This is a genomic window from Lapidilactobacillus dextrinicus DSM 20335 (assembly GCF_001436095.1).
GTDB lineage: Bacteria > Bacillota > Bacilli > Lactobacillales > Lactobacillaceae > Lapidilactobacillus > Lapidilactobacillus dextrinicus.
On record NZ_AYYK01000008.1, the window covers coordinates 295 to 57965 of the forward strand.

General features: G+C 37.7%; 48 protein-coding genes, 1 tRNA gene and 1 pseudogene (1 of these 50 running past the window's edge). 11 read left to right on the top strand and 39 right to left on the bottom strand.

Translation table 11 applies throughout. The annotated features are described in order from the left end of the window. Window positions 1-59: 59 nt before the first annotated feature. Window positions 60-1601 carry an ABC-F family ATP-binding cassette domain-containing protein gene (locus FC84_RS04495; RefSeq protein WP_057756106.1) on the bottom strand — a complete coding sequence of 514 codons (1542 nt, stop codon included), beginning with the start codon at window positions 1599-1601 and terminating at the stop codon, window positions 60-62. Window positions 1602-1955: 354 nt separating this feature from the next. Between FC84_RS04495 and FC84_RS09085 the strand changes: the two genes are divergently transcribed. Continuing rightward, a complete protein-coding gene (locus tag FC84_RS09085; RefSeq protein WP_225733067.1) occupies window positions 1956-2711 on the top strand; it encodes an aggregation-promoting factor C-terminal-like domain-containing protein in 756 nt (251 codons plus the stop codon). A gap of 90 nt (window positions 2712-2801) precedes the next feature. Here FC84_RS09085 and FC84_RS04505 read toward each other — a convergent pair whose 3' ends face one another. Further along, window positions 2802-4055, bottom strand: a complete 1254-nt coding sequence (locus FC84_RS04505) for a dicarboxylate/amino acid:cation symporter (protein ID WP_057756109.1) — start codon at window positions 4053-4055, stop codon at window positions 2802-2804. Window positions 4056-4091: 36 nt separating this feature from the next. Then, window positions 4092-5576 carry a UDP-N-acetylmuramoyl-L-alanyl-D-glutamate--2,6-diaminopimelate ligase gene (locus FC84_RS04510; protein ID WP_057756112.1) on the bottom strand — a complete coding sequence of 495 codons (1485 nt, stop codon included), beginning with the start codon at window positions 5574-5576 and terminating at the stop codon, window positions 4092-4094. Between the two features lie 279 nt (window positions 5577-5855). Here FC84_RS04510 and FC84_RS04515 point away from each other — a divergent pair, with 279 nt between their 5' ends. Continuing rightward, complete coding sequence (locus FC84_RS04515) at window positions 5856-6407, top strand: TetR/AcrR family transcriptional regulator (RefSeq protein WP_057756114.1); 552 nt, start codon at window positions 5856-5858, stop codon at window positions 6405-6407. Window positions 6408-6642: 235 nt separating this feature from the next. Here the strand turns inward: FC84_RS04515 and FC84_RS04520 are convergent, their stop codons facing one another. Continuing rightward, window positions 6643-7761 carry an LCP family glycopolymer transferase gene (locus FC84_RS04520; protein WP_057756118.1) on the bottom strand — a complete coding sequence of 373 codons (1119 nt, stop codon included), beginning with the start codon at window positions 7759-7761 and terminating at the stop codon, window positions 6643-6645. 199 nt (window positions 7762-7960) lie between these two features. On the opposite strand from FC84_RS04520, the gene pepF reads away from it, so the two are divergent. Continuing rightward, a complete protein-coding gene (pepF, locus tag FC84_RS04525; protein WP_057756122.1) occupies window positions 7961-9772 on the top strand; it encodes an oligoendopeptidase F in 1812 nt (603 codons plus the stop codon). 80 nt (window positions 9773-9852) lie between these two features. Beyond that, window positions 9853-10032: an aspartate/glutamate racemase family protein gene (locus FC84_RS04530; RefSeq protein WP_057756124.1), complete on the top strand. Its 180-nt coding sequence runs from the start codon at window positions 9853-9855 to the stop codon at window positions 10030-10032. Between the two features lie 566 nt (window positions 10033-10598). Here the strand turns inward: FC84_RS04530 and FC84_RS04535 are convergent. The 12 genes and pseudogenes from FC84_RS04535 to FC84_RS04590 form a co-directional block, all read right to left on the bottom strand. Beyond that, window positions 10599-11390 (bottom strand): metal ABC transporter permease, encoded by a 792-nt coding sequence (locus FC84_RS04535; protein ID WP_057756127.1) that lies wholly within the window; start codon window positions 11388-11390, stop codon window positions 10599-10601. Further along, a complete protein-coding gene (locus tag FC84_RS04540) occupies window positions 11390-12082 on the bottom strand; it encodes a metal ABC transporter ATP-binding protein (RefSeq protein WP_057756130.1) in 693 nt (230 codons plus the stop codon). Before FC84_RS04540 ends, FC84_RS04535 begins: the two co-directional genes overlap by 1 nt. A gap of 30 nt (window positions 12083-12112) precedes the next feature. Further along, window positions 12113-13012: a metal ABC transporter solute-binding protein, Zn/Mn family gene (locus FC84_RS04545; RefSeq protein ID WP_057756133.1), complete on the bottom strand. Its 900-nt coding sequence runs from the start codon at window positions 13010-13012 to the stop codon at window positions 12113-12115. Between the two features lie 341 nt (window positions 13013-13353). Continuing rightward, window positions 13354-13939: pseudogene (locus FC84_RS04550) on the bottom strand (amino acid racemase). Between the two features lie 34 nt (window positions 13940-13973). Further along, window positions 13974-15524 (bottom strand): UDP-N-acetylmuramoyl-L-alanyl-D-glutamate--2,6-diaminopimelate ligase, encoded by a 1551-nt coding sequence (locus tag FC84_RS04555; RefSeq protein ID WP_057756136.1) that lies wholly within the window; start codon window positions 15522-15524, stop codon window positions 13974-13976. Window positions 15525-15606: 82 nt separating this feature from the next. Further along, a complete protein-coding gene (locus tag FC84_RS04560; protein ID WP_057756153.1) occupies window positions 15607-16899 on the bottom strand; it encodes a serine hydrolase in 1293 nt (430 codons plus the stop codon). A gap of 14 nt (window positions 16900-16913) precedes the next feature. After that, complete coding sequence (locus FC84_RS04565) at window positions 16914-18044, bottom strand: ATP-binding protein (protein ID WP_057756660.1); 1131 nt, start codon at window positions 18042-18044, stop codon at window positions 16914-16916. Between the two features lie 20 nt (window positions 18045-18064). Further along, complete coding sequence (croR, locus tag FC84_RS04570) at window positions 18065-18751, bottom strand: response regulator transcription factor CroR (protein ID WP_057756156.1); 687 nt, start codon at window positions 18749-18751, stop codon at window positions 18065-18067. A gap of 243 nt (window positions 18752-18994) precedes the next feature. Further along, window positions 18995-19435, bottom strand: a complete 441-nt coding sequence (locus tag FC84_RS04575) for a universal stress protein (RefSeq protein ID WP_057756159.1) — start codon at window positions 19433-19435, stop codon at window positions 18995-18997. Between the two features lie 210 nt (window positions 19436-19645). Continuing rightward, window positions 19646-21199: an Nramp family divalent metal transporter gene (locus FC84_RS04580; protein ID WP_057756162.1), complete on the bottom strand. Its 1554-nt coding sequence runs from the start codon at window positions 21197-21199 to the stop codon at window positions 19646-19648. A gap of 161 nt (window positions 21200-21360) precedes the next feature. After that, entirely contained in the window at window positions 21361-22845 is a 1485-nt protein-coding gene (gene guaB, locus FC84_RS04585) for an IMP dehydrogenase (RefSeq protein WP_057756165.1), read from the bottom strand. Between the two features lie 150 nt (window positions 22846-22995). Continuing rightward, complete coding sequence (locus tag FC84_RS04590) at window positions 22996-23622, bottom strand: hypothetical protein (protein ID WP_057756168.1); 627 nt, start codon at window positions 23620-23622, stop codon at window positions 22996-22998. A gap of 134 nt (window positions 23623-23756) precedes the next feature. Here FC84_RS04590 and FC84_RS09135 point away from each other — a divergent pair, with 134 nt between their 5' ends. Beyond that, window positions 23757-24629: a transposase gene (locus FC84_RS09135; protein ID WP_263970760.1), complete on the top strand. Its 873-nt coding sequence runs from the start codon at window positions 23757-23759 to the stop codon at window positions 24627-24629. 128 nt (window positions 24630-24757) lie between these two features. Further along, the gene (locus FC84_RS09140) at window positions 24758-25096 is read left to right on the top strand and encodes a transposase (protein ID WP_404804559.1); all 339 of its coding nucleotides are present in this window, start codon (window positions 24758-24760) and stop codon (window positions 25094-25096) included. 115 nt (window positions 25097-25211) lie between these two features. Here the strand turns inward: FC84_RS09140 and FC84_RS04600 are convergent, their stop codons facing one another. The 8 genes from FC84_RS04600 to rsmG all read right to left on the bottom strand — a co-directional run bounded on the left by FC84_RS04600 (window position 25212) and on the right by rsmG (window position 33942). Continuing rightward, entirely contained in the window at window positions 25212-28190 is a 2979-nt protein-coding gene (locus tag FC84_RS04600; RefSeq protein ID WP_162257967.1) for a Cna B-type domain-containing protein, read from the bottom strand. Between the two features lie 306 nt (window positions 28191-28496). After that, window positions 28497-29258 (bottom strand): DUF1129 family protein, encoded by a 762-nt coding sequence (locus FC84_RS04605; protein WP_057756176.1) that lies wholly within the window; start codon window positions 29256-29258, stop codon window positions 28497-28499. Window positions 29259-29294: 36 nt separating this feature from the next. Then, window positions 29295-30398 carry a redox-regulated ATPase YchF gene (ychF, locus tag FC84_RS04610; RefSeq protein ID WP_057756179.1) on the bottom strand — a complete coding sequence of 368 codons (1104 nt, stop codon included), beginning with the start codon at window positions 30396-30398 and terminating at the stop codon, window positions 29295-29297. A gap of 38 nt (window positions 30399-30436) precedes the next feature. Further along, window positions 30437-30682 (bottom strand): DUF951 domain-containing protein, encoded by a 246-nt coding sequence (locus tag FC84_RS04615; protein ID WP_057756184.1) that lies wholly within the window; start codon window positions 30680-30682, stop codon window positions 30437-30439. Between the two features lie 12 nt (window positions 30683-30694). Next, on the bottom strand, window positions 30695-31567 hold the full coding sequence (locus tag FC84_RS04620; protein WP_057756186.1) for a ParB/RepB/Spo0J family partition protein: 873 nt from the start codon (window positions 31565-31567) through the stop codon (window positions 30695-30697). Continuing rightward, a complete protein-coding gene (locus FC84_RS04625; protein WP_057756189.1) occupies window positions 31554-32324 on the bottom strand; it encodes a ParA family protein in 771 nt (256 codons plus the stop codon). Before FC84_RS04625 ends, FC84_RS04620 begins: the two co-directional genes overlap by 14 nt. Beyond that, window positions 32325-33188 (bottom strand): ParB/RepB/Spo0J family partition protein, encoded by an 864-nt coding sequence (locus tag FC84_RS04630; RefSeq protein WP_057756192.1) that lies wholly within the window; start codon window positions 33186-33188, stop codon window positions 32325-32327. Window positions 33189-33213: 25 nt separating this feature from the next. Next, a complete protein-coding gene (rsmG, locus tag FC84_RS04635; RefSeq protein ID WP_057756195.1) occupies window positions 33214-33942 on the bottom strand; it encodes a 16S rRNA (guanine(527)-N(7))-methyltransferase RsmG in 729 nt (242 codons plus the stop codon). Between the two features lie 336 nt (window positions 33943-34278). Here rsmG and FC84_RS04640 point away from each other — a divergent pair, with 336 nt between their 5' ends. Then, window positions 34279-35343 carry an LLM class flavin-dependent oxidoreductase gene (locus tag FC84_RS04640; RefSeq protein ID WP_057756197.1) on the top strand — a complete coding sequence of 355 codons (1065 nt, stop codon included), beginning with the start codon at window positions 34279-34281 and terminating at the stop codon, window positions 35341-35343. Next, the gene (locus FC84_RS04645) at window positions 35330-36016 is read left to right on the top strand and encodes an NADPH-dependent F420 reductase (protein WP_151425901.1); all 687 of its coding nucleotides are present in this window, start codon (window positions 35330-35332) and stop codon (window positions 36014-36016) included. The genes FC84_RS04640 and FC84_RS04645 overlap by 14 nt, the downstream gene beginning before the upstream one ends. 76 nt (window positions 36017-36092) lie before the next feature. Here FC84_RS04645 and rlmH read toward each other — a convergent pair whose 3' ends face one another. Beyond that, window positions 36093-36572 (bottom strand): 23S rRNA (pseudouridine(1915)-N(3))-methyltransferase RlmH, encoded by a 480-nt coding sequence (gene rlmH / locus FC84_RS04650; protein WP_057756662.1) that lies wholly within the window; start codon window positions 36570-36572, stop codon window positions 36093-36095. Between the two features lie 246 nt (window positions 36573-36818). On the opposite strand from rlmH, the gene FC84_RS04655 reads away from it, so the two are divergent. Beyond that, a complete protein-coding gene (locus FC84_RS04655; protein ID WP_057756203.1) occupies window positions 36819-37316 on the top strand; it encodes a QueT transporter family protein in 498 nt (165 codons plus the stop codon). An 877-nt stretch (window positions 37317-38193) separates the two neighbouring features. Here FC84_RS04655 and FC84_RS04660 read toward each other — a convergent pair. From FC84_RS04660 to FC84_RS04690, 7 genes are all read right to left on the bottom strand, one after another. Next, window positions 38194-39525 carry a S1C family serine protease gene (locus tag FC84_RS04660; protein WP_083479537.1) on the bottom strand — a complete coding sequence of 444 codons (1332 nt, stop codon included), beginning with the start codon at window positions 39523-39525 and terminating at the stop codon, window positions 38194-38196. Between the two features lie 228 nt (window positions 39526-39753). Beyond that, window positions 39754-40566: an MBL fold metallo-hydrolase gene (locus tag FC84_RS04665; protein ID WP_057756206.1), complete on the bottom strand. Its 813-nt coding sequence runs from the start codon at window positions 40564-40566 to the stop codon at window positions 39754-39756. Between the two features lie 146 nt (window positions 40567-40712). Beyond that, a complete protein-coding gene (locus tag FC84_RS04670) occupies window positions 40713-41663 on the bottom strand; it encodes a two-component system regulatory protein YycI (RefSeq protein WP_057756209.1) in 951 nt (316 codons plus the stop codon). A gap of 12 nt (window positions 41664-41675) precedes the next feature. Beyond that, complete coding sequence (locus FC84_RS04675) at window positions 41676-42989, bottom strand: YycH family regulatory protein (protein ID WP_057756212.1); 1314 nt, start codon at window positions 42987-42989, stop codon at window positions 41676-41678. Next, complete coding sequence (gene walK, locus FC84_RS04680) at window positions 42982-44877, bottom strand: cell wall metabolism sensor histidine kinase WalK (protein ID WP_057756215.1); 1896 nt, start codon at window positions 44875-44877, stop codon at window positions 42982-42984. Before walK ends, FC84_RS04675 begins: the two co-directional genes overlap by 8 nt. Before the next feature lie 167 nt (window positions 44878-45044). Then, the gene (gene yycF / locus FC84_RS04685; RefSeq protein WP_057756218.1) at window positions 45045-45752 is read right to left on the bottom strand and encodes a response regulator YycF; all 708 of its coding nucleotides are present in this window, start codon (window positions 45750-45752) and stop codon (window positions 45045-45047) included. A 251-nt stretch (window positions 45753-46003) separates the two neighbouring features. Beyond that, complete coding sequence (locus FC84_RS04690) at window positions 46004-47173, bottom strand: iron-containing alcohol dehydrogenase (protein ID WP_057756222.1); 1170 nt, start codon at window positions 47171-47173, stop codon at window positions 46004-46006. 194 nt (window positions 47174-47367) lie between these two features. On the opposite strand from FC84_RS04690, the gene FC84_RS04695 reads away from it, so the two are divergent. After that, window positions 47368-47440 (top strand) — tRNA-Lys (locus FC84_RS04695). A 160-nt stretch (window positions 47441-47600) separates the two neighbouring features. On the opposite strand, the gene FC84_RS04700 is transcribed toward FC84_RS04695, so the two are convergent. From FC84_RS04700 to FC84_RS04725, 6 genes are all read right to left on the bottom strand, one after another. Next, entirely contained in the window at window positions 47601-51125 is a 3525-nt protein-coding gene (locus FC84_RS04700) for a YhgE/Pip family protein (RefSeq protein ID WP_057756225.1), read from the bottom strand. 535 nt (window positions 51126-51660) lie between these two features. Next, a complete protein-coding gene (locus tag FC84_RS04705; RefSeq protein ID WP_057756228.1) occupies window positions 51661-52413 on the bottom strand; it encodes a ChbG/HpnK family deacetylase in 753 nt (250 codons plus the stop codon). Between the two features lie 4 nt (window positions 52414-52417). Continuing rightward, a complete protein-coding gene (locus tag FC84_RS04710; protein ID WP_057756231.1) occupies window positions 52418-53875 on the bottom strand; it encodes a PTS transporter subunit EIIC in 1458 nt (485 codons plus the stop codon). A gap of 5 nt (window positions 53876-53880) precedes the next feature. Then, complete coding sequence (locus FC84_RS04715) at window positions 53881-54732, bottom strand: PRD domain-containing protein (RefSeq protein ID WP_057756234.1); 852 nt, start codon at window positions 54730-54732, stop codon at window positions 53881-53883. A gap of 24 nt (window positions 54733-54756) precedes the next feature. Further along, complete coding sequence (locus FC84_RS04720; protein WP_057756236.1) at window positions 54757-55248, bottom strand: PTS sugar transporter subunit IIA; 492 nt, start codon at window positions 55246-55248, stop codon at window positions 54757-54759. Window positions 55249-55484: 236 nt separating this feature from the next. Next, entirely contained in the window at window positions 55485-56303 is an 819-nt protein-coding gene (locus FC84_RS04725; RefSeq protein ID WP_057756239.1) for an alpha/beta hydrolase, read from the bottom strand. Window positions 56304-56411: 108 nt separating this feature from the next. Between FC84_RS04725 and FC84_RS04730 the strand changes: the two genes are divergently transcribed. Beyond that, window positions 56412-57554 (top strand): cation:proton antiporter, encoded by a 1143-nt coding sequence (locus tag FC84_RS04730; RefSeq protein WP_057756242.1) that lies wholly within the window; start codon window positions 56412-56414, stop codon window positions 57552-57554. A gap of 25 nt (window positions 57555-57579) precedes the next feature. On the opposite strand, the gene FC84_RS04735 is transcribed toward FC84_RS04730, so the two are convergent. Continuing rightward, window positions 57580-57671, bottom strand: the 3' portion of a protein-coding gene (locus FC84_RS04735) for a cation diffusion facilitator family transporter (protein ID WP_057756245.1). It continues 805 nt past the right edge of the window; 92 of the gene's 897 nt are visible here — the last part of the coding sequence; its start codon lies beyond the right edge, outside the window; the stop codon is at window positions 57580-57582.

Here is a 57671-nt window from a genome sequence, read left to right on the forward strand (position 1 = left end):
TAATACCAACGGCTTAAACCGTTGGTATTACTGCTTTTACATTATTAAAAAGACATTGATTACTGTAGCTTCTCTATATTAATGTTCTTATCAATCCAAGTATCATCATAGAAATTGGCTTCATGGGTAACAAATAAAACGGCTCCCGGAAATTCCTGAATACCTTTACTCAAAGCTGTCTTAGTTGCATCATCCAAATGATTCGTTGGTTCATCTAAGATTAATAAGTTAGCAGGCGTTAACATTACTTCTGCCAACTTAACCTTTGCTTGTTCGCCACCAGATAAATCGACCAACGGTGACAAAACTTGTTGTGCCGTCAAGCCTGTCTTGGCTAATGTCTGCCGTAGAACTTTAGGCTTCTCTAGCGGATAAATATCTTGTAAGTATTGCAAAGGCGTTGCTAACTTATGAGGCCAATTGAGACTCTGATTATAGTAGGCAATTTTAACAGTCGGTGATATTTCAATATCGCCACTAATGGCTGGAATCTGATTCAAGATCGTCTTTAATAGCGTTGATTTACCAATGCCGTTATATCCGGAGATTAATACCTTCTCGTCATGAGCCACTGAAAAATCTAGTGCTTGTTTATTCAAAGCCTGTTCATAACCAAAAAATAATTGATCAGTACTTAATAGGATTCGACTTTCTGTTACTTTATAGAAGAAATCGATTTGTGGCTTCACTAAATGATCAGGTTTCTTCAAGACATCTAAGTGAGCTAATTGCTTCTCACGACTACGAGCGGACTTCGAGCGTGAACCAGCTTTAAACTTACGAATATAAGCCTTACTTTTCTCAATTTGCTCTTGTTGTTTAGCATAGGCCCGCCGATAAGCTAAAGCATTCTCATCTTTTTGTTTAAAGGCAGATTGTAAATCTCCGGTATAACGTGTGATTTTGCCAAATTCAATATCTAAAATACAATTCGTGACTCGTTCCAAAAAAGCATCGTCATGTGAGATAACGATAAACGCACCATTAAAGTCATTTAAATAGTCAATTAACCAATCGATATGTTTCGTATCTAAATAGTTAGTCGGTTCATCTAGCAATAATACATCGGGATTCTGTAATAATAGCTTCGTTAAAATGACTTTTGAGCGCTGACCACCGCTTAATTCAGAAACATCGCGGTCTAAACCAATATCGTCTAAACCAAGACCACTAGCAACTGTCGTAATATCAGTTTCAATCTCATAAAAGCCCGATTCTTCTAACTTAGTCTGCAAACGACCGGCCTTTTCTAACAGATCATCATTGAAATTTTGCGAATAGTCTTCATATAATTGATTCATTTTTTGCTCAGCTTCAAAAAGATCAGCAAAAGCAGTCTCTAAGAAATCATGGATTGTAGTTCCCGCCTGTAAGTTAGCATATTGATCCAAGTAACCAATATTGGCATTTTTTTGCCACACAATATTTCCGGCATCTGGCAGAATTTCTCCCGTAATGATCTTGATCAAGGTACTTTTGCCTACACCATTTTGGCCAACAATTCCCATATGATCTTGCCGCTCAACTTTAAAACTGGCATCTTCATACAATGTCTTATCAATAAAAGCGTGACTCAAATTAGTCACTGTTAATACACTCATGATAAAGTTCCTTTCAAATACAATGGTTAAAACTATACCATTATTACTAGCAGAAAGCTAACAAAGCTGATTGTAAAAGGATTATTAAAGTAGTTCCTGTAATAAATTATTAATAAACACCACTAAAATCATGCGACGATCAAGAACGAAATAAAATAATAACGGATACATTGATTAGAAATATCTATTTTTATTACAGTAATATTACAAAATCTTATTTATATTTCGAAAGGATAACAAAGTTTCGCTAATCAGCTAAAGATGTAATATTAATGGTATAGGCTTGTTATATTCAGATGATATGCTGTCTTTCGTTGAATAGATTACGAATCACTAAAGGGGCAAATATTGAATATGACGTTTTTCCATAATAAAGGGCTAGCAACTAAAATTTTATTCGGTTTCACGATCGCTGGAGCTATGATCATGTCTAACTTAAGCTCAGTTATTGCTGCACCAACAGCACAGGCAGAGACTCACGCTTATTATCCAACCACTGAAACGGTCGCTAAAGTAACGGCAGTCAATAAAATGGTTCAAGAGCAAGAAACACTTGCTACCGCTCAAGAACGTCATGCACAACAAACAGCTAATACAGCTGAACAACTTGCCAATCAAAAGCAACAAGAAGAAATTGCTAAAAAGAAAGCTGAACAGGCTAAAAAAGTCGCAGCTGCTAAAAAAGCAGCCACTGAAAAATTAGCAGCAGAGAAAGCCGAACAAGCTAAAGTTGAGGCACAAAAAATCGCTAAGCAAAAGGCTGAACAGCAAGCTAAAGAAAATGCAGCAAAAGCCGCAGCACAAAAAGCAACGGTAAAAACAACAGCAGCTACTCAACCAACTAAAACAACCACTACTAATAACACAACAGCATCTACAGCAACTGGTTCTGATGCCAGCGCTAAAGCAACAATTGCTTCTCGTGAGTCAGGTGGTAGTTACACTGCCCGCAATGGTCAATATGTTGGTAAATATCAATTATCTGCTAGTTATCTTAATGGTGACTATTCACCAGCTAACCAAGAACGTGTTGCTAACAGCTATGTCACATCACGTTACGGATCTTGGTCAAATGCCTTAGCTCATTGGAACGCTAACGGTTGGTACTAACCAATCATTTGAATAAAACCTTAAATCGTAAAAAGATCTGCAAATCAAACTTGATTTGCAGATCTTTTTTGTTTCTTTTTAGAAGTGTTTTTATTTACTAGTAGCAACGCGTTTAAGCCAATCTTTGCCCTCAACAATCCGTGTAATTAACATCGCCGAAGTAACGTTACTCGTTGAATTTAACAAGGTTGCAGGAATATCAATAATCTCACTGATAATTAAAATAAGTGGTAAAGCAGTCATTGGAAAGCCGAATATGGTAATAATAACTGTTTCAGCAACAAAACCACCACCAGGAATAGCGCTCATAACCACCCCAACCAAAAAGCCAACAGCAATAATGAGCAGCGCATCTTTAGGCGTCGAAATACTTTTACCAAAGAGGACGAATAAGAAGGTTGTCTTTAAAATACCACCAACTACAGAACCATCTTTATGAACATTCGCGCCCAGAGGAATCACCGTATCAGCAATGTCAGGTGTAACCCCGATTTTCTTCGTATATTCTAAGTTAACGGGAATTGACGCTGCCGACGAACTAGTCGCGACCGCTGTAATAGCTGGAATACCAATATTCTGCCACAACTTGCGAAAACCAAGCCGACCACCAGCAATATAAGCATAACAACTCATCACAATAAAGAAATAGAACGCCGTATAACCAATATAAATGACTAACGTCCGTAAATAACTGCCCACCATTTCTGCGCCGAGATTACCAATCACCGTCGCAAAGAAACAACCTAGTCCAATTGGTGCATAATACATAATGTATTTAACAATTCGCATCGTCACCACATTGCCAGCTGCCAAAACCTTAGTAAAGGGTTCAGCCGCTTTACCTGATGCAGAAGCGGCGACACCAACCAAAACAGATACAACAATTAAGGATAGCATATTGCCCTTGGACAAAATCTTGCTAAAATCATCAACTGTAAAAGTTGCCACTATTTGAGCCAATGGTGAACTGCTACTATTACTAGCACCTTTAACAGTACCCATCATACTTTTGACGCTAGACATGTCAATTCCTTGAATAGGTTTAAAGACCAAGACACAAATATAACCAAGAATAGCTGAAACCAGGGCTGTTCCTAAGAAGACGCCTAACGTCGCGCCTAAAATTTTACCCAAACGTTTAACTTCCGTCATACTCCCAATCGAAGAAGAAATACTAAAGAAAACTAAGGGGATTAAAATCATATACATCAAGTTCAAAAACAAATCGCCTAACGGTTTAACCACATCAACTTTAGTGCCCCAAACGGCTCCGGCAATTCCGCCTAGGATTAAGCCCACCAAAATTAATAACGTACTACGATAATTCTTCCAAAAATCTTTCATTGCCATCTCACTCCGTCTTTTTTAATTCGCGCCATCTTATGATTGATGGTTAAAGTAATCATTAACAACCTCAACATCATCAAAGTGATGTTTCATTGTTCCGATAATTTGATAATCTTCATGCCCTTTACCTGCAATTAACACAACGTCACCAGCTTGAGCTTGACTTAAAGCGTAATGAATCGCTTCTCGACGGTCAGTGATACGGGTAAATGTGTGGGGCGCTAGTTCTGCAACGACTTGATCCAAAATCTTTTCTGGATCTTCTGTCCGGGGGTTATCTGAAGTTAAGACAGCATCAGTTGAATGTTGAACGGCAATATTACCCATAATTGGCCGTTTAGTCGTTTCCCGATCACCGCCACAACCAACAACACAGAATACTCGCTGTTTAGCAAATGAATTAATGGTACTTAATACATTCTCTAAGCCATCTGGTGTATGAGCATAATCAACAATTACCGTAATATCTTGATCATTCGGTACAACTTGGAAGCGACCACGAACACCTTGAACTTCTTCAAGCGATGTAATGATTTCTTCCGGTTGTAATCCATGTTCATAACAAGCACCAAAGGCAGCAAGCGCATTATAAACATTAAAATTACCCATTAATTTCAGTGTCACTGGATAAGATTCATCATAAACTTGTAAATCAAAATGTGTCCCTTTATTGGTGATTTCGATACTTTTAGCCTGTAAAATTCCTTCACCCTTAGTACCATAAGTTAACACATTAGCAGCTGTTTTTTCGATTAAGCGTCGGCCATCGGGATCATCAATGTTAATGACAGCCGTCTTCTTTTTAGCATCGCTGTGATAACTATTACCCAATTGCGAGAACAATAACGCCTTAGCATCAAAATAATTTTCAAACGTCTTATGGTAGTCTAAATGGTCTTCGGTTAAATTAGTAAAAACCGCAGTATCAAAATCAATTCCCCAAGTTCGACCTTGAACCAAAGCAATTGATGAAACTTCCATTGCACAAGCCTGATCATGAGCAGCAACCATTTCACTTAATGTCTTTTGAGCAGCGTAAGGTTCAGGGGTTGTATTAACAGCTGGTAATTTCTTGGTGCCAACTTTACTATACATTGTGCCAATAATACCTGTTTGGACATTGTGATCAGCCATAATTTTTTCGATCAGATGAGTCGTTGTGGTTTTACCATTAGTACCCGTAACCCCAAACATCAACAAATGCTGACTAGGATCGTTAAAGAAACACGTACTTAATTGTGCCAGTGCCTTATACGAATTAGGTACCGTGATGATCAAAACATCGCCCTGTATTTCAACTGGATGTTCCACAATAATCATCTTTGCACCCGCATCTGCCACTTCTTGAACATGTTCATGACCATCGAATCGTTGCCCTTTAATTGCAACGAAGCAACACCCAGGTTTAACCGTCTTCGTGTTTTGAGTTAAGTCAGTTAACTCGTCATTTCTTGCTAATAAAGCTTGGTGATCATGGTGGCTCGTCTGTAAGAATGCGGCACAATCAGATATCTTCATAACTTTCATCTCCATCAATTATTAAGTAGCGCAAAAACAACTATTATTCAAACTAATCACAAATAAACTCAATAAAAACTATTATACACAAATAAACTCAATAAAAAATATTATACACAAAATATTATATAAAAGATTGAATTATTTGTGAACATTACGGTGACAGGTCATCTTTTAGTCATCAATCAAGTGAGTTATTTATTTAAGTCCGTAGATTTAGTTGTCTATTGGTTCCCATTTTGTGTAAAATATAGCTAGCAACCAGGGGGAAACAATAATATGAGTAACGAATACATCACTAAACACGCCTTTATGAACGCCTTATTAACCTTAACCGAGCATCAAGACTTCAATAAATTGACCGTATCTCAAATCACACGTGAAGTTGATATGCATCGCCAAAGTTTCTATTATCATTTCCATGATAAATATGATTTGCTAAGCTATACCTATCATGAGCTTAGCTTTACTTATTTCGATAAAGATCAGGTCACGCTTGATAATTGGCTCGAACAAACTAAAAAAATGCTCACATCAATTAATGAGCACAAGGCTTTCTACACCAATACTGCTGTTAGTGATCAAAACACATTACTGTTGACCTTCTCAAAAGTGATTCAAGCTCGACTGGAAGATATGTTAACTGAGATTAATTCAGATCAACGTTTATCTGATTATGATCGCCGATTTTATGCCGAGTTCTTTGGTTATGGCTGTGCCGGAACGTTAGTTGATTGGATTATTGGTGGCTATCAAATCCCGCCTAAAGATATTGCAGAGAAATTTGCCAAACTCATTCAAGATATTAAGCATTACTCGCCTAAACTTTAATACTAGAACTGTCAAAAAATCAGACTAATCATCACTTATGTCTAATGACAGAAGAAGTTAACGGATGGTAGAATGACCCTTGGAAGTAATAGGACTTCTTCATTTTTTCGTTGACTAAGGAACCTTGACTTTAATGAATCTCCCCCCCTTGTGTTTAAGTCCTTAGTCAGCGTCAGAAAAAAAAACGCATCAGGATTTTATCCTGATGCGCTTTTTATTATTGGAATAATTATTTTTAATAATTAAGTGTATCTGTTTCTTGGGTCTCCACATATTCTGGGAAAATCGTAAAGTATTGATCAACGGTCGGACTATCAAAGACAAATCCTTGCGCCGCATTTAGTTTATTCTGACGTACTTCTTCATTAGATAGTTTTTTCTTCTGCAGTCCTAACTCTCCACGGATTTTATTAGAGACTCGCTGTAACTCGCTAGTTGGTGCAATCTGGTAAGAAGAACCCTTAACCGTCGCATTTACACCTTGAATATGATCACTCTTAATCGTCTTACCGGCTGTTCGGTAATTTTGGAAAATTGTCATCATATCATTAAAGGTCAAGTTAGTCTTCATATTTTCTGAAACAGAGGCTAATACATCTTTGAAGTTTGCCAACGTTCCGGTAGACATTGCGGCCTTAATAACGCCAGTAATAATCTGACGTTGCCGTAATTGGCGACCGTAATCATTATTAGGATCCTGATAACGCATCCGCGAAAAGGCCAGTGCCTCTTTACCATTTAAATGTTGCTTGCCCTTCTTGAAAGTTGAACCATCATAGCTAAAGCTAAACGGTACTTTAACGTCAACACCACCAACGGCGTTCACAACTTTCTCCAGGCCACCCATATTAACTGTGACATAATAATCAATCGGCACATCCAAAAGCTTATCAACTGTTGCTAGCGCCATTTTTGAGCCACCATGCATATAAGCTGCGTTAATTTTCTCAACTGTAAATTCTTGCATTCCAATAATTTTAGCCATTGTATCACGCGGGATGCTGGTTAAGACCGTCTTATTCGTCTTGGGGTTAACCGTTACGATAATCATCGTATCAGAATTTCCTTGTTGTGTTCGTCCTAAGGCACCTGTATCCGCACCTAATAACAATAGTGAAAAGGGCTTTTTATCACGAAATACCGTTGCTGATTCAACACTACCTGCAGATTGAAACGTTGAATCAATTGCACTCTTAGTTTGCCCATATAATCGTAATACATAAGCACCCAAAACAAAAACAACCGCCAGGATAATTAAACCTGTTAGTCGTAGACCCGGATGTTTTGCTTCTTTTTTAAGTGAAACTGCTAGTGATTCATTTCGTCGTAGTTTACGTCGTTTTTGCCGTTCCATTTTATCGACTCCAATTTCTTCTAGTAGCTTTAGATTAATACAAAATTGCACAAGCCGCTAAATTATCCCATTAATTTAAAACTCTTTTAAGTAATCAACTCCTTATTATTAAATTACCTCATTAGCAGCAACTTTTCTAGGCAGGTTGAGCGATAAAGCCTATAATGTTAATTAATTAAATCAATTAGGAGTTTTTATAATGAGTGAAGCAAAAATATTACCAACTCGCGCAGAAGTTCCCGAGGCTTTAACTTGGAACCTTGAATTAATCTACCCCACTGAACAAGATTGGGAAAACGATCTTAAAATTGTTAAGGAGATGACAACAACTGTCCGCCAGTTTGCCGGCAAAGTTGGCCAATCTGCAACTAATCTATATGACGTCTTGGTACAAGCTCACGATACTTTTCGCAAATTAGAGAAGCTTTACGTCTATGCTTCCATGAAAAGTAATCAAGACAATGCTAATAACCACTATCAAGGTCTATTAGCACGCGTTAGTTCCCTAGCCGCTAAAATTCAGGCTGATATTGCCTTTATGGAACCAGAAATTATTGCCATCACAGATGAGCAATTGACAACATTCGTGCAGGATGAGCCACGGTTACACGAATATTCTCATTATTTAGAGAATTTACGCCTTAAAAAAGACCACATTTTGGATGCCCAAACTGAGGCCTTATTAAGTGGCGCTGCTGAGATTTTTGACGCTTCTAGCCAAACTTTTAGTGTCTTAAGTGATTCTGATTTAGAATTCCCCTATGTAGAAGATGAAAATGGCGACACTGTTCAATTATCTAACGGCCTCTATGGTGCTTTAATTGAATCAACAGATCGAGCCGTTCGCCAAGATGCTTTTGCTGCTTTATACAGTGTTTATGATCAATTCCAGAATACGCTAGCCCAAACTTTGACTGGTAATGTTAAAAGTCATAACTTTATGGCAACTGCCCATCATTATCCAAATGCTCGTACTGCTGCAATGGCTGCTGATAATATCCCAGAAAGTGTCTATGATACTTTAGTTGAACAAGTCAACGCTCACTTACCGCTATTGCATCGTTATGTCGCACTACGCAAACAACTATTAGGCGTTGCCGAGCTTCACATGTATGACATGTATGTGCCATTAACTGGTGAACCACCACTAAACTACACCTATGACGAAGCTAAAGTTGAAGCACGTAAGGCGTTAGCTGTCCTTGGCGAAGATTATCTAAGCCATGTTGATGAAATCTTCAATAACCGCTATATCGATGTGGTTGAAAGCAAAGGCAAAACAAGTGGCGCTTACTCTGGCGGTGCCTATGACACAGCCCCTTATGAGTTATTGAACTGGCAAGATAGTGTTAATAGTCTTTATACGTTAGTTCATGAAACTGGTCATAGCGTCCATAGTTGGTACACGCGGCATAACCAACCTTATCAATACGGCGACTATCCTATCTTCTTAGCCGAAATTGCCTCAACAACTAATGAGAATCTGTTAACAGAATACTTGTTACAAACCCAGACAGATCCTCAAGTGCGAGCTTATTTACTCAACTACTATTTAGATGGTTTTAAAGGCACGGTCTTCCGTCAAACACAGTTTGCTGAATTTGAACACTTTATTCACACTGCTGATGCAGCTGGCGAACCGCTCACCGCTGATGTCCTCGATGACTATTATGGCGATTTAAACGCACGTTATTATGGACCAGCTGTTGCTGAAGATCCCGAGATTGCCTTAGAATGGTCTAGAATCCCACATTTCTACTACAATTATTATGTTTATCAATATGCAACTGGTTTTGCTGCCGCTTCAACATTGTCACAATTGATGTTGACAAATGGCCAACCTGCCGTCAACCGTTACCTAGACTTCCTTAAGTCAGGTAGTTCAGACTACGCGCTCAACACTATGAAAAAAGCTGGCCTTGATATGACTCAACCAGATTATTTAGAAGCGGCTTTTGCCGTCTTCGAAAAGCGCCTTAACGAATTAGAAAGTTTAATTAAGAAGGATTAAAAATACTCGATGTAACAAAACCCATTGCTGTTTTTGACTCAGGAGTCGGTGGCATTAGCACTTTAAAAGTATTAACAGAAATGTTGCCCCACGAAGACTTTATCTTTTTTGGTGATTCAGCTAATGCTCCTTATGGTGAGAAAAGTCGCGAACTTGTCTTTAAATTAGCTGATCAAGTTGTTCAGCAACTAATCGCAAAAGATGTTAAAAGTATTGTCATCGCCTGTAATACTGCAACTAGCGCGCTAAACCAGTATTAATGGAGAAATACCCACAGTTACCCATCTCGGGATTGAACCGGCACTTAAAGAAGCAGTCGATGTTGGTAAGCAAAACATTTTAGTTTTAGCAACACCATTAACCATTCACTCACCTAAATATCAGGCTCAACAAGCTCGTTTCATTAACCAAGCTAATATTTACTCACTACCGTGCTCGGGACTGGCCGATTTAATTGAGGGGGGTACTGAAAACATCACCCAAATTAAAAGTTATCTAACCAAATTACTAACTTTCCCACAACGCGAACAAGTTGATGCTATTGTACTGGGGTGTACCCACTATCCATTTATTGCTAAATTAATTCAGCAACAATTTGCCCAGTCCCCTGAAATTTATACTGGCTTAGGCAACAATTTAAAACATCAGTTAGCAAAGCGCCACTTACTTCAAACCGATCAGGTTAAACAAAACATTGAATTTATGAGCAGTAAGCACGAACCAGCCGAACTAACACTTTATCAACAATTATTTGATTATGGTCTAGATTAAAACATACTAAAAGACGCACAGGAGCAAATCCTGTGCGTCTTTTTGATTGAATAAATTAGGCTCTTTGCCGTTGTATTAATAAAGCCACTAAATAAAAAGCCACTTCAATAACAGCAATAAAGAATGTTGCGGGCCAATTGGTAATATAGGCCAGCCAAATCCCTAGCCATACACCTAGTAAGGCGGTAGCTACCGAGATCAGTAGTAGTTGCTTAATACTGCGCCCCAATGCTTTAGCCGTCGATGCAGGAATCGTCATTAAAATAAAAACTAACATTGAACCAACAATTTGAGCACCAACGCTAACACTAACCGCCAGTAAAATTAAAAAGATGACACTAATCAATTGTGTACGAACACCGTTGGCCTTAGCACCAACCGGATCAAAGGAATCAAACATTAAGGGTCGAAAAACGATCCAGATTGTCAATAAAACAACCAATGATAAAATCACTAACTGCCAAACACCTTGAAGGCTAATCCCAATAATACTGCCAAATAAGATTTGTGTAGCATATTTAGAACTCTTATTAGCTAAGGCAAGGAATAAAATTCCTGAGCCAATGAACAAAGAAGAAACAGCACTAATCGTTGATTCACGGCGTGCTTTTTCTACTGAGAGGCCGCTAATTAAGGCACTACTCGTGAGAGTGAAGGCTAACATACCGACTAACGGTGAAATACTAGCAAACGCTGCAAACGAAGCACCAGCAAACCCAATTTCAGATAACATATGCGTTAAAAACGACAACTCACGCGCAACAACAAAAACACCAATAATGCCACAAGTTAATGCAATAAAGGTACTAGCTACAAAAGCATGGCGCATAAAATCAAAGGCGAACATTAAACTTCAACTCCTTTCAACGTTTCTGCATCAATCTGCTTGCTGGAACCTGTTGAAATTTTCTGCTCTGCTAATAAAAAGTAACGGTCCGTATACTGTTTCGTTAATTCCAAATCATGACTTACAAACAGCAATGTCATTTTTTGATCAGTTACAATTTGATCAACCAGCGTCATAATTTCTTGCTTGGCATCAACATCCATACTTGCAGTCGCTTCATCTAAAATAAGTAAATCAGGATTGGCCAACAAAGCTTGTGCCAGATAAGCTCGTTGACGTTCACCACCAGAAGCAAGTGCTAACGGTCGATCTTTAAGTTCCTTAAGATGTGTTTGTTCCAAAACCGCCGCAACTTTACTTTTTTCTGACTTGGTTAGCCAAGGGTGCCAACTACTGCCAATATTTAAAGCAACGAAACTGGCAATTGACAAAGGTGCGTCGGCATCAATATTGCGAAATTGGGGCACATAGCCAATTCGGATTTTACGTGAATTCACTTCATGGCGTTTAATCATGCCCGAAGTTGGTTTCAATAGACCAATAATCAATTTAACCAATGTTGACTTACCAACACCATTATGACCGATTAAGCTGATTTTTTCTCCTGAACGTATCTCAAAATTCAGTTGATCAAAAACATCTTTATCGCCAAAATGCATGGTTAAATTCTCTGCAGTAATGATCGCCGTCATGATTTATCTCCTCTATCAATTTTATTAGAATTATTGATTTGCCTTAGCAATTTTTGATAATTGCTGTAACTCCTCTTTCATCCAAGTTATATAAGTCTGATTTTTAGGCATTGTTTCTGTTACATAAACAACCGGAACGTCAGCGGCCTTGGCTGTTTTAATTAGTCCATTAATTAATGAACTTTCTACTTGGCGATTCACCACCAAAAAAGTAACTTTTTTATGTTTCAATTGTGATTTCATTTTTTGTAGTTCGGTTGGTTTAGGATCAGCGCCGTCTTCAATGTCCTGCGCAAAATCCTGATTGACAATCTTCATATCCAAAGCTTGCAAAACATAATTAAAGACCGGCTCTGTAATCATCACCGATTGACCTGAAAACACTGATTTCAATTGTATTGTTTGTTTTTGTAAGTCTTTAAGTTGGGCGATATATTTAGCACTGTTGTTCTGAAAAACTTCGCGTTGGGCAGGTTGCTGTTTACTGAAAATACTAGTCAAGCGATTAGTTAATTTGACCATATTGTTAAAATCATACCATAAATGTTCGTTTTCGCCATTAGGTAGCTGGCGAATATCCTGAGCAACATTGACGACTTTAGCTTGTGATGATTGATTACTTTTAACTAATTTGTTTAACCAAGAATCATAACCTGCGCCATTCATAATCACAACGTTAGCTGCGGCAGTCTTTTTGGCGTCAGCTGTTGTTGCTGTGTAATCGTGCGGATCAACGCTGGTTGAGTTAATTAAACTGGTTACTTGACCGTACTTGCCCAGAATCTTAGCTGCTGGCTCGGCATAAAAATTAGTTGACGTCACCACTTGAATTTTGTGATTAGACTTTGTCGTCTGTTGCCCACAAGCTGCTAGTACAATGACACTTAAAAAAAGTAATAATATCGAAATCGTTGTTTTCATTTTTTTCATATTGGTAAACTCCCTTTTCCCCACTCTAATGCGCCTTTTGTTGCAACATTGACCAGTTTAGCTAATTAAAAAAATATCGTCAAATGCGCATAAGAGCATGCATAACATCAAGCGTTTACAAAAATAACCAATTTAATCTACTTACTTTAGATTAGCCCATAGACATAAGGATTACAAAAAAATCGATCTTTTCAGATCGATTTCAAAATTTTTTTATTTAATTTTGTTAATACTTTGAAATTGGTCAATATTAATGAAGTAATCTTGATACCAAACTAAGAAAGTATAAATAGTCCAAACTTGACGACGTGCATTAATTTTTTGTGCATGAGTAGCTAGTGTTAAAGTCTGATCAGCATACTTTGCGCATCAATCACCTGATAGGGATGATCTGGCGCCTTTTCTTGAGTTAATGATAGCTCGGTACAACCAAGCACAATAACATTAAGACCGAACTTATCATGCATTTCTTACAAGATCTCATGATATAAATCTGCATCTACTTTATTATTTTCTTTGATATCTGTATAAATCAACTCATTTACCTTTGGTTGAATACTATCATCACCATAAACGACTTCACAACCGATGCGTTTTTCTTCTGGATACTGTTGATGTAAATAATCGACAGCGATACAGGGCATGTGTAAAAGTGGAATTGATGTCAAAGACCGCAAATCATTGTAGAAATAATGTGCTGTATTACAAACCATGACAAAGAATTCTGAATTCAATTGTGATTGTTGCAAAATATCTTCGCGCAAATCATCATAAAAATTAGGCTGAGTATGATCGAGAATATAACTTATTCGACCAGGAACTGTTGCATCATTAACCAATAAATAATTAAGATAATCCTGATCCTTAGTTAGCCGGTGTCCGGGAATTTAAAATATGGAGATAGCTTTCCGTCGCCATCGTTCCCATACCACCTAAAACAGAAAAAACTTTTTCATGATTGTTAATTCTCTTCAATTTTATCAGCAATACCACGTGCAACTACCATATCAGTTGGCCAAGGTGTATCTACACCACGAACCTTTTGATAAGGATCCGTTCCCTTACCAGCTAATACCACAATATCGCCAGGTTGACTTGCCATAATTGCAGCTTCAATGGCTTTAGCTCGATCTAATTCAATTGTCACTTGAACTTCTTCCTGATTGATACCACTGACAATTTGATCAGCAATATCTTCGGGATCTTCAAATCCGGGATCATCGCTAGTGATAAAGACTCTTGGCTTTAATTGATTGATCGCTTTAGCAAAGCCCTCCCGACGTGAAATGCCTTTATCACCAGGTGCACCAACAACTAAGATTAATTTCGCGTTATCGTATTCATTTTGCAGGAATGTTAATAATGCCATCATGCTGGCATAATTGTGAGCATAGTCAACATAGACCCGACCATGGCCGGGAATGTCTGTCTTTTCCATTCGACCAGGAACTGCAACATGAGCAATTCCTTGCGCTGTCTCGGGATACACTGCACCAGCAAGACCGGAACTTATAATAGCAGCAGACGCATTATTGACATTATAATCACCAATTAAATCTAAGGCGTAGTCACCGGTAATCCGTAATTGTTCTGCTTTCAAAGAGTCGGCTTTTAATTTAAAACGACTTTGAGCGAGATCGGCTTCCTCACTGTGATAACGAAAATCGATCTTGAGATCTTCCGGTGCTTCAAAAGTATCTGAGGCGTACAGATAAATGCTATCTGGTTCAGTCGTCGTTGTCGCTGCCGCATAAACCTGATCAAAATAGTCTGTTTCAGCATTAATAATGCATTTACGTGAATTAACTAGTAATTGTATTTTACAATGTAAATAATCAGCAAAATTAGGATGTTCTCTTGGCCCAATATGATCAGGTGAAATGTTTAAAAAGATACCGATATCATAAGTTAAACCAAAAACACGACTTTCTTTATAAGCTTGAGAAGAAACTTCCATGACAAGTTCTGTCATACCATTATCAACAGCCTTGCGCATATTTCGGAACAAGTCTAGGGATTCTGAAGTCGTCAATGCTGATTTGAATGTATCAGCTTCTTCAAGACCGATAACTGTATCCACCGTAGAAAATAATGCAGTATGTTGATCATTCATCCGATCTAAAATACCACGCGTAAAGTACGCTGAAGTCGTTTTGCCCTTAGTACCCGTATAAGCAATCACAAATAATTCATCTTGTGGATATCCGTAAAAAGCCTGTGCTAATAAAGCCATCGCCTTGCGAATATTGCGTACAATCAAGGCATGCATACCATTACCTTCTGCATATGGTTGTTCAGCAACGTAGCAAATAGCCCCTTTATCCTTAGCTTCCTGGACGTAAGTAGGCCGAAAATCAGCACCTTTACAGAAAAAGATTGATTTAGGTTGAACCGTTTGTGAAACATAAGATGCATTTTCAAAACGTTGTGTTAAATTATCTTGAATTGCACTACTCTTCAAAATATGATGTTCTTTTAAAATTAAAATACATGCTTCAAGCGTGATTGCCATGATAAAACCCCTTTTTAAGTTCAACAGAAAAATATCTTTATTGTCGCGTTATTAAAAATAAAGTGCAACGATTTTGCTTAGTTTAACTAAACAAGCCCGTCATGTTATGCCATGCCTTTTGCCACCAAGTTAAAGCCTTAACTGATTGTTGTGCAAGTACTGGTACAGCTTGAGCAGTGGTGCCACTTAAATAGCCAGAGCCAATTGCTGGTAAGTCTACTTTGCCTAAGTGATCACCTTTTTTAATTGGTGCCGTACGACTAACATTACTATTGCTTACCGTGAAGTTCAATTGTGATGCTTTAGTTGACTTAGGTAATAACATTTTAACCGTTTCACCAGGAACTACCTTAACAGAAGTTTGTTTACTATTTGTGACTTTAACTGGTGTTAATGCTGAATTGGCTTCATTTTTCTTTAAAACAGTTTTGATTTCCCAATTTTGATAAACGTTATGCATCAAAGCTGCAGTTGCTGTAAATCGTTTGGCTGTGTCAGCTTCTTGACCATCGGCATGTAAGATAACCGTGATAACTCGGAAGCCATTCTTTTTTACAGTACCGACAAAACAATCCCCAGCAGCATCCCCGGTCCCAGTCTTCAAGCCATCAACAGGAAGATCACTTTCTGCAGCTGTTTGACCTTTCAACATTAAATTCCAGTTAGAATAGGTTGTGCCATGGAAAGGTAAGTTGGTTTGACTAGCTGTTGTTAAAACTTCAGGAAATTCATCAAGCACATGTTTGGCAATAACCGCAACATCTCGAGCACTGAGTTTATTTTCATCAGCACTACTTGAACCAGGATAACGGTTGTCACCTAAATATGAATTAGGAAGACCACTTACATTAACAATTTTTTCATCATTAATGCCCCATTCTTTTAGCTGGGCCTTCATGGCATCAACAAACTTATTTTGACTACCACTAATTGCATCAGCCAATACCATGATTGCTGAATTGGCAGAATAAATCAAACTAGCTTCGTATAATTCTTTAGCAGAATAGGAGACGCCTTCTTCAAACGGAATGTTGGATAGTTCCATGTTTTGGCTTAATGAGTAAGCCAAAGCTGAGGGTTTTAGTTGTTTAGACCAGCTAAGTTTGCCTTCTTTAACTGCCTTTAAAACTAAATAAATCGATAATAATTTAGACATTGACGCAATTGGCAAAACTTTTTGACTATCTTTTTCTGCCAAGATTTGACCTGAGTCAGCATCCACTGCAATACCAGCTTTTGCAGCTATGGTTGTTTCCGGTACTGCAACGCTGGCTGCTGCAGCAACTGATTGTTGAGCAACCAATGCACTAGAAATACTAACGAATCCTAACGCCAGTACTAAACATAAAAATAGATGTTGTAACTTCGCTTTCAAAACGATTGCCTCCACTAATCTTCTTTTTGAACAGTATTTATCGGTAAAATGATATTAAAGGCGGTTTTGTATTCATTAGAAGTCGCATAAATTTCGCCATTATGCAATTTAACAATGCTTTGTGCGATCGCTAATCCTAGTCCGGATCCACCGGTTTCTGAGGAGCGTGAACCTTCCACTCGATAAAAACGTTCAAAAATATTCTCTAAATCTTTTTGAGGGATTTGGCGACCATCGTTAGCGACACTAATCACCACATCATTTTTTTCTTCATGAGCACTTAGCACGATCTTCGTTGCATCTGTCCCATATTTAAAAGCATTAACAATTAAATTACTGAAGACACGAACTAACTTACCAGAATCAGCCTGCATCATAATTGGCCGCTGCTCAACGTTAACTTCAATCACCATTTCGCGTTTTTGCGCCTCTAACTCAAAATCTGCAGTCAATTGCTCCAGCATTGAAGCTAAATCAAAGCGCTGAATTTGCAACTTCGTATGGGTTTGTTGAACCTTCGTAAATTCAAACAAATCTTCAACCAAAGATTTCATTTGTTTAGTCTTTTCAAAAGCAATGTGGTTATAACGCAAGATATCGTCAACATTTTGATACTGACCATCTTCAATTAAACCTAAATAACCAATAATTGAGGTTAGTGGCGTCCGAATATCATGACTAACATTGGTGATCAGCTCATCTTTGCTAGCTTCGATCTTGCGTTCTTCTTGCATAGAATTAACAGTACTGTCTACTAAAGCATTGATACTGTCAACGACTTCGTTCAAATAGCCATTTACCTTAAGGTTAACGCGATGATCAATATGGCCATTAGCAATGTAGTGCAACTCTTCGATGATATGGCGCATCTGCATATTGTGATAACGTCTAATTAAACGCCAATAAACAACAATTGCATCAAAGACAGCTAAGGCAATGAAGAAGAGCCTTTGCCAGCTCCATAAATGCCAAGGACCAATCGTCATTGCTTGTTTGATTTGATAAATGCCATCGATCAATCCTTGATTAGAATTAATCGCTTGATCAATCAAAATCATAACCGCAAAATTTAATAGCAATAACAAAGCAACGGTCACAATTCCCTCAACAAATAGTTCCCATTTTTCACGCGTCTTTAAAATAATTTTTTGTGGTTGCTCGTCCATTATGCTTCCACCTTATAGCCAACGCCCCAGACAGTTTCAATTACTTTTTCTCCGCCCGTTGCTTCTTCAATCTTATCGCGCAAATGACTAACATGAACCATGACAGTCTTAGCCGAAACAATACTTTCTTGTTGCCAAACACGTTCAAAAATTTCATCCGCAGAAAAAACCCGATTAGGATGGCTGGCCAATAAATATAAAATACCAAATTCTAATGCCGTTAATTGAATTTGTTGACCAGTTAACGTTGTTACCTCGTGAGAATCCTTATCAATAATTAAGGGTCCCACTTCCAAACGATCAGGTTCATTAGAGGTCATTTGGGCGTTAGCACGCCGTAATAACGATTTAACTCGTGCCATTACTTCCAATGGATTGAATGGTTTAGAGACGTAATCATCAGCACCTGTAATTAAACCTTGAATCTTATCCATATCTGTTGTTTTAGCTGAAACGATAATAATAGGAATATCAGATTCTTTACGAACTTCCTTAATCACATCAATACCCGACATGTTTGGCATCATAATATCAAGAATCATTAACGCAATCTCGGGATTTGTTGCCAGTTTAGTAATCGCCTCACGGCCAGTTAAGGCTGTAACCGGATCATAGCCTTCATTTTTTGCATAAATACTTAATAGTTCAACAATTTCTTTGTCATCATCAACAATCAGGATTTTCATATTAATCACCTTCTGAATGGATAAACGTTTCCGTTTTGTTTTTTGAAACTAAGACTCACTAAATTAAGCCAGTTTCCCTAATTCTAAAATTGTTTATACAGATCAATTGTATCAAACACCGTCTTAAATTTCTCTAAAAATTCTGAATTGCATTAAAAAGACAATAATACTTAAGCAATTGAGAAACAGCATACTAAATAAAAAAAGTGAAGCAAATTAATTTGCCCCACTTTTTTGATAAAACTAACGAACAACTAAAACCGAAATTGGCGAATTCTTGGCCATGTATGCCGCTTGGCTACCAAACATTTTAGTAATGCCTTTTTTAGCTTTGGCCCCTATAACCAATAAATCAGGTTTTACTTCAGGAATAACATGATTGACAATTTCCTCACCGGGAATACCAGCACCGACCCAAACATCGACGTCTTTAACGCCAGCAGCAAGGGCTTGTTCACGATATTCTTCAACGTGCTTCGTTAGATCTTCACGTTTACCATGAATAAAATCTTTCGTTAGTGCTTGATAAACGTTAATCACGTTTTCTTCGAGAATTGAAACGATCGTTAACCCAAGATCATCCTTGAGTGCGCGATGAACGGCATACCGGAATGCTTTGATACTATCTTCGGAATCATCAACGGCAACGAGAATTTTTTTGAAATAAATATCTTTTGTATCCATCATTAATCCACCCTTTCAATCTTTTTACCACTACAATACAACTATCCACCTGATAAACCAAGATTAACAGAACGATAAAGAATAGCGCAATAACTATGCTTTTGACCGATTATAATAACGCAACCTTTTTAGATATCAACTATTAGGATAAAAAAAGATAGGACAATTTAAATTGTCCCATCTTTCATCATTATAATTATTGATAGATAGCTAAGCTTCTTTTTGACCACTGAGTTTTTTATCAAAACGATATAAATCATACATACACCAAGCAAGTAAAGCTAGAATCAAGACAATAGCAATATAAGCAAAAATATGTGCCATTTCAATTTCACTAGCAGTTGCATTGGCACCTAAAAAGGCAGCAAATGAATCTGGCAAGTTAAGCATATTCAAGAAAGTCAACCCCAGAACGGAAACCCAGCCACAGACCTTAACCCAACCAGAGTTCTTGAAACGTTGGCCCATCTCATTGCGGCTATTAGTCAAAACGAGCAATGGCAACATTGAAAATGGCAACGCAAATGCCAAGAAGACCTGTGAGTTATTCATCAATGTATTTAACGCCTCATGTTGATCAACAGTATTCAAGCGTCCCGTCATGAGCACACAGATAATAACAGGAATAACAGAAAGTAACCGAGTGATTAAACGACGAGCCCATAGAGGCATCCTTAAATTAACGAACCCTTCCATGATCACCTGACCAGTTAATGTTCCGGTAATTGTTGAGTTCTGACCAGATGCTAACAAGGCAACCGCAAATAATGTTGATAAGATACCTGAACGTGCGACTGAAATTAAAACACCATTACTTAAAGTTGACGTATCCGACAAAGCTGCATACAAGCCGAAGAAGGAGGGATCTTTAACCGAGCCTGATTTGAAAACTGCCACACCCATGATTAAGAGTAAAGCATTAACAACAAAAGCCGCAGTTAACTGAATATTTGAATCCCATTGACTGAAACGAACGGCTGTTGCAACTTCGTCTTCATCCTTATGATTAATCTTACGTGTCTGTGAAATTGCTGAGTGCAAATACAAGTTATGTGGCATCACTGTTGCCCCAATAATACCCAAAGCCCCACTTAGCGGTGTCATCCCGTTAATAGTTGGATGTGTGGCAATTGTACCAGCTGAAGGGATAAAGCCTTTAATAACCGCACCCCAATCAGGATCGGATAATGCAACCTGATAAACAAATACTAATAGAATAACTAAAATCAAGGCAACAACAATTGCTTCAATTTTACGAAAACCAATTTTTGTTAAAAGTAATAATACCAAAACATCTAAAACCGTCAAGAAAACGGCAATAATAATTGGAATTCCAAATAATAAATACAAGGCAATAGCGGCACCGATAACTTCAGCAATATCGGTGGCCATAATTGCAAGTTCGGTCATAATCCAAAGCACGATACCTAATTTTTTACTTGTATGTGCCCGAATCGCTTGGGCCAAATCCATTTGAGTCACAATACCAAGTTTAGAGGCCATATTTTGTAGCAACATGGCAATCAAACTTGAGATTAAAATAATGGACATGAGCAAATAACCGAAGTTTTGCCCCCCAGTAATACTTGTGGACCAGTTACCTGGATCCATGTAGCCAACAGCTACTAATGCACCTGGACCTGAATACGCAAGCAAAGTTCGCCAAAAGCCTTTACCCTTTGGTACTTCAACAGTACCGTTGATTTCTTCTAGCGAAGGCCCGTTTGCGTATTCAACCAGTTTATGATGTTCCTTTTCTGCCATTAATCCCACCCTTTCTCATTCTATCAATTACATTTTACACTTTTGTTAACAGATGTGAAGAAGAAAATTAGGCCCGCCAAAACTTTTTAAAGTTAATCGCTTACATTTTTAGACAAATAAAAAAGGAATTGAGAGGTTCTCCCAATTCCTATTCTACTCGCTTAATCGCCAATACTATAATTTGGTGCCTCTTTAGTAATTTGTACATCGTGAGGATGTGATTCGCGTAAACCAGCACCGGTAATTTTAACAAATTGTGCCTTATCTTGTAATTCTAAAATATTAGCAGCACCGACATAACCCATACCAGAGCGTAAGCCACCTTCCATTTGGAAAATAACATCAGCTAGAGCACCTTTATAAGCAACGCGGCCTTCAATTCCTTCTGGAACCAATTTGTCCGCTTCATTAACACCAGATTGGAAATAACGATCAGCAGAACCATGTGACATTGCTGCTAAAGAACCCATGCCGCGATAAGTCTTGAAACGACGACCTTGGAAAATTTCAAATTCACCAGGCGCTTCATCTGTACCTGCCAACATACTACCTAACATCACTGCAGTTCCACCAGCAGCCAAAGCTTTGACAATATCGCCAGAGAATTTAATACCGCCATCGGCAATAATGGCTTTTCCACGTTTGCGTGCTTCAGTTGCAGCATCATAAATTGCTGTTATCTGGGGAACACCCACACCAGCAACAATTCTAGTTGTACAAATTGAACCAGGTCCAATGCCGACTTTAACAACATCAACACCGGCATCAAATAAAGCAGCCGTACCAGAAGCTGTTGCTACATTCCCAGCAATTAAAGTTTTACCAGGAAATGCTGCACGAATTTCAGAAATCTTACGCAACACACCTGCAGAGTGACCATGGGCTGTATCAATAATAATGGCATCTGCACCAGCATCAAATAAAGCCTGTGCGCGTTCGAATGTATCTGAAGTAACACCAACGGCAGCAGCAACCAATAAACGACCTTCGTCATCTTTTGCTGAGTTAGGATATTGTTTGACATTTTCAATATCTTTAATGGTAATTAAGCCACTTAGACATCCTTCATCATCGACAAGCGGTAACTTTTCAATTCGAAATTGTTGCAAAATCTTTTCTGCATCAAGCAATGATGTTCCTGTTTTTGCAGTAATTAAATTATCACTCGTCATCACTTTTTCAACTGGTTCATCAAAATCGGTGACAAAGCGTAAGTCCCGGTTAGTGACAATCCCAATTAACTTCAGGCTTTCTTTATCTGCAACGACGGGTACACCACTAATTCGATAACGACGCATTAATTCAGCCGCTTCTTTAGCCGGATGATCAGGTGTCATGTAAAAAGGATCCGTTATAACGCCGCTTTCGGAGCGTTTAACTTTGCGAACCTCGTCAGCTTGTTGAGCGATACTCATATTCTTATGAATAACACCTAAACCGCCTTGACGCGCCATTGCAATGGCCATGTTAGCCTCAGTAACAGTATCCATACTAGCACTCAGGATTGGTACATTTAAATGTAAATTAGGTGCTAAATCAACTGCTAGATCAACATCATGCGGCAAAACATGACTTTCAGCTGGAACTAGCAATACATCATCAAAGGTCAGCGCTTCTTTTACAAACTTGTGGTCCCAATTACTCATTAAATACAGCCCCCAGATATATTATTTTAGTGCATTGATTAATAGTTGTTGTCAATTATAGCAGTAAACTTATGATTTTCCAGATGCTTAACACATGTTTTTTTAATTATTACATTTAAAAACTGACATTCTACGTCATCGCGATACTCCCTACTTACTTTTGGAGGGACGTGCAAAAACCGGTTGATCATGTTCCATTAAGATAACTTTTAAATGGAATATTTTCGGAAAGATAGCATAATAAATTTGCGCTACAAGGTACAAGATTATTATTAGAATAACCACAGTTCCCACAAATATTATTGCATTGTTGGGAATATGCCGATTAAAAAGTTGAAATTCGACGTACATGAGTAATCCCGCAGTTCCCGCAGTTATAAGAACAAAACCAATATAAAATATTGCTTGGAAAAAGTGACTGCGCGATCGATAGAGTTTTTTGTACTGACTCGTTGTTCTTACAAATGTTGGGAAGGAATATCCACCATGCAAATTACCAACTAAATCAAAATAAGCTTCTACATTATGCAGCTCACTTTCTGCATGATACCCTAATAGTCGACAAATCCAATAATTGAAATATCTAATAAGCAAATATACTACTAATGCTGTAAAAATAGGCCAAGCAACCGAACTCTTAATATAGTACTCATTGCCGTAAGCATCAAAAACGGCCAATGTGATAAAAGCATTGCACAATTGTAAAAATAGCCATAAGAAAAAGATCAATCCCCTTACTAAATAATGCTCCTCGCTACTTTTTTTCTTTTTAACCATAGATTAAAAACTCCTTATCAACTAAAAATTTTTATTTTTTAGAAGTTAACTATTCAAATATATTAACATTAATTAAACGCTTCTACCTATAAAAAAAGAATGGGTCTACACTTTCTGGTATTGGTGAATAACTAATGCCAGATTTTTTTGTGCTTTTCGACAATTTAAAAAGGACATCTGTCCTTTCCGTGTTACGATTTAATCGCCAAACCAAACCGAAGCGAGGTAGTCAGATGTCCCAATTAAATTCTATCCTAAGTTTGTTCGAAATTACAGATAAAAATATTATTGTTAAGCAGATTTCTACAAAAATAAGTCCTACCGGACTTCATATCCATACCATTAATGCAGATTTAATCAATGATCCTATCCGATGTCCACATTGTGGTTTTAAAACATTAATCAAAAACGGTAAACACTTAAGTCATATTCGTCTAGGTACCTTAAATGATGGTCGCTACCAATTAGACCTAAACAAACAACGCTACTTATGCCGCAACTGTCATGAAACCTGCGGTGCGTTAACAGATATTGTTCAGACTAACGCCACTTTTTCAAATAATATCAAACAACAGGTAGTTATCTTAGCTAAAAAGAGTCTTCCTGCGAAAACAATTGCAGAAATATTAGCCATTTCTAATTCAAGCGTGCAAAGAATACTAAACAGTCTTTCTACACAACCCTATCGAATTAAAAAGCTCCCAGAACATCTTTGTTTTGATGAATTTCGTTCTTGTCACCATTTAATGTCTTTTAATTGTTGTGACGCAGTCACACACCAATGCGTTGTGATGCTTCCTGATCGATTAAGCAAACACATTATTGACTACTTTGAAAGTCATTTCTCGTTGACAGAACGGGCCACAGTCCAATCTGTTGTCGTTGATATGAATGCCGCTTACGCGAGCTTTATTCATCAATTATTTCCTAATTCAGTCGTTATTATTGACCGTTTCCACATTATTCAATTGGCTGGAAGAGCTCTGGATAAAGAACGCGTTCATTAGCCCAAGAGATATCTGACTCACATTCAAGAATCCATCGGATTCTTAAATCTCAATGGAAGCTGTTCAGGTTAAAAAAAGTTGATCTTAACGCTATTAAAGTTAGCTATCTGTTTGGTATTAACGAATATATGACCCAACAAAACGCTATTGATCTGGCTTTATCACAGTCTTCAAAGTTCAAGATCGTTTATGAAACTTACCAGGAAATTTTAGCTGCCGTTCACACAAAGGATTCTGTAAAAATAAACGATTTAATGAACCACTATCAACCCACATATACGGAAATGGATACCGTCCTCAAAACGTTAAGGAAAAATAGAAGTGCTATTTCTGATAGTTGTCTTTATCCGTTCTCAAATGGCCCACTTGAAGGAATAAATCGAAAAATTAAGACGTTAAAACGTAACTGTTATGGTTTTCGAAATCTGCACAATTTTTTTGTACGCATTGCCTTGATTTATAACTAAAAAAGCACATCCAACAAAGTGGATGTGCTCATATAAATCTTCACCAATACGATTTGACAAAGACCCAAAAGAATGACTTGTTCAAGTCATTCTTTTTTTGAATCTATTGATGTTATTATCCTTCTTTAACACTACGATGATGCCAAACAAGAACTGCTAATACCATCATTAATAATAGTATTCCCACAAGAGCTAACGTATTACGTGCTTCACCAGTTTGCGGTAATTTCTTATTAATTGTAGAAATAATGGAGCCTTCATCTTTTGGCTTAGTATTATCTGTAATTGTTGGTTTATCAGGTGTGCTTGGGGTAATAGGTAAGACTGGCACAACTGGCGTCTTAGTGATTAAAGTGTTAGTAAAGTCATAACCATTTTGTGTGGTTGTGTACCCGTCTACTGAAATTTCTTTTGTCATATAAACAATTTCTTTACCGTTGTTATATTTTGGTAAGTTTGTGAAGCTATATTTCCAGCCTGTGCTTTCATCAGCCTTGGTTGTTTCAGTCTTAATGCCATCGCTGTACAATTCAACGGTAATACTTGTTGGTCGTGTATGACCAGCATTATTATTATCATCCCATGTCTTTGTTCCTGTAATGCTTGTTGTTGCCGGTGTATGTTTGTTCGTAATATTTGTACCATTTACTACTGTTTCATAACCTTCAACTTTTTCTTCTTCAACTGTGTAAGTTATCTTCTTACCATTTTCGTATTCTGGTAAGTTTGTGAAACTATACTGCCAGTTTTCTTTTGCTGTTACTTCTTTTGTCGCTATTACTTTTCCATTAGCTAATAAATTAACCTTAATTGATGATGGACGTAAACCATCTTGGTTATCTTTATCATCCCATGTCTTTGTTCCTGTAATAGAAGTAGCACCGGGTGTATAAGAATTAGTGATATCAAAACCATTAATAGTTGTTGAATAGTCTGGCACTGCATCTTCACTAACTGTATAAACAATTTCTTGACCATCAGCATATTTTGGTAAATCAGTAAAGCTATACTGCCAGTTTTCCTCGGCCGTTACTTCTTTTGTTGCCACTACTTTACCATTAGCTAGTAAGTTAATCTTAATTGATGTAGGACGTTTACCATCTTGATTATCTTTATCATCCCATGTCTTTGTTCCTTTAATACTTGTTGTTTCCAATGTGTTCTTGATGTTATTGCCGTCTACAGTACTTGTGTAGCCGTCGGCTACGTTTTCTTCTTTAACTGTATACTTAATTTCATTACCTTTGCTATCTAATTTTGGTAAGTCTGTAAATTCGTAATTCCAGTTGCCATCTGCATCTGCTGTTACTTCTTTACTTGCTACTTTTTCATCACCATTATAGACACTTACAGTAATTGACGTTGGACGTTTACCATCTTGGTTATCTTTATCATCCCATGTCTTTGTTCCTTTAATACTTGTTGTTTCCAATGTGTTCTTGATGTTATTGCCGTCTACAGTACTTGTATAACCGTTAACTTTTTCTTCTTTAACTGTATACGTGATTTCCTTACCATCTTTATTCTTTGGTAAGCCCGTAAATTCGTAATTCCAGTTGCCATCTGCATCTACTGTTACTTCTTTACTATCTACAACTTCACCATCAGCTAACAAATCTACTGTAATTGTTGAGGGGCGCGTGTTGTATTTATTGTCTTGGTCACTCCATGTCTTCGTTCCCTTGACACTTGTTGTTTCTGGTGTGTATTTGTTCGTGATGTTATAGCCATTAATTTCTGATTCATAACCGCCAACAGGATCTTCCACGACACTATAAATAATAGCAGCACCATTATCATCATAAATTGCTAAATCGTTAAAACTGTATTTCCAATTAGCATCTGCATTTACTACTGCATATTTACCAGTATCAACATCATTGGCATAAAGATGAACGGTTACAGACGCTGGACGTGAACCATCTTGATTATCTTGATCGTCCCATGTCTTTGTTCCGATAACATTTGTTGTCGTAGCACCGGTACCACTACCTGTAAAGCTAGGTGAATAGACATCAACTGTAACATCATCAATGTTAGTACCTGTCAATTTACCGGAGTTGGCATAGGTTCCAGCTGCCCCACCATCTGTAATCTTAGTCTGATAATCAATAATAATAGTATCATTGATATCACCTAAATTAACTGTAAATCCAGAATCACTTTCAGTGACAGCTGAAGATGGATAAACAGCTCCTTGAGTATAAGTTGATCCGTCAGCGTTGTAGACAACATGTACCGCACTAACTGATCCTGATACTAAGGTTTGATTAGCGCCAAGCGTGTCTGTATAAACAGCATTGTTAATTTGAGTTCTCGCATAGTTCACGCGAACACGCCAATGAATGATTGAAGGATCTTGAGAGTCGTACCAACCCCATTTATAAAGTTTTTCATCAGTGGAAGGGCCATTGCCTGGATCAACAGTGACAATTGTCTGACTACCATTTTCCCAAGTCACTGGCACTTCCTGTTTACCAGTTATTTGACTAGTGTCCCAGCTTAGTGAAACATTAAAATTACCAGTAATTGGATTGGTTGTTTGATCAACATAATCTGAAAAAGTAATCGTAACTTTGCCATCTTTAGCAACAGCATGACCGATAACGTTGCCAGCCTTGTCTTTAACATCAAATTCAGTGCCATTCGTCAAATGTAAGGCATCATTTAAAGCGTTAGGTATATTAACCGTCATGGTATCCCCTGCGTCAACAGAACTAGGATCGATTGAGAATTCCCACTCTGCAGTTAAGGGATCGTACATACCAATAGTTGTTCCGTTAGTAATAGGATCTCCGTTTTTATCAAGCAGTTGTGTACCAGTAATACCATCTGTAATTTCTTTCCTAGTCGATGGTGCACGTGCTTGTTCTTTAGTATTCGTATCTGTTTGTGTACTGCTTGAGTTAGCAGCGCTTACTTGACTAGTGCCTGAGTTGGCACTAGATGTTGTTGCGGCACTTTGCTCCTCAACAATACTGCTTAATGCACTACTAGATGACACAGCACTCTGACTCGTTGTACTAGTCACCGTTTGATTAGCGCTACTTGCAGAAGCACTCTGACTCTGCTTTGTAATAGTATTGGAGTTCACAATAGTGTCCGCTAAAACGGTTCCTGTTGATGAAAAGATACTCATCACCACTAAAATGATTCCAAATAGTACACTAAGTTTATTTAGTATACTCTCCCTCGAATTGCCCTTATTACGGCGATTTCGAGTAATTTTCCTGCTACGCACAAAAATTCCCCCTTAAAACATGTGTTATGTTTACCCGTTCATTATATTACATTGGTAGTAAATTTTGTCACAAGCCAACATTACATTTATGTTACAAAATAATCAACCTTATTTATTAAAAAAAGAGTGAAAGAAATATCTCTCACTCTTTTACTACTTTTACATTAAGCGTCCTGTAATATGATAATGGCGACGGAACAAATAGCGAGCGCCATAAGCTGCTGCGGCTAATAATAAGTAGCCCCAAGCTGGTAAAACTGGATTTAAAGCTGGGTTAATAAAGGCTGTGACTGAAACTAAGAACAACACCCCAATTGTTGCTAAGGCGCCCTTCCAAATCATATTCCAGTTCATTTTAGCCTTTTCGCCATTCTTACGACGATCGCGAGCAGCCTGCATTTCATCCGTGAACCAAGTTAATAAGAAGCCAAAGGCAACTGACATAATTAAAAGACTTAATAAACCAGATGAGCCGTTGTTTTTAGTATTACTATTTGGCATTAAGCCCATAATACCGAACAACACACCTAAAATAACTAAGTATAAGAAAGTCCAATCAACCGATCGCATCCAATATTTTAATTCAGTTGGTTTTTGCTTAGGATGCAATAGTTGATCAACTTGAAAACTTGGTGAACCAAAAATTTGGGTTGCAGGTTTACCAATACGTTGATTTTTAATCATTTCTGGTAAGATGGCGTCAATCTTTGCGTCAGCGTCAGCTTCAGTATAGCCAGCTTCCATTAATAATTTACGAAGTTTAAAAACATAATCATTATTCTTATTAGTCAATTCCGTACGTAATTCGGTTGGCGACATCGATTCGATTTCAGTATTAACTTTCTTAACTGAACCCTCCGCCGCAAGCTTCTTAGCTTGTTCTTCACGTGCTTGTTGATTTCTTTCTTCTGTGGATGCCAATATCTTATGCTCCTTTTCTGCCAATTCGTCTAAAAATTAGACGTTGAATCTAAATTCAATAATGTCGCCATCTTGAACTTCGTACTCTTTACCTTCAGAACGTAGGCGACCAGCTTCACGAACTGCTTGCATACTGCCATACTGATCAAGATCAGCAAATGAAACTGTTTCAGCACGAATGAATCCACGTTCAAAATCAGAGTGAATCACACCGGCAACTTGCGGTGCTTTCATTCCTTTTTTAAATGTCCACGCACGGGTTTCGGGACCACCGGCCGTGAAGAAAGTAGCTAAACCAAGTAATGAATACGAAGCTTTGATTAATTTATCAAGACCGGATTCACTTACACCTTCAGCAGCTAAAAAGTCAGCTTTATCAGCATCATCTAATTCAGCAATTTCTTCTTCAGTTCTAGCAGAAATAGCAATGGCTTCTGCATTATCTTGAGTGGCATAATCGCGAACAATTTGGAAATATTGATCAGCATCTGGATCTGCCATTGATTCTTCTGCAATATTAGCTACATAAAGCACAGGTTTAGCCGTTAATAAGAATAAACCTTTAACGATTTTTTGTTCTTCTTCATCAAATTCAATCGAACGAACCGGTTTGCCAGCCTCTAAAACTGGTTTGATTTTTTCAAGAACATTAAACTCAGCGACAGCTTCTTTATCTTTAGTTGTCCGCGCAACTTTTGCAACCCGATCATAGCGTTTATTAACACTGTCTAAATCAGCAAAAATCAATTCTAGATTGATGGTTTCAATATCATCTTGTGGATCAACAGTTCCGGTAACACTAGTAATATTGTCATCATCAAAAGCTCGTACAACATGGACAATAGCATCAACTTGACGAATATTCTCTAAGAACTTATTACCTAATCCTTCACCTTTACTAGCACCTTTGACAATTCCGGCAATATCAGTAAATTCAAAAGTCGTATGGACAATCTTTTTAGCAGGGATAATTTCGTCAATTCGTGCTAATCGGGAATCGGGAACTTCAACCATTCCGACGTTAGGGTCAATGGTCGCAAAAGGATAATTGGCCATCTCGGCCCCTGCTTTAGTAATTGCGTTAAATAAGGTTGACTTGCCAACGTTAGGTAAACCAACAATACCAGCTGTTAATGACATGATTATACTTCCTATTCTTTAATTTATTTGTATCAGTATTAAATCCGTGGTCGCTTAATATCTGCAGGAAGCAAATATTCTGGCTCGTTACTAGGATCAACTTCAGCTGCCGGTTGCACAATCTTTTTCATCTTTTTAGTGAAATCAGATCGTGTCAACATCACTAAATGACCACAACCCATACATTTAATCTTAATATCTGCGCCGAGACGTACCACTTCCCAGCGATTCTCGCCACAAGCATGAGGTTTCTTCATTTGTACTAAATCACCCAATTCAAACATTGAACTGCCTCCTTAGTCCACGCGAATATTTAAAGTATCAAGGATTCGGTTTAAATCTTTGACCGAGGTGTAGTTAATTTCAATTTTGCCTGCGCCACGTTTGTTAGCGTTAATTTTAACCTTAGTGCCCAAACGATCAACCAAAGCTGTTTCCGTTGCACGTAAGTATGGCGACTTCACGGCTTTATTGACCTTTGCTTTTGGTTTATCAGCGTTCATTTGTAACACTAATTGCTCTAATTGACGCACTGTTAAAGCTTCTTTAATCGCTTTTTTAGCAACATCGTTAATTTCGTCTTTCTTTTTTAAGCTTAACAATGTGCGGGCCTGGGCCATGGATAATTTACCAGCTTGCAAGTATTTTTTAGTTTCATCTGGCAAGGTCAGTAATCGTAAGTAATTAGCAATGTAGGGCCGGCTTTTACCGATTCGTTCTGAAACTTCTTCTTGCGTTAAATCTAATTTTTTAATTAACGTTTGGTAAGCTTCTGCTTCTTCAAGAGGTGATAGATCTTCGCGTTGCAAATTTTCCAACACGGCAATTTCCATCATTTGTTGTTCATCCATTTGTCTTACAATGGCCGGAATTGTTTCTTTGCCAGCCATTTTGCTAGCGCGATAACGTCGCTCCCCAGCAATAATCTCATAGCCATTTAAACTTTTGCGAACAATAATTGGTTGGAAAACACCACTTTGAGCAATTGAATCTGCTAGCTCTTGTAATGCCGCTTCATCAAAAGTCTTACGTGGTTGGTAGGGATTCGGACGAACATCAGTTAAGGCTAATTCTTCAACTACTTCTTGATCTGTATTTAAAGACTCAATGTCGGAAAACAAGGCGTCAATGCCTCGACCAAGTCCTTTGGAATTTTTATTTATCGCCATTGGCCGTCAGAACCTCCTTTGCTAAAGCTTGATAAACCTCCGCACCTCGTGAGCGACGATCATAGTCGATAATCGCCATACCGTAACTTGGTGCCTCAGCTAAACGCGTTATTCGCGGAATAACGGTTTGATAAACGCGCTCTCTAAATGTTTTACGTACTTCTTCAATTACTTCTGCCCCAAGATTCGTACGAACATCATACATCGTTAGTAACACACCTTCGATACTTAGCTCCGGATTGAAGTGCTTTTGAACTAAACGAACAGTATTTAACAATTGGCTTAATCCTTCAAGCGCATAATACTCACTTTGAACTGGAATAATCAAAGAATCGCTGGCTGTAAAAGCATTAATAGAAAGCTGTCCTAGTGATGGCGGACAATCAATTAAGATATAGTCATATTCAGATTTAACGCCTGCAAGACCTTTCTTTAAACGTTGTTCTCTACCAGCTTGATTGGTTAACTCAATCTCCGCACCAGCCAGTTGAATGGTTGCCGGTACAATGTCTAAGTGCGGACGTTTAGTATGATAAATAGCCTTTTTTAGGGGTATTTCATTAATTAAAACATCGTAGACATCACGTGAGACATCTGACTTTTTAATACCTAAGCCACTAGTTGCATTGCCTTGAGGATCACTATCAATGATCAAAATTCGTTTGCCCACCTCATTTAGGCAAGCTGCAAGATTGATGGTAGTGGTTGTTTTACCAACACCACCTTTTTGATTTGCTATAGAAATAACCTTGACCATTTAATTCTCCTCTTTACTATTGGGCTGATCTACTGAAACATTAATTGTTATCGTATATTGATTAGCTGAATGCGTTTCTTGATAAGTAACCTTTGCTTGGTCAGTCGCAATTTTTTTAAGTGATCGTTTAATCTTTGTTGCAATTTGCTTTAAGTCAGTCGTTGACTTAACCTGCTTAACACTTTTTTTAGAATTCTGAGTTGCTTTTGCTGAGCCATCATTTAGCTCGGCGATTAAGTGATCGGTCTGACTAACTGTTAGGTGTTCGGTTAGAATTTGTTTTAACACGATCGCCTGCGTTATTGAATCGAGCCTTAACAACGTTCGACCATGACGTGCTGTAATCTCACCGTTAGCAATCGCTCGCTGTGCCGTTTCCGGCAATTTTAACAGTCGTAGTTGGTTAGCAATGTACGACTGGCTTTTACCCAACCGCTGAGCCAATTGCCCTTGTGTTACTTGAGTGACATCCAATAGTTTCTGATAAGCGTTAGCTTCATCAATTGGATTTAAATCTTCACGTTGTAAATTCTCAATCACAGCCATTTCTGCAGATTCTTGATCGGTCATCTGTTTAACAATTGCAGAAACATTGGCCCAACCTAAAGATTGTACAGCTCGAAAACGACGTTCTCCCGCAATAATTTCATAATGGTCACGCTGATATTCTCGCAGAATGATTGGTTGTAATAAACCATGTGCAGCAATTGTATCAGCAAGATCACTAATCGATGCCTCACTAAATTGTTTACGCGGTTGAAAGCGATTAGGAATAATTTGTAAAACGGGGATCTGCTGAACATTCTTGTCAGTCTGATCATCGTTTTGTTGTGAACTATTTGCCTGCGAATCAAAGAAAGCCATTTAGATCCCCCTTAGCTAACCTAACTTATCCCATCAATGGTGACTTACTAATTGTCCCCGGTTTACGCGGATAAGTTTTAGGTGTTTCTTTTGTTTTTTTAACAATAATGATTTCCCGTTGATCATCAGTTGTTGGTAAAGTTAATGAAACAGTTTGTTCCAATTTGCCACCTAAAACATGCAACGCATGTTGAGCCTCATTGAGTTCAACAGCACCCTTGCTCCCCTTCATCGCCACAAAATAACCGCCCTTTTTAGTCAGCGGCAAGCATAATTCTGCCAATACAGGCAGACTGGCAACAGCGCGAGCAGTAACCAGATCATAACTCTGACGATAGGTTGAGCGTTTACTACCAAAATCTTCAGCACGTTGATGATAGAAAGCAACATTTTCTAAAGATAACGTTGTAGCCAACTCTTCTAAAAATTTAATGCGTTTATTTAAAGAATCAACAATGCTAACTTGTAATTGCGGAAAAGCAATCTTAATGGGAATGGAAGGAAATCCTGCCCCTGCACCAACATCTAATAAAGACAATGCTTCCGTCTGTAATTGTGGAAAAGCCAAGGCTAACGTCAATGAATCATAGAAATGCTTCAAATAAACGTCCCTTTCTTCCGTAATTGCGGTTAAATTGACGTTTTCATTAGTCTTAACAAGTAATTGATAATAATCAGCAAACTGCTGCATTTGTTGTTGCGTTAAGTTAATGCCTTGTTTTGCTAAGGCCGCTTGAAATTGTTCAGGTGACATTTTTACCTCACGTTTCTCGTGAAACAACCGTTTGTTTCACGCACTGAATTAACTTTAACGAAAAACACTTTCTTTTGCAACCTCATAACGCGTTATATCGCGTCAAAATGTTGTATAACTTGGATTTCATTAAAATTATACTATTTATAAAACAATGCGTTAATTTTTAAAGTAACAACATATCCTCATAATAAATTTTCCCTTAATAATAATTTTAACCATACGGAAAGATAACTTAAATCATTAAAGCAAAAATAATTGTACTCTTATAAAAAACATAGTATGCTTATCTTGTTAACTTATTAAAAGTAAGCAAAATGAACGGAGGCTTTCAAAATGGTAGATGTAAATAATTTAGAATTTGGGATTGAAACTTTTGGTGACATTGTTGCTAATGAAGATGGTAGTTTAAAAACTGCAGCTGAATCAATTCGACAGATTGTTCGTGAAGGCGAATTGGCTGATCAATATGGAATTAACGTCATTGGCGTTGGTGAACATCATCGCCCTGACTATAGTGTCTCTAGTCCTGAGACAGTCTTAGCAGCCATTGCTGCTGTCACAAAAAATATTAAATTAGCAACAGCTGTCACTGTTTTAAGTTCTGACGATCCTGTTCGTGTTTATGAAAGATTTGCTACACTTGATGGGCTCTCAAATGGCCGTGCTCAAGTGATGTTAGGCCGTGGTTCATTTACTGAATCATTTCCCCTATTTGGTTATGATTTAACCGACTATGATGATCTATTTAATGAAAAACTAGTACTCTATGATCAACTTAGAAAAGAAAAACCCGTTACTTGGTCTGGCAAGTTCCGTCCATCTTTAAAAGCACAAGAAGTCTATCCCAAAACTGAAAAAGGCGAATTAGAAACTTACATTGGCATTGGCGGTTCTCCTGAATCTATTATTCGTGCAGCCCGGTTTGGTTATAAAGTTATCATAGCTATTATTGGTGGCCAAGCTGAGCGTTTTAAACCATATATGGACCTTTATCATAAAGCTGCTCAAAAATTTGATATGCCCGTTTATCCTGTTGCTGTTCATTCTCATGGCTTCATTGCTGATGATAAGAACGAAGCTGTTGAAGTTGCATTTAAAAACATTAAGGCAAACTTTGATCGGATTGGTCTCACCCGTGGTTGGGCTCCAATGAGTCGCGAACAATTTGATAACGAAACTAAGGTTGGTTCTTTTTACGTGGGTGATCCAGAAACAGTAGCACAACGCATTGCCAAAACTATTCAATTATTAGATTTAGGACGGTTTGATCTTGTTTACGGTGCTGGTAACCAAACTGTTGCGCAACGTGAAAGAATGATTGAGCTTTACGCAACTAAAGTTATTCCTCGCGTTAAAGAAATTTTATCCACAAAAGAAGGCGAAAATCATGACCATTAAGCGCATTGGTATTATCGGTGCTGGAAAAGTTGGCATTGTTCTAGCTGGTTTAGCCTTAAAGGCTGGCTATGAGGTCCGTATTTCTGGATCCGGCTCCGTATCTAAAATTGAACTAACGATTGAAACCTTAGTGCCAGGTGCTGTTGCTTCAGAAAATGCAGATGTTATCGCCAATAGTGATCTCATTATTTTAGCTATTCCCCTAAGTCGTTATCACAACATTGATCCCCAGTTGCTAAACGGTAAGCTCGTGATTGACGCGATGAATTATTGGTGGGAAACTGATGGCATCCGCGAAGAAGTGCTTACACCTGATTCAACCTCAAGTGAACAAGTCCAAGCTTATTTCAAAGGCAGCACGATCGTTAAAACATTCAATCACATGGGTTACCACAATCTACAAGAAGATGCCCGCCCTAAAGGTACTAAAGATCGTAAAGCACTATTTGTAACTGGTAATAATTCCGAAGCCGTCACTAAAGTAGCTCAATTTGTTGATACCATGGGCTTTGATCAAGTGGTTCATTATCACCTTGCCGATGGCATTATGACCGAACCTGGCAGTCCTTTATTTGGTGCGAGCCTTAATTATCAGGATTTAAAAAATATCATTGACCACTTTGATCAAACTGAATTTGGCAAGAAGGTTGCAGCATCTACTCATCATGAATAATTTAAATAAAAGCAACAGCTATTTGAAATTAGCCGTTGCTTTTTAATTGCTGTTTAACCTAATTTTCCTATTTTTATCACTTATGATAGGGACTACCCTCATTAATCATAAACGCGCGATAAATCTGCTCGGTTAAAACAACACGCATCAACTGATGAGGTAACGTCAGTTTGCCAAAACTTAAGGTATCATCACCGCGTTTCATTACTTCTGGGCTTAATCCTAAAGAGCCACCGATAACAAAAGTAATATCGCTATGACCATAGGTTGTCAGTTGGGCTAATTCCTTTGCAAATTCTTCAGAGGCGCGTTGCCGGCCCTTAATTGCCAAAATAATGACATACTCTTTCTCTTTAATCTTAGCCAAAATGCGTTCACCTTCAAGTTGCATCACTTGATCCATTTGCGCTTGGCTTAATTTTTCTGGCGCTTTTTCATCAGGCACTTCAACAAGCTCAAACTTCGTAAAACGGCTCAGTCTTTTTGCATACTCAGCAATAGCAGCCTTAAAATATTTTTCCTTTAATTTACCGACACAAACAATCTTAATATTAATAATCTCCAACTCCTTGTTCTATTTAGTCCTTATTTTACACGCAATCTAAGGTAATTTCTGCCACAAATAAAGCTTAATGGTTAAACCTAAATTTTATCCACAAAACTATCTTTTCTTGCTAATCCACAAACATCTGTTATATTAGTAAGCGGGCCTAGTCCACTGTAGCACTTCTAAATCCGTAAGGTTTTTCCTTTGGCTACAGTTAATTAGTGGCAAATTCAAGCCATAAAGGAGTATTTAAATATGACAAAAGAACAGCATCATCTCCGCAATTTAATTATTGCGGCGCTTGTCGCCGCACTATATGTCGCCTTAACTTATTTAAGTCAAATGTTTGGCCTAGGTTATGGCGCTATCCAGTTACGACTTTCTGAAATGTTAGTTTGCCTAGTTGTTTTTAACAAACGCTATATCTGGGGCGTTACAATCGGCTGTGTGTTAGCTAATTTAACTAGTACTTTAGGTATCGTTGATATCATTTGGGGTTCCCTAGAAACGCTGATTGCCTTAACTGTGATCTACCTAATCAGCAAACGTATAACCAACCTTAAGGCAAAACTAGCCACCGCAATTATTATCGGTACTTTCTTTATGTTCATGATTGCTGCAGAACTGACAGTTTTAACAAAAGCGCCTTTCTGGTTAACTTATTTAACCACAGCTAGTGGCGAATTTGTTTCATTAACTCTTGGTGCTTTTCTAGTTTACTTTATCAGTAAACGCGTCGATTTAATCTCATAATAAACTCAATTAATGCTATGCCAACGGCCCCAGCAAACGCTGGGGTCTTTTTTTATATTTAAAACTGCTCCTTCACTTGGTTATACACACCCTCATAGCTTAAAAAAACAAGTTCCAAAGAAATCCACATTTTTTTCGAGTAAATATACTTATCCGCAATTTTAACTGTGGATATCCCCAAGTTGTCCACATAGTTATCCACTTGTACACATGTTCGGTGCGAAATCTTGTGTCAATTTATGTTCTTGATACAAAATAAGCTATCAGCTTATGTCAAGCAGTTTATTTTATTTTTTATTTTTTTAAGCTTATACACACCATTTTAATATCACTTTTATTCGTGAAACAGGTTTAACCACGCTTTTATTTGCTTATACTAACGAAGTTTTAAAAAGTTTTACACAGCTGTTAACAATTATGTGGATAACTTTTATACCCACAATAAATCCCTTTTTTATAGGATATACACATTTTTATTAACAGGTTGTGGATAAGTATTAAACAACTAAATTATGCTTGACAAATTTTAAAACGTAGCTTGGTTATTATTTTCGGTTAAAAAACTTAAATGAGCGTTTGATTTACGAACAATATTGTGAAACACAATCATCGTGATGAATGATATTTATCGATCTTTTTTTAGATTAACTAACTTTTTTATTATTTTAACAACATTATTAAGGCGCTTTTTTATACAACTTAATAATTTCAAACAATACTTAATAAAACATGTTCCGTTGATATCCGAACGATTATTAATTAACACTAAATTTTTGATGTGATTGCCGAATATTAGCCTATCTTGCTGACTAACTGTAACTAGTCCACAAAAAAGCGTTGAACATTAGATTTGTTCAACGCTTTTTTGAATATTGATTTAATTTTGACTACTTGTGCTTGAGGAGCTACTCTTGGCTTCTTGATCTAAAGTAACCGTTGTTGTATGAGCAGTACCATCACGATAATATTTCACTTTTACCTGATCACCTAACTTATGAGCATAGATAATCGTATGAATTGCTGCGATACTATCAACTTTCTTACCGTCAACTTCAACAATTGTATCGTATTTCTTCAAACCGGCATTTTTAGCTGGTGAACCAGCATTAACAGAAGCAACTACCACACCACTTGTCACTGAAGATGGTAATTTCAATGTTTCTTTTTGGGCATCAGCAGTAACATTAGCTAAATCAACAATTGAAACGCCTAAAGCTGGACGAGAAACTTTACCGTTTGCCACTAATTGATTCGTAATTGAAACAACTTCATTACTTGGAATAGCAAAGCCCATTCCCTCAACTGAAGTCCCATCTGAGCTTGATGCTAATTTACTAGAATTAATCCCAATAACTTGACCAGAACTATTAACAAGTGGACCCCCAGAGTTGCCTGGGTTAATAGCAGCATCAGTCTGGATAACCGTTGCCTGTCCTGTTACCTGATTTGAATCCTCATCGGTAACATCAATAGTCCGTGATTTCGCAGAAACAATCCCCTGAGTAACTGATGTTGCATAATCACTACCTAAAGGTGAACCAATTGCAATCACTGGTTCGCCAGTTGTAATCGTTGAAGAGTTACCAAACGTAGCAACAGCGGTTACTTTATCAGAACTAATAGATAAAACAGCTAAGTCAGTTGTTGCATCTGTACCGACAATTTTGGCTGTTAATTTCGTCCCATCAGCTAAAATGACTTCAATTTGATCAGAGCCAGAAACAACGTGATTATTGGTCACAATATAGGCCTTGCCATCCGCCTTTTTATAAATCACACCAGAACCTTCACTGACTGTTTCTAATTCTGAACTATCGCTTGAAGAATTATTACTTTCAGCACTGTTACCGAATAAACTAGCAAAAGGATCTTCTGAATTTTGACTTTCTTTTTGCTGATTAATAACCGAAACAACCGCACCTTCAACTTTATTAAAGGCCTTGGTCATGGCGCTACTGGTCTTAACTGAGACATTACTAACCTTAGCAGTACCTGCAGTACTTGAAGTTGTAGCATTATCAGAAGAATTTGCTTGATTTTTACCAACCATTTCAAAGCCGGCAAAGGCAATCCCGCCGCCGATTAAAGCAGAAACAACTGCGACAATCGCAATTTGCCATAAAGAGGCACCTTTCTTATCGCGATGCTTATTACCGTTATTTTGATTAGGATCAATATTGTTTGGGTTGACATTGTGTTGTTCATCCATTCCTGATACATCTCCTTTACAATCATGATATAAACTTATCCATTCGTTAACCTTATCATACTGGGCAAATATGAAAAAACTATGAACTAACTTTTGCTAAACCGTAAACTAATCATGTTATTTTTCGTAACTTAAAAATAACATGATTAGCAATACTTTTAAACAAAACAGATTAGTTCATAGTTAAATGATAAATCAAATCATAAATAGTAGCCTCAAAAAAGCCTATTAAATTTTAATCAATGGATCAGCAATTGCCGGATCAGTATCGATAATCTTAAAATCATGACCCACACCATAATCATGATTACGTAAAGTTTCCGTGACTGTTGCATGAGCCAAATCTTTAAAGTTGTTTTCTTGACTCAAATGCCCAAGAAAGACGTGTTTAGTTCTTTGACCTAAGACTTCCATTAACGTTTCTGCCCCGTCATCATTAGATAAATGACCGCGATCACTAAGAATTCTTTGCTTAAGTGACCAAGGATACAGACCATTACGTAACATATTTAAATCATGGTTACATTCCATTAAGTAACCATCTGCATCTTTAATAGTACCTGCAACTCGATCAGAAACATAACCTGTATCAGTTAGAATCGCAAATGCTTTATCTTCATGATGAAATTGGTAAAATTGTGGTTCAGCGGCATCATGAGAAACGCCAAAGCTTTCAATATCAAGATCACCTAACGTCATTATTGTTCCCATTTTAAAGATATGTTGTTGTTCTAAAGCCACCTTACCAATTTTAGGTGCCATGGCTTGCCAGGTCCCCTCGTTGGCATATACATCTAGGTGATAACGCCGCGCTAAAACGCCGACACCATGAATATGGTCAGAATGCTCATGCGTAACAAATAACGCATCCACATCATTTAAATCTCGATTAATACTACTCATTAATTCGGCTAGTTTTTTACCAGATAAGCCAGCATCCACTAACACTTTTTGCTTTGGTGTTTCGATATAAGTTGCGTTGCCAGAGCTACTGCTGGCTAAAACACTAACAAACATTCCCTGACTTTGTTCCAAAGTCATCTTATAAAGCTCCCCTTCACTGAAAAAGTAAACCATTGATAGCTTAGCACGAACTAACTAAAGATGCGATTGCTAAGTTTTAAAACTAAAAAATTAAGGCTAAGCTGCAACTTAGCCTTAATTTACTTATGTTGCCTAAATACAAATTAATTTGTTGCTGGTGTAGTTGCCGCAACATTGGTCTGGGTTGAATTAAGTAGCGAACTACTATCAACACTAGCCGATGTTATGCTAGTTTCAGAAGAATTGGTGTCTGTTGATGTAGAAGTTGATCTTGATGATGATGAACTGCCAGTACTTTGATTTTTAATGATCGTACTATTTAACGCATTCACCTTTTTAAGTGATTCATTCTTGGTGCCCTTATGTTGAACCATAACATTCCAAACCGGCACAAAAATAACACTACCTCGAACACTAATCAATTCAGAATAGCCTAGTTTACACCAAACAATTTTTGAATTTTCTGGAATTTCACTGGATATATAAAGTAATTGAACAGCATCGTTAGCACTAATGGTTGCTTGTTTTTCTCTTAAGACAGTTAAGTCACCAACATACGTTTGGGTATAACTGATCACTTCATCGTCATCTAGCTTGAAGATTAATTCTCCTTGAGCATCAATAATTGAGCCATACTTCGTTTTTTGAACAAAAACCATACTATCGCTAGAAGATAACCCTGCAGAGTACTCATATTGATCACCAAAAATAATATTTTGACCGGTCTTAAGATATTTTTCGAGATCTGCAACAGCCTTTTTCTTCGATAACAGAATCTGAATGCCGAATTCACTTCGTAAAGTATGCGTTGTCCGATTGTAAGCATAGGTTTGATTACTGAGTTCATCAAGATGTGAACCCAACGGATCTGTTACTTGGCTTGAAAGATAATAGCCTTCACCTTGTTTAGTAGAAAGTGAACCGACAGTGATGTTATCATCACGCATATCCCGCAAAATCGTGCTGCTGGTTGCAGTGACTTGGTCATCAGAAAAAACAATTTTGCTATTATTTTGCATATACGAAAAGCCTAAGAAAATGTCTAAGCCAATAAAAACGATTAAAAAAATCCATTCAATGCGCCGAAAATCCATCTAGTTCACCTCCTACTCAGTTTTATCTGCTAACCAATCTTGATAATCACGCCAACGATTATTGATTTTGACATAATATGTCGGTTTTAAATCAACAATATCTGTCTCATCTGTGTCAGGTACCCAACGATAGCCAATCGCAAAATCTTTAATTTGCTTTTCAGTATAACCAACATTAATCAGTTGATTAATCATATCTAGCGTTGCAGGTAAAACAACTTTGTCACTCTTTGAGGGCACAGGTACTTGCAATGTCCGACTAGAAAAGTTAATCGTACTACCCGTATGATTAAAGTTAACTTCAAAAGCACCAAAATCACTTTGTTGAAAAATAGGAAAACCTTCAACATAGCTTCGGTATGAGACCGTGTGATCATTTTCATCAGACCCAAAATACCGTACATCCGTTAAAGGATTATCAACATCATTAATCGCTGTAAAACCTTTTTCCAATAATGCTTTTAAAGACTCCGGCAAATCCGTCGTCGTATTATCAACAAACTTCAATTGATCGCGCCGATGATCAACGGTTAATTGACGGTTACGATAACTTCCACCGTAATAAATTGTCTTGCCACCAGATTCGCGCGTATCCACTGCGGAATTTGAACTATCACTTAATAACGCTGAAATATAAGTATTTTCATTACGCCGATTAATTAAGTAGCTATAAGGCGTTAGTGACACGGATTCATCATAAAAAGTTCGCAGTTTACCATTTAAATATTTTTGGCGAATTGTTGTTGAAAAATCAGCAGCCTTAATTAATTTAGCGATTTGACTAGACTTGGCGTTACTAACTTTACTTTGCCAAATCTGCTTAGTGGTGTCATTAATGAAATAAACAGTTTTTAACTTAGCATCCGTTGAAAAAATAATTCGCGTAAATTTCCGATCACGGGTCGCCTTTTGCAAAACAGATTGCGATTCAACCTTACCAAATAACTTTAACGAAATGAAATCGTGATAGCCTAATTGTAAAGTTTGAGGTGAGTTAATTAGATCAGCATAATTCTGATGACTATTACGTGCCAGTCCGAAATGCCACTCCTTCATTGTATCGCGCAGTTCCGTAGCCAAACTCACCTGATGATCATAGATTAAATGGTGCTGTTTGTTTTTGGTAACGTTAATGATCTGAGTGGGTAAATAAACTTGCTCAAAGTTACCTTGTTCTGACGTTGTTTCTTCTCGCTTGGTCGTTGTTTCCGTATCCGTTTTGCGTTCATAACGCTGATTATTCGTCCAAATCAAAAAAGAAAGTACCAAACTAATCACAACAGCAATAATTAACAGTAATCGTACGAAAAGATTATTTCTACGCATCCCACTCATCTCCTTCTTCATAAGGTTGATAAGGTAATGAAATATAGAAGGTTGAACCACGTCCTTCGGCACTATCAACCCAAATGCGGCCGTGATGCGCTTCAACGACTTCTTTAGAAATGGCTAAACCTAAGCCAGTACCACCTTGTTTACGTGAGCGAGCTTTATCAACACGATAAAAGCGATCAAACACTTTGGAAATATCTTTACGAGGAATACCTAAACCTTGGTCGCTAATGCTTAGCACTACGTTTTCTTGTGCTTCAATTAACCGCGCAGTGATGACACCGCCATCTGGTGAGTATTTAATAGCATTATTCATGATATTATCAATGACTTGCATCATTTTATCGGTATCAATTTCTACCCACAGGTCTTTTTTTTCAATTTCCCGTTTAATCGAATAACGCTTTTGCTGAGAATCTGGCTGTTCAGTCTTTAGCATCATGTCGAAACGATCAAGAATATAACTGAAGAATTCATTGAGATTAACGTACTCTAGATCCATTTTGGCTGTACCTTGATCCATTCTTGATAAAGCCAACAATTCATTAATCATCCGAATCATTCGATCCGTTTCTTCTTGCGTGACGTTTAAAAACTGCGGTGCTAATTTTTCGTCTTTCCAAGCACCGTCACTTAAGGCCTCAATATAACTACGAACACTTGTTAAAGGCGTTCTTAACTCGTGAGAAACATTAGAAACGAATTCGCGGCGTTCGCGCTCATTCTTCTCTTGTTCCGTTACATCATGCAATACGCAAACAATACCAGAGATAAAGCCAGTTTCACGTTGGATCAAAGAGAAATCAACTTTTAAAATCAAATTTTGATCATTTAATGGTAAAGGTTGGACCACTTTGTCTGCAGCACCTGTTGACCGCTTGCTAGGTTCGATCACCATATCACGTTTGTTCTCTAATAGATCCCGTAAAGAATATTCGTTTTCAATTCCTAACACATTTAAAATCGATTCACCAATGGTTTCATCAATTGTAATATTTAAGAAAGCTTGTGCAGCTTCATTAACGATCGTCACATTGCCCCGACGATCGGTCGCAATAACGCCGTCCGTCATATGACTCAAGACAGAATCCAATCGACGTCTTTCTGCATCTGAGACTTCTTGCGCTTCTTCAACACGGATCGATAAGTTATTAACCGCTAAAGCTAACTGTCCCAATTCATCATGGCCATAAACTCGAACTTGTCCGGAATAATCACCATCAGCAATCCGAATCGCTTGTTTTTTCATTTCATCAATCGGTTGAGTAATGGCGCGCGCAATAAAAATTGCAATGACCATTCCCAACAAACCGGCTACTAAAGAAGCCGTTAAAAAAATAACGGTGACTTGATTAATATTACGATAAACACTATCCATGCTAGCATGTACATAAATTGCCCCAACGACTTGATTGGCATCAGTACTTTGATTAGTCAACGGCGATATTGCCGTATAGTAGCTACCTTCAGAAGTTGAAGTGATTTCAGTTTTTTTGTGATTAGAATAAATGACGCTCTTAATATCCGAGCGCGGTGTCCGCTGACCAAGACTTGCTTGATCATTAGCATTACTTGTGCCGCGAACGATTCCTTTATTATCAACAACTAATACTTCTGAAATCGAAGAATTATCCACATCAGCAACGATATTTTTAATATTTCGATTAGCAGCTTCCGTATCTTCATCGGCTAATTCTGTTGCAAGTTGCGTTGTAATATAAGGTTGGACAGTTACTAAGTTCTCGAAGTTAGTAATATTTTGTTGTTCCAATTGTTTAACAAAATAAGCCCCAATAATTTCAATGGTGACTAATAGCAACAATACAAAAACAATTGCAATTTTAAAATGAATTGATTGAAATGGTTTAATTTTTCCGTTCATTCCACAAGTCACGCATAGTTTGCGCGCCTTCACTTCCTTACCTCTAATGAAAAAAGCTAAAACAATTAGCACGTGTCACCACGCTCTCGGCATGCTCAGTTAGAAGCCTTTAACTAGATTCCAACTGCTGAGCTTGCTTACCCCTAATTATTTTAGCTCTCTAATTATTATTCGTTATCTGGATTCTTTAAGAAGTAGCCCACACCACGTCGAGTAACAATCCATTTAGGATGACTAGGATCATCTTCGATTTTTTCACGTAAGCGTCGAATAGTAACATCTACTGTGCGCACATCACCGAAATAATCATAACCCCAAACCGTTTGCAGCAAATGTTCCCGTGTCATAACCTGGCCCAAATGCTTGGCCAAATAATGCAACAACTCAAACTCGCGATGCGTTAATTCAATTTTTTCACCACGTTTAGCTACGTCATAAGCATCTGGATAAATCGTTAAATCACCAATATCAATTTCATGATGCGCATTTTCATCCGCATCAGCAACTGCTGTCGCTTGCCGACGTAAATTAGCTTTGACCCGCGCTACTAATTCACGATTAGAGAAGGGCTTTGTGACATAATCATCGGCGCCCAATTCCAAACCAATCACCTTATCAATTTCAGAATCTTTAGCTGTTACCATAATAATTGGCATGTCGTGTGTCTTCCGCACTTCACGCGCAACTTCTAATCCATCTACTTTAGGTAACATTAAATCTAATAGAATTAAATCAGGATTTTCTTCTTCTACTTTCTTTAAGGCCTCTTCACCATCATAAGCTACAGAAACATCGTAGCCTTCTTTGGTTAAAGAAAACTTGACAATATCAGAAATAGGCTTCTCATCGTCAACAACTAAAATTTTCTTTGCCATCTATATGGTTCCTCCTTAGGAAACGCTACTCCTATTATACTAATTTTATGCCAAAAGCACAAAACTTCATTGCAACGTCCCACTTTTGACACATGAAAATTTTCAAAATTAAAAATTAGATGATTACTAAAAATACTTTTACGACAAAAAGGTAGTCACAAAAAAACGGTATAATTACCGTTAAAACGCATGTTTTCATGCCCTCTACAGATAATTACCCGTTTTTTCAAAATTTTCATTTTCTAAATTGACTATTCTTGATCGTAAGCTTCTTGGAATAACTGAATTAACTCTTCTTTGGTTCCCTTGCGTGGATTTGAGAAAGCATTTCCATCTTTCAAAGCATTTTCGGCCATCAATGGGAAATCTTCTGGTTTAGCACCGATATCTTTGATGCTGCGTGGAATACCAACATCATCTGCCATTTGGCGCATCGCTTTAATGGCTAATTCAGCGGCATCACGAGTAGAAAGACCTTCCGTATTTTCGCCCATAATCTCAGCTAATTCAGCAAAACGTTCTGGTGCAGCAATGATATTGTATTTCTCGACAATTGGTAATAATAAAGCACAGCAAACACCATGAGGTGCATCATATTGACCACCTAATTGGTGAGCCATTGCATGAACATAACCTAAATCAGCGTTATTAAAGGCCATACCAGCTAACATTTCTGCTTCAACCATCTTAGTCCGCGCTTCAACATTATGACCGTTAGCAACGGCTTCACGTAAACTACCCTCAATTAACTTAATGGCTTGAATACACATACCATCCGTTAACTCGTTACGGTTAGTTGACACATATGGTTCAATCGCTTGAACAAAAGCATCCATACCCGTTGCTGCCGTTAATTTAGCAGGAACATCAAGCATTAGTAGCGGATCATTAAATGATACTAGTGGGATATTGCGCCACGAAACAACCACAAACTTCAAATGGGTTTCTTGGTTCGTAATTACACAGTGACGTGTTAATTCTGAACCAGTACCGGCTGTTGTATTAACTGCCATTAATGGTGGTAGTGGATTTTTCAAAGTTTCAATTCCGGCAAGTTGTGTGATATCCTCGCCGTTGGTTAAGATAATTCCCGTTCCTTTACCTGTATCATGAGCAGAACCACCACCAACAGTAATGATACTGTCGCAATTTTCAGCTAAATATAACTCTTTAGCTGTCTGAATATTATGAATTTTAGGGTTAGGTTCAACACCATCATAGATTGTATAAGTAACGCCAGCTTTATCTAAAGATGCTAAGGTTTGAGCAACTGGGCCATCTACAACACCTTCTAGAAATTTATCCGTCACAATTAAAGGATGATTCATATTTAACATTTTGGCACGTTCACCAATCTTTTCAATGACACCAGGGCCAAAGAAGTTAACACTTGGTGATAAGAAATCAAAATTTGTCTTCATATTTTTTCCTCACTAGCTTTATAGGATAACTCGATTATAAGTCAACGTTAATAAAAGCAACATTGACAACCCTTACATTTTGTCAAAATTTTAGACAACTCTGCCAAAAAAATATGAAATTTCAATTTTTTTACGATGAAGGGTTGCGGGTCCGCGTTTCCTGTGATAATATATTTAAGTCGTCAAGTTCATATGGGTGGTTAGCTCAGCTGGCAGAGCAACGGACTCTTAATCCGTGGGTCCAGGGTTCGATCCCCTGACCACCCATCAAATGACATTAACCAGTAATCATGCAGCGTTAAATCGCCGTGGTTGCTGGTTTTTTTGTTGCCTTAAATATCAAAAAAGAACATGAACTTCCTTTCTCATTTCATTGAGAATGTGGAAGCTCATGTTCTTTTTAATTACTTTTTATCATAGCCCTTAACTATGCTGCATGTTTTGTGGTTGCTTGACGTTTGGCACTTCCCATTAAGAAGATTAGCCAGAATATTAATAACGCAATCCCTAAGAATAATAACATCAGAACAGCATTAACATTAATCGCAATACCACCAGTAATTGTCTGTCTCAGTGCTAAGTTCGTGTAGTGAACCGGTGAGAATAATCCCAAGAAACTACTAATTGAATTAATTGTTTCTGCAGGGTAAATATCATTAGCAAAGAAGACAGAAACTCCGAGAATACCACTGGCAAGTAAGAATGCCCAATAACGCATATATTTGAACAATACTGTTTCAATTAATGCCGTGACAACTGAAAGTGTTATTCCTAATGTAACGAATTGAATTGGATGGTCAATTTGCTTCAAGATTAAAATAATGACGCCGGTTGTAACCGCACCTTGTAATATTGCTAAACCAACCGTTTGATAAATTGAACGAGTAGTCTTTAAGCCAGTTAAGTGTGCCATTGCCATTACAATAGCCGTGACACCTAATAATGTTAAGAGTGAAATAGCAAATGGTGCCATTGCAAAACCAAAGTTTGGTACATAGTTTGGTTCATCATGACTAATCTTAGTTGGTGTCGCAAACATTTGAGCCATTTTACTATTCAATGGTGTGGCAGCAACTTGATCGGCACCACCTTGTAATGATGTTGCTAATGTTTGATCGCCATCTTTCAACTGACTAACACCGTTATTTAAGGCAGCTGAATTAGCATCTAACTTAGTTGCACCAGCCGTTAATTGATCGGCACCACTAATAAGTGCACCGGTTGAGCTATTTAATGTATTGAGGCCACTGCTTAATTGATTGCCACCAGTAGCTAATTGGCTAACACCTGATTTTAATGCTGGTGTACTTGCTTGTAGTGTTTGCAACCCTGTGTTTAGTTGGCCTGAACCATTTGCCAATTGGCTAACACCACTCACTAAGGTTGGCACTTGACCATTTAAACTTTGCATGCCAACTTTTTCTTGTTGAGCGCCTAAGTTCAACATACCAATAGCATTCGTTAAAATCGGCACTTGTTGATTAAGTTGACCTAAACCTGAACTTAGTTGGGAAGTACCACTATTTAATGCACTGGAATTAGCGTTAAGTTGTTGCGAACCTGCAGCTAATTGCTGAACACCACTCACTAAAGTTGGAACTTGTTGGTTAAGCTGAGTTAATCCTGAAGCTAATTGACTTTGGCCGTTAATTAATGTGTTATTATTTGCTCTTAATTGTGCTGAACCATCTGACAATTGAGTAACACCACTAACCAACGCAGGTATATTGCCATTTAACTGACCTAAACCTGTATTAACTTTTGTTTCACCATCAATGAGAGTGTCTGTATTAGCACTTAATTGGGCTGTACCAGCAGCTAATTCATTAATACCTGCAGCCAATTTTGGCGCTTTTTCAGCTAATGAACTTGAGCCAGTGACTAATTGAGCCAAGCCGTCCGTTAATGAAGTACCACCATTAGCGCCAGTCAATTCACCCATTTGGGTTTTTAATTTACTTAAAATAATAGTCAAGAACAGTTTGCTAGTTGATAACTTAGTATTTGCTGTCTTCAAATCTGCGGTCAAATCGCTATTTGAAATTGCTTGTACTTGTTGCTTAGCAGTTGCAAGTTCAGCTTGCAAGTTAGCAACCGTCGTTGCAGAAATTGAGTTAGCTGTTGGCGCTGGTTGATTACTTAACTCAGCCAGTTTAGCCAAATCTGCCTTAACAGCTGCGTTATTAGCGCCGCTGGTTGTTGTGTTCGTTATTTGACTACCACCAGCACCTTTTAATGCACTTTTCATAGCCGCAGTTTGTTCAGCTGTTAGTCCTTGTGCTTGACTAACTTGATCAATTTTAGCAGCAATTTCAGCATCTGTATCGCCGTTATTCACCGTTGCTGTTGAGTTATTAGTATTGGCAATATCTACTTGTAACTTGGCAACAGCTTCTTTTAGTTGTGTATTAGTTGTTGTCGAAGTATTAGTTGGTAAAGCTTTAACTGAAGCTGATAATTGATCCAATGACTTGTTTAACGCTGCAGTACTTGTTGATGTTGCAGCATGTGTTTGTGCGTCTTTAACTGCTTGTGCAGCAGCTACCACGTTATCATTAACAGTATTAAGCGCTGTGTTCATTTGAGTCATGCTACTTGGCAAACTACTTAAACTCTCTTGTAATTGCTTGATACCGTCATTTAATGACGCCGTGCCACCAACTAGATCGTCTTCTTTAACCCCATCGGCTAAAGTAGTTGCCCCTGCATTTAGTTTGCTAACACCGGCTGTATATTGTTGCCAACCTGGCAATAACTGATTTGAGCCATTAACTAACTGGCTTACACCGTCTGCTAAAGTTCCTTTTTGACCATTTAACTTTTGCAAACCATCATCTAACTGCGTAACGCCGCTTGTATATTGACGCCAACCTGGTAATAGTTGATCCGAGCCACTTTGCAACTGGCTCACACCATTAGCTAAAGCCCCAGTTTTGGAATTTAACGTTTGTAATCCCGTGTTAACTTGATAAACACCATTAGTGTACGTAACCGTCCCTGTAACTAATGCTTTAGCCCCATTAGTTAATTTAACGACGCCTAAGGCAAGTTCTCCTTTTTTACTATCTAACTGACTTAGACCATCGCTAATTTGAACAGAGCCATCTGTTAATTTACCAACACCATCTTTTAAAGTACCGGTTTTACTATTTAAAGTTTGTAACCCATTATTCAATTGGTTAGAACCATCTGCTAATTGATTAACACCATTTACCAATGTCGTACTTTTATCATTTAATTGATTTAAACCAGCGCTTAATTGTTGCCCACCAATTGCTAACTTTTTAACACCATCTGGCAGTGGTTGAACGCTTGTATCCAATTGAACCATACCGTTTTTCAGCGTTTTAACACCAGTTGTATATTGTTTCATACCAGACTGAAGTGTTACAGTTCCATCTTTAAGTTGTGTGGCACCATCAGCGGCCTTTTGAAAACCAGCCCCACTAGTTTTAATTTGTGAAAAGAGTGCTAATGCGTAACTCTTCGTTACAGCTGAACGCACTTGTGTGTTGACTTGATCAACTGCCACACTACTCATAACGCCGGCAATATAATTCATTGAGTCATTTGTTTTATAAGTCAGATTCATTTTTTTAGGACTTTTAGCAGTGACAGTTGTTGCATTCTTAGAAAAGTTTTCTGGAATTTCAACAACGGCGTAATACTTATTCTCTTTTAATCCTTCTTGAGCCTTTTGTGCACTAACAAAATGCCATTGCATACCATGATTCTTTTTTAATTGTGCGATCATTTGTTGTCCGACCGCCATCTTTTTGCCTTGATATTTAACCGCCTGATCACGATTAACAACCGCAATTGGCAATTTACTTGTGTGACCAAATGGATTCCACACAGACTGTAAAAATAATAGGACTGCTACAACCGGCAAAGTTACACCTAAAATTATTGCAGCAATTTTAACGCCTCGACTTTTAAAAATAATAAACACGTCCTTCCCCCGATCTTAAATCTGTCGAATGAAATTTTATTTTTTAAATTCCGTACATTCAACGAGCTGCGATTTAAGACATGTTTAGAATTATAGTCAGCTTTTTTTAAAGGTCAAGACAATTAATTAAGATAACTAAAATTATTAATTAGATAATTTTTATGTCATGAAAGCAAAACGCTAAAAATAATAAAATGTATTATTTTTTGAATATTAAACGCAGATATAGCGCTTGTTTAATGCTATTTTTAAACAATTAAACTTTATAGAACAATACCTAGAAAACCTCCATTTTTAAACTTTTTTATCTAGAAATACATCAAAAACTACTTACTATGTCATCTTATTTCATCTAGTATTGAAAACCTGATAACTGCTGTCTGTTTATTATATCGATTGTTTTACTTTATCTTTTGTTCTAACAATAACTAATGTTTTTTCTAAGATAGTTCGTTTTTTATTTTAAGATTGGTTTTTAGAATAATTTATAACAAAAAAGACCTGGTTAAAAGAAATAACCAGGTCTTTTTGTTAATTAAATTTGTGAATAGCGAATTAATTCAATCTCGTGTTCTAGTAACCATTGTTTCATTTTAGGATCAGTTAGCATAGCCACTTCATGTGTACGCGGTACAGTCAAACTAGAGTGCGTTAGAATGTACCAATCTAAATAACCCGGATGATTAACCATCATAGCATAGCCATCATCATATTCAGCTGACGCAGCCTTTTTTAGCGTCTGATACGGGTCGTAATTATCACCCATACTCTCCATATACATGTACAATTTCTTACCGTGTAAGGTAATCGGCTGGTCGTCCCATAAGAACTTTAAAAAGTTTAATTGATGACGATCTGCAACAATTTGTAGCCCTTTAATTAAGTTATCACTGACAACAGCATGACTTTCAAAATAATCTGGTTTACGGCCGACAATCTCAACAAAACGTTGATATTGTGCTTCGATTTCAAGGACAACTTCGTCTAAATTAACGAAATCATTTTTAGCAGTTCGATAGACTTTGGACGCTTTAAATTCACCATTTTCTGCAGTAATACTAGGAATTTTAGTTGCATCCGTTAACGGGCGACCCTGGCAAATTACAACGTGTAACCCTAGGTCGATATCCGCATCTTTAATCAAGTCATAGCCAGCTTGTGAGGTGGGCATATTAACCATAAAGCCAACATTGTTAATTAAACCTTCATGAACTGTCTTGGCAATCCCTAAGTTAACAGCCTCTGAATAACCCAAATCATCTGCACGAACAATCATTTTTTTAGTCATAAACTTAGGCCTCCACTAATTTGAAATCAGCTGCATCAACAGCTGTATCTTTTTTAGTGACACCAATTAAATAAGTTGCTACCGCCGCACCGACAAACGCGATCACACCAGATAAAATTCCGTTAACCAGATTCATGGTTGAACCACCAACATAACCAGTTAAAGCTAAGAAATTAGCTACTGGTACTAATACATAAGCTGTTACGTGAGTTAAACCAGCATATAAACCACCTAAGAAACCGCCAATCATCATTCCGATAAATGGTCGCTTGTAACGAATCGCAATCCCATAGAGCCCCGGCTCAGTAACGCCACCAATTAGCCCAGCTAGTAAATAGCCCCATGCTAATGCTTTTTCATCTTTATCCTTTAAGCGTAGCGCTGCGCCAAGACACATACCAGCAACAGCGAAACTAGCCGCAATGGCGCCTAGATCAACAAAGTTTTCGTGGCCTGCTTGAGCGAAAATCGTAATCATTGTAGCAATCATAATTAAATGCATACCGGTCATAACCAAAATTTCCCAAAGTGCACCAATTAAAGCAACACCGAGAATTGCCCAAATACCGCCCATTTTACCAAAGGCCAAAATACCGTCAGAAATATATTTACCGAAAAATGAACCAGCAGGTCCAAGAATCGTTAAGGTCAATGGCAACATCACGGCAATTGTCAATGTTGGCACAAAAATAGTACTTAAAGCACTAGGAATAATCTTCTTGAAGAATGGTTCCACATAACTCATAATCCAAACAGCTAATAAAATTGGCACAACAGTACTGCCATAATCAACTAGCGTCATGGGAATACCATAGACTGAAAATGCCTTACCAGCCTTAACAATATTAACTAGATTAGGATCTAATAGAATAGCACCTAAAAACATTGAAACCACTGGATTGGTCTTAAATTGTTTAGAAGCTGTGTAGCCAATAAAAATCGGGAAGAAATAAAAACCAGCATTACCAACAAGTTCTAAAAGCTTATAAGTATCACTTGACGCTGCAAAAACATTTAACATTGTTGGGCCTAAAATTGCTGCAAACATTTTAAACATGGAAGCCGCAATTAAAACTGGAATTAATGGTGTTAAACTACCGGCAATTTTATTTAAAATTGTTGAACCTAATTTCTTCCAGCTAAAAGGTTCTTTTTCCTTTACTAATTCTGGATCTAAATCTTCGTCAACAGCTGCGTTTTTCGCCAAACCACCAGCTGCCGTTAAAGCGTCATAAACGTTGGCTACTGTTTGACCAATAATAACTTGATACTGACCACCAGCACGATTAACGCCAATAACACCCTTAATATTGGCTACTTTTTTATCGTTAGGGATACTTTCATCTTTTAAGTTAAAGCGTAAACGAGTCATACAATGAACGACATTAGAAATATTGGCTGTACCACCAACCTCAGCTAATATTTCTTTAGCAGTTGCTGTATATTGTTCTTCTTTTGTCATTAGGCTCACTCCTTTTTACGTCCAGTTTCCTGGTTAACAATTCGTTTGACATAAATCATTAAGTAAAAAATCTCATCTTGAGTACTTTTAGTTTTTAAAATATCATCGATATAATTGGCAATTCGTTTAGCCCCAATATAAATTTGGGGTTCTTCATCTTTCATAGTGTTAAACAGAACTTCATTATCATTTTCGGTAATTTGTTCTTGTTCTTGCACCCGCTTAATATAGTAACGAACATGCATCGTAAAACGGTTATACGTAAACGACTTGCGATTAATGACAATATCAAATTGTTGCTCAATAATCTTAGTTGCTTGTTCAATTAAATCATCACTATTTAAAGTTGCTGTGTCTGCCGAACTTATTTCCGGCGATTGCGAATTAACTAAGTGCATCGCAATTGCCGTCACCTCAGAAGTTGGCAAATTAATTTTTAGTTGTTTGTTAATCATCTTGACCGCATCATAGCCAACTTTAGTTTCAGCGGGGTAAAGTTGTTCAACATCGTAAGAAAAAGGAAGTTGTAACCCGTCATAATCATTCAACCGAGTAATTGCAAAATGAATATGATCAGCCAAGGTAAAGACTAAATTAGGATTAAGCGCATGAGGGATTAATTGTTGTGCTTCATTAACAATCGTGGCACTGATTTCAAAAATTTCAGCGGGAATTTCTTTTAATAATTGGTAATAATGAAAGTTTAGTTTATAAAAAGTCATGGAAATTTTACTCAGATCAGTGAGTTCATACGGCATTTTAGGAAAGCCAATTCCTTTACCAAAAGCAACTAATTCGTCGCCATTGTTATCTAGACAAACTGCCACATTATTGTTAATTTTTTTAACGACTTTCACAATTGCTCCCCCTCTGCGCTATTATTAAGCTTGTTTCAAGATCGCTTGACCAGCCGTGACTTGGGTCATCGCCTTGCTACCAATATCGATCGATTCTTTATAACCATCGGTGAAAATCACCATTGTCGTCATATTTAACCCTGCATCTTGCATTACCTTTGGGTCAAACGCGACAATTGGTGTTCCCGCCGTTATCTTTTGATCTATTTTTACTTGCGGTGTAAAACCTGTGCCTTGTAATTTTACCGTATCTAAGCCAATATGCACCAATACTTGGATTCCCTGAATATCAGCAGCAATTCCAACCGCATGTTTGCTATCCGGTAAAGCGACAACAGTTCCTGTAATCGGCGCTACAACTTGGTGTGCATTTTCCTCAGGAATAACGGCGAACCCGTCACCCATCATTTTTGTTGAAAAAACTTGATCAGGAACTTTGTCCAAAGGTATACATTCACCATTAATTGGTGCTACAACCTCAAATTTCGTTGTTTTCTTCTTTTTAAGACCAAACATTACTAGATGCTCCCCTCCATTATGAATGAATAACTAACGTTTTATTTAAGACAATAAAAAGGCCCTTCAGAGCATACACCCCTCCCCTTAATTAGGAAAAAAGGTAATGCCCCAAAGAGCCTTGGGTAACAATCCTTAGTTTAGTAATTTAAATCGCTTACACCATCATTCTAACATATCTTGCTAAATTGGCAAGCTTTTCTATAATACACAAAATAATCAATGTTTTAAATAACTTAAATTTGATTTTTAACCCAGGTTGCAAACAGATCTGGCCAAACTTGAACCTCTGGTTGAACATTAGCCGGATTATCCTTCTTTTGAGATTCTTCACTGCCTAAGCTCAAACCATGACTGCCGGTTGGAAAGATGTGTAGTTCGAAGTCAACGTTGTGACGGCGCAAAGCTTCGGCAAACAACAAAGTGTTTTCCATTGGTACGGCTTGATCGGTGAAAGTCGTCCACATGAATGCCTTAGGTGTCTTTTCATCAACATGATCTTCTAGTGATTGAAAAGCACGCTTCTTTTCATCCTTGAAATCATCGCCTAATAGGTTCACCATTGAACCACGATGAGCATATTTACCGGCTGTTAGAACAGAATAACCTAACAATAAGCCATTTGGTTTAATATCAGCGGCGTTATAACCGTACTCTTCAAATAATTCGCTATGCCAAAGCGTGCCCAAGCCAGCGGCAATATGACCACCAGCTGAAAAACCGGCGGCTACAATTTGATCTGGGTTAACATGCCATTCATTGGCATGTTGACGAATAATTTTAACAGCCTCAGCTAATTCTAAGAGTTGCGTTGGGAAACGTGCCGGAGCTAAACTATAATCTAAAACAAAAGCTTGAAAGCCACGTGCAAGCATTTGCACTGCAATTGGCTCACCCTCACGAGCTGAAACAACATTAAAGCCGCCGCCAGGACAGATAACAATCGCTGGACGAGTTCTATTTTCATCTATTTCAGGTGAATTATCAATAATATAACCAGTTACTGTAGCCCTTTTAGACAAAGGTGTTTCTAAATTTTTTTGAATAATTTGCACAATAATCACTCTCCTAATCTCATCTATATCATACCATGCAAGACAGAAGTCAGCTTATAAAAACACAATTTGTTATAATAGAAGTAAATTGGTCAAAAGGAGGTACTAATGGTATATATCGGTCAAATCGCCATCATTTTAGTTGCAACACTAGTTGCTAGTTTTATCAGCAATCGAATTGGGATTCCAGCAGTACTCGGTGAATTAATCGTTGGCATTTTAATTGGCCCCGCCTTACTTAGTTGGATCAGTCCAACCAACTTCATTAAACAAATGGCCGAAATCGGTGTTATTTTACTAATGTTTGCCGCTGGTTGCGAGAGTGATTTAGATTTATTACGTAAATATTTTAAACCCAGTATGCTGGCTGCCTTTTGTGGTATGGTATTACCAATTATTTTAATTGCGCCATTGGGCATTTACTTTGGCATGGTGCCACTGCACGCTATTTTTCTCGGTGTTGTATTTGCAGCGACTTCTGTCTCCATCTCTGTCGTGGTTATGAAAGAATTAAACTTCACTCAAAATCGCGAAGCCAGCACTATTTTAGGTGCTGCTGTAGTCGATGATATTTTAGCGGTCATCGTTTTAAGTATCATGATGTCTTTTGCCGGTCAGGGTCAAATTGATCTTGTTTCTTTAACCAAACAATTATTAATACAGGTTCTGTACTTCATCGGTCTCGTAATTGTGGTTAAGTGGATAACACCCATTATTTTTCGAGTGACGACAATGCTGCAAGTACAATATGCGACTGTAATTACAGCTTTGATTATTGCTTTCAGTCTTGCTTACTTAGCTGAAGTTGTCGGTTTAAGCGATGTTGTTGGTGCATTCTTTGCTGGTGTTGCTGTTGGTCAAACCGAATATCGTCATAAAATTAATCTTGCCATTGAAGGCATCGGCAATAGTATATTCATGCCATTATTTTTTGTGAATATTGGTCTAAGCATGACCTTTACTAACTTTTTAGGCCAACTCGGTTTTATTATTTCGCTCGTTATCGTTGCAGTCCTTACTAAAATTATCGGTTGCGGTGGCGCCGTTAAACTCTTAGGGTTTGATTGGACTAGTTCTTTCATCGTTGGTACCGGCATGGTCTCGCGTGGTGAAATGGCCCTTATCGTTGCCCAAATTGGTCTGACCAGCCATTTAATGTCCGCTACCCATTATTCCGCAGTAATTATGGCCATTATTATCACAACGTTGTTATCACCATTACTACTAAAAAAAGCAATCAGTCAAAAATGACGATTGCTTTTTTATTTAGTAAAAACTAAATACTATCATCCGTTAATTCTGGTGAACACTTACCTAGCTCAGTCTGGATCGTTAAATGACAAATACCAAATTCACGGCTTAACTCGT

Bases quoted from the DNA above. Each gene is read 5' to 3' on its own strand.
- FC84_RS04690 (WP_057756222.1), bottom strand. From the start codon at position 47,173: ATGAAGACAAATTTTGATTTCTTATCACCAAGTGTTAACTTCTTTGGC.
- guaB (WP_057756165.1), bottom strand. From the start codon at position 22,845: ATGAGTAATTGGGACCACAAGTTTGTAAAAGAAGCGCTGACCTTTGAT.
- FC84_RS04675 (WP_057756212.1), bottom strand. From the start codon at position 42,989: ATGCGTAGAAATAATCTTTTCGTACGATTACTGTTAATTATTGCTGTT.
- FC84_RS04510 (WP_057756112.1), bottom strand. From the start codon at position 5,576: ATGAAGATATCTGATTGTGCCGCATTCTTACAGACGAGCCACCATGAT.
- FC84_RS04540 (WP_057756130.1), bottom strand. From the start codon at position 12,082: ATGACGGCGATCATTACTGCAGAGAATTTAACCATGCATTTTGGCGAT.
- FC84_RS04660 (WP_083479537.1), bottom strand. From the start codon at position 39,525: ATGGATGAACAACACAATGTCAACCCAAACAATATTGATCCTAATCAA.
- FC84_RS09135 (WP_263970760.1), top strand. From the start codon at position 23,757: ATGCCAGATTTTTTTGTGCTTTTCGACAATTTAAAAAGGACATCTGTC.
- FC84_RS09085 (WP_225733067.1), top strand. From the start codon at position 1,956: ATGACGTTTTTCCATAATAAAGGGCTAGCAACTAAAATTTTATTCGGT.
- FC84_RS04625 (WP_057756189.1), bottom strand. From the start codon at position 32,324: ATGGTCAAGGTTATTTCTATAGCAAATCAAAAAGGTGGTGTTGGTAAA.
- FC84_RS04620 (WP_057756186.1), bottom strand. From the start codon at position 31,567: ATGGCGATAAATAAAAATTCCAAAGGACTTGGTCGAGGCATTGACGCC.
- FC84_RS04580 (WP_057756162.1), bottom strand. From the start codon at position 21,199: ATGGCAGAAAAGGAACATCATAAACTGGTTGAATACGCAAACGGGCCT.
- FC84_RS04615 (WP_057756184.1), bottom strand. From the start codon at position 30,682: ATGTTTGAATTGGGTGATTTAGTACAAATGAAGAAACCTCATGCTTGT.
- croR (WP_057756156.1), bottom strand. From the start codon at position 18,751: ATGAAAATCCTGATTGTTGATGATGACAAAGAAATTGTTGAACTATTA.
- FC84_RS04640 (WP_057756197.1), top strand. From the start codon at position 34,279: ATGGTAGATGTAAATAATTTAGAATTTGGGATTGAAACTTTTGGTGAC.
- FC84_RS04535 (WP_057756127.1), bottom strand. From the start codon at position 11,390: ATGTTCGCCTTTGATTTTATGCGCCATGCTTTTGTAGCTAGTACCTTT.
- FC84_RS04520 (WP_057756118.1), bottom strand. From the start codon at position 7,761: ATGGAACGGCAAAAACGACGTAAACTACGACGAAATGAATCACTAGCA.
- FC84_RS04705 (WP_057756228.1), bottom strand. From the start codon at position 52,413: ATGACTAAAAAAATGATTGTTCGTGCAGATGATTTGGGTTATTCAGAG.
- ychF (WP_057756179.1), bottom strand. From the start codon at position 30,398: ATGTCATTAACAGCTGGTATTGTTGGTTTACCTAACGTTGGCAAGTCA.
- FC84_RS04655 (WP_057756203.1), top strand. From the start codon at position 36,819: ATGACAAAAGAACAGCATCATCTCCGCAATTTAATTATTGCGGCGCTT.
- FC84_RS04720 (WP_057756236.1), bottom strand. From the start codon at position 55,248: ATGTTTGGTCTTAAAAAGAAGAAAACAACGAAATTTGAGGTTGTAGCA.
- walK (WP_057756215.1), bottom strand. From the start codon at position 44,877: ATGAACGGAAAAATTAAACCATTTCAATCAATTCATTTTAAAATTGCA.
- rsmG (WP_057756195.1), bottom strand. From the start codon at position 33,942: ATGTCACCTGAACAATTTCAAGCGGCCTTAGCAAAACAAGGCATTAAC.
- yycF (WP_057756218.1), bottom strand. From the start codon at position 45,752: ATGGCAAAGAAAATTTTAGTTGTTGACGATGAGAAGCCTATTTCTGAT.
- FC84_RS04670 (WP_057756209.1), bottom strand. From the start codon at position 41,663: ATGGATTTTCGGCGCATTGAATGGATTTTTTTAATCGTTTTTATTGGC.
- FC84_RS04495 (WP_057756106.1), bottom strand. From the start codon at position 1,601: ATGAGTGTATTAACAGTGACTAATTTGAGTCACGCTTTTATTGATAAG.
- FC84_RS04710 (WP_057756231.1), bottom strand. From the start codon at position 53,875: ATGACAAAAGAAGAACAATATACAGCAACTGCTAAAGAAATATTAGCT.
- FC84_RS04665 (WP_057756206.1), bottom strand. From the start codon at position 40,566: ATGACTTTGGAACAAAGTCAGGGAATGTTTGTTAGTGTTTTAGCCAGC.
- FC84_RS04590 (WP_057756168.1), bottom strand. From the start codon at position 23,622: ATGGTTAAAAAGAAAAAAAGTAGCGAGGAGCATTATTTAGTAAGGGGA.
- FC84_RS04515 (WP_057756114.1), top strand. From the start codon at position 5,856: ATGAGTAACGAATACATCACTAAACACGCCTTTATGAACGCCTTATTA.
- FC84_RS04730 (WP_057756242.1), top strand. From the start codon at position 56,412: ATGGTATATATCGGTCAAATCGCCATCATTTTAGTTGCAACACTAGTT.
- FC84_RS04630 (WP_057756192.1), bottom strand. From the start codon at position 33,188: ATGGCTTTCTTTGATTCGCAGGCAAATAGTTCACAACAAAACGATGAT.
- FC84_RS04575 (WP_057756159.1), bottom strand. From the start codon at position 19,435: ATGGATACAAAAGATATTTATTTCAAAAAAATTCTCGTTGCCGTTGAT.
- FC84_RS04555 (WP_057756136.1), bottom strand. From the start codon at position 15,524: ATGGCAATCACGCTTGAAGCATGTATTTTAATTTTAAAAGAACATCAT.
- FC84_RS09140 (WP_404804559.1), top strand. From the start codon at position 24,758: ATGACCCAACAAAACGCTATTGATCTGGCTTTATCACAGTCTTCAAAG.
- FC84_RS04545 (WP_057756133.1), bottom strand. From the start codon at position 13,012: ATGAAAAAAATGAAAACAACGATTTCGATATTATTACTTTTTTTAAGT.
- FC84_RS04530 (WP_057756124.1), top strand. From the start codon at position 9,853: ATGTTGCCCCACGAAGACTTTATCTTTTTTGGTGATTCAGCTAATGCT.
- FC84_RS04505 (WP_057756109.1), bottom strand. From the start codon at position 4,055: ATGAAAGATTTTTGGAAGAATTATCGTAGTACGTTATTAATTTTGGTG.
- pepF (WP_057756122.1), top strand. From the start codon at position 7,961: ATGAGTGAAGCAAAAATATTACCAACTCGCGCAGAAGTTCCCGAGGCT.